The organism is uncultured Bacteroides sp., assembly GCF_937912035.1.
In the GTDB taxonomy this organism is placed as follows: Bacteria; Bacteroidota; Bacteroidia; order Bacteroidales; family Bacteroidaceae; genus Phocaeicola.
The window spans coordinates 1-57,671 of the sequence record NZ_CALDPF010000002.1 but is presented as its reverse complement, the minus strand read 5'-3'; the positions used below and the strand labels follow the sequence as shown (position 1 = coordinate 57,671).

The following is a 57,671-nucleotide window of genomic DNA, read 5'->3' as shown; positions in this document are numbered from 1 at the left end:
GCTTCCTGATGATCCCAAATTCAAAGGCGCTAGGCTACATGAATCGCTTAAGTATACTTCCAACCATAGGAAACTTCTTAAAAGCCTTGAGCTGATAATTATAGACGAGATTTCTATGGTCAGGGCAGATATTATTGATTTTATTGATAAAATTTTAAGAGTATATTCCGGCAATATGCGTGAACCTTTCGGAGGTAAACAGTTGTTACTCGTTGGAGATGTCTTTCAGTTGGAACCTGTTGTGAAAAGTGATGAAAAAGAAATACTCAGCAAGTTCTATTCTAATCCGTATTTCTTCTCAGCAAATGTATTCCGTCAGATGGAACTTGTTTCAATAGAACTTAAAAAGGTATACCGACAAACAGATAAGGCATTTGTCGGTATACTTGATCATATACGAAACAATACTGTGCGTGCAGCCGACTTGCAACTACTTAATACGCGTTTCAACGCACCTATTTTAAAAAACGAAAACGATATGTACATCACTCTCGCTACAAGGAGAGACAGTGTGGATTATATAAATGAAAGAAAACTTGATGAGTTGGACAGTCCACCAGTAGTTTTGAAAGGTGAGATAAAAGGCGAGTTTCCGGAAAGCAGTCTCCCTACCAATATGGAACTGACTGTAAAAAAAGGTGCCCAGATAATTTTCATAAAGAACGATATGGAAAAACGCTGGGTAAACGGTACATTGGGTACAATTACAGGATTCGTGGCTGACGGAAGCATTAGCATCACAACTGAGGAAGGAAGGGAATTCTATGTAGAGCAGGAAAGTTGGAGCAACATACGATACCACTATAACGAGCAGGAAAAGAAAATAGAAGAAGAGGAACTAGGTACATTCAAACAATTTCCAATTAAGCTTGCATGGGCTATTACTGTCCATAAGAGTCAGGGGCTGACATTCAACCGTGTGATTATAGATTTTACCGGAGGAGTGTTTGCCGGCGGACAAACATACGTTGCACTAAGCCGGTGTACTTCTCTTGATGGTATTCAGTTGAAAAAGGAAATTGCACGTACAGACATATTCGTAAAACCTGAGATAGCAGAGTTTGCCCAAAAGTTCAATGACAGTATGTCAATAGACCGTGCCATGAAAAAGGCTCAGGCTGACATTGAATATGAAAAGGCAGTGAAAGAATTTGATAAAGGTCATTTTGCTGAATTTCTTGATAGTTTTTTTAAAGCTATACATAGTCGATATGATATAGAAAAGCCTATTATACAGAGATTTATAAGAAAGAAATTAAGTGTAATCAATAAGCTGAGAGATGAGAACAAGGCACTTAAGGATGAGCTTCGCAGGCAAAAGGAAAATTTGAAAAAATATGCGTATGAATACTACCTCATGGGTAATGAATGTATTACAAAAGCTAAAGACACCAGAGCGGCGCATGCCAATTTCGATAAAGCAATAGAACTGTATCCGGAGTTTGTTGATGCATGGGTGAGGAAAGGGGTGACTTATTTTGATGAGGATAATATAGAAGAAGCTGAAAATTGCCTCAATCATGCACTACTGATAGAGCCAAACAATTTTAAAGCCATATATAACCGTGGAAAGCTTAGACTCTTTACAGGCAGAACAGAGGAAGCGGTTTCCGATCTGGACAGAGCCACAAGTCTGAAACCTGATAATCCTGGGGCTCACCAGTTTTTTGGTGAAGCACTTGAGGCAGTCGGAATGGAATATGAGGCAGAAATACAATACAGAATAGCAGAGGAATTGAGAAAGAAACAGAAATAATTAAGGTTTCTCAATATTATTTATTATATTCGCAAAACTTCAGATACAAAAAGCATTATGGGTACATTTATTAAACTGTACAGTAAAAACAATAGCATTGACACCCTGCAGAATATCGCAGATACTCTTAATGATGGAGGAATAGTAATATACCCCACCGATACAATGTATGCCATAGGTTGTCATGCACTTAAAGAACGTCCTATAGAACGAATTTGCAAACTAAAAAAAATCGATCCTCGTAAACATCATCTGTCTATTATTTGTTATGACTTAAGTAACATAAGCGAATATGCTAAAGTCAGCAATACGACTTTCAAGCTTATGAAGCGAAATCTGCCAGGTCCTTTTACGTTTATTTTGAAGGCAGACAGTCGTTTGCCAAAAATATTCAGAAACAGAAAGGAAGTGGGTATACGTGTACCTGACAACGATATTATCAGGGAAATATGCCGGATGATAGATGCTCCAGTCCTGTCTACTACACTTCCGATGGATGAAAATGAGGATCCGGAATATGTTACCGACCCGGAATTGATATTCGAAAAATTCGGTAACGAAACAGACATAGTGATAGATGGTGGTATAGGTGGTTTAGAGCCATCAACTGTGGTAAACTGTATTGAAGATGAGCCTGAAATAATCCGCCAGGGAAAAGGTATATTGGACGAATAACTTTTAAATAAATAAATTTTATGCTACTTACATTATTAAACATTGCATCAAACGTTACATCGAAAGTAAACATTGAAGCTGTATTAGACAAACTTGTCAACTGGGGAATTGAAACAGGTAAAAACATTATCGGAGCAATACTGATATATGTCATAGGACGTTTCCTAATTAAGCAAATAGGCAAGTTATTGACAAAATTCCTTGAAAAGCGCAAACTGGAAATCAGCGTAAAGACTTTTTTAAAGAGTCTTCTCAGTATTACTCTTAATTTAATATTGGCATTTGCTGTTATTGCTCGTTTAGGTGTTGAAACTACAAGCTTTGCTGCTATTCTTGCTTCTGCCGGTGTTGCAATTGGTATGGCTCTTTCTGGTAACCTGTCTAACTTTGCCGGTGGACTTATAATTCTGGTTTTCAAACCATTTAAAGTTGGAGATTTTATTGACGGTCCTGGAGCAAGTGGAACAGTAAAGGAAATACAGATATTCCACACTATTTTGGCTACTGTTGACAATAAAATCATTTATGTTCCGAATGGTTCTATGAGTAGTAATGTAGTGGTAAACTATAGTAAGCAGGATACACGTCGTGCAGAATGGGTTATTGGAGTTGAATATGGTGAAAACTATGAAAAAGTAAAAGCTGTAATAGAACGTATAATTAATGAAGACGATAGAATACTTAAGGATCCTGCACCATTTATCGGTCTTGGGGCTCTTTCTGCAAGTAGCGTTGACATAAAGGTACGTGCATGGGCATCTACAGCCAATTATTGGGATGTTTATTTTGATTTCAACAAGAAAGTTTATGAGACATTCAATAAAGAGGGTATAGGTTTCCCATTCCCACAACTTACAGTACATCAGGCTAAAGACTAAAGTTATCATGATTTATAGACTGATGTTTAGTAATCTTATCAAACAAGTATTATTGAGTAAATAGTATTAATAAAAACAATCTTTTATAAATATCAACAAGGAAGGTATACTAATTTGGTATACTTTCCTTGTTTGTGTTATATCAATAATGAATTGTATGTTTTGTCACAAAAAAATAGAGTTTTACTACAAAAAAAATCATTTTTCTTCTTGATTGTAGAAAAATGTTCTTATATTTGCCAACGATAAAACTTTTAACAAATATTTTAATCTAAATGACTGCACATTATAACAATATCACAATTTATGAAATGGGGCGTATGATCGTCACATCATGTGGTACTGGGATGACCCCTCGGGGTTGAGTATATATATAATGTGTTTCTACGTGATACACGCTTACGGACGTAAGCATTTTCTTCTTTTTTATTCAAGTTTTAATCATTTTATTTTTTGTACTGCTTTGGCGTACAATGAAACGTATTCAATAATCTCAAAGGTATGAAAGTATTGAAATTCGGCGGAACATCTGTAGGTTCTGTCAATAGCATGGTAAGTGTAAAAAAGATTGTCGAAGCTATAGATGATAAAGTAATAGTTGTAGTATCAGCATTGGGAGGTATAACCGACAAGCTGATAAAGACTTCAAAAATGGCATCGGAGGGCGATTCGGCATATGAAAAGGAAATGAAGGAAATAGTGAACCGTCATATTGAAATGGTTTATACTGTTATTCCTGCAGGAAAAGACAGAGAAGTTCTCCTTGACAGAGTAAATGAACTGTTGAGCGAACTGAAAGATATATTCCAGGGTATTTTCCTTATTCGCGACTTGTCGCCAAAAACTTCGGCCACAATAGTCAGCTATGGCGAGCGTTTGTCATCCATAATAGTTGCCACTCTGATAGAGGGTGCCGTATGGTTCGATTCACGTACATTTATCAAGACAGAGAAAAAGCATAACAAACATATTCTTGATTCAGAGCTTACAAATACTTTGGTAAGGGAAGCTTTTGTAGAACTTCCGAAAGTCTCACTTGTTCCGGGATTTATTTCTACAGATAAAAATACAGGTGAAGTTACTAACTTGGGACGCGGTGGTTCGGATTATACAGCTGCCATTATCGCTGCTGCGCTTGATGCCGATATTCTGGAAATATGGACAGATGTTGACGGATTCATGACTGCCGACCCACGTGTAATCAGTACGGCATATCCTATAAACGAACTGAGTTATGTTGAGGCAATGGAGCTTTGTAACTTCGGTGCTAAGGTGGTTTATCCTCCTACAATATATCCTGTATGCCATAAAAACATTCCGGTTCTTATCAAGAATACTTTCAATCCTGAAGCTCCGGGAACTATCATCAAACAGGACTCTGACCATTCATCCAAACCTATCAAGGGGATTTCGTCAATCAATGATACTTGTCTTATCACAATGACAGGTCTTGGTATGGTGGGTGTGATTGGTGTTAATCACCGTATATTCAAGACTTTAGCCGAAAACGGTATCAGTGTGTTCCTCGTGTCACAGGCATCGTCTGAAAATTCAACTTCAATAGGTGTGCGAAATGAGGATGCTGCATTGGCTTGTGAAGTGCTTAATGCCGAGTTTGCCAAAGAAATAGAAATGGGTGAGATTTCGCCTATGATGGCAGAAGGCAATCTGGCTACTGTGGCTATTGTCGGTGAGAACATGAAACACACTCCGGGTATCGCCGGTAAACTGTTCGGTACTCTTGGACGTAACGGTATCAACGTGATAGCTTGTGCTCAGGGTGCTTCGGAAACAAACATCTCTTTTGTTGTTGAGGCTGAGTCATTGCGTAAGACGCTTAACGTAATTCACGATTCTTTTTTCTTGTCTGAGTACCAGGTATTGAATCTTTTTATATGCGGTATTGGTACGGTAGGAAACAGTCTGATTGAGCAGATTCACAGTCAGCAGGAAAAACTGATGAAGGAACGTGGTTTGCGTCTAAGAGTTGTAGGTATAGCAAACGGACATCAGGCATATTTCACACGTCGAGGAATTGACTTGGAAAATTACCGTAAGGAACTTGAAGAGAAAGGTATTCCTTCGTCTCCACAGGTTCTTCATGATGAGATTATCGGCATGAATATATTCAACTCGGTGTTTGTGGATTGTACTGCAAGTCCAGTGATAGCCGGTCTTTATAAGGATTTCCTGAGTCATAATATATCTGTCGTGGCTGCCAATAAGATTGCGGCATCTTCGGAATATGAAATATATGAAGAACTGAAGCAAATAGCACGTCAGCGTGGAGTTAAATTTCTGTTCGAGACAAATGTGGGTGCCGGTCTTCCGGTAATCAATACTATCAATGACCTTATCAACAGCGGTGACAAGATTTTGAGAATTGAGGCTGTTGTGAGCGGTACATTGAATTTCATTTTCAATAAGCTGAGCAGTGATGTTCCTTTGAGCGAGACTATACGTCTGGCTAAGGAAGGCGGATACTCTGAACCAGACCCAAGAATAGACCTTAGCGGAAAGGATGTTATCAGAAAACTTGTCATTCTAGCCCGCGAAGCCGGATACAGACTCAATCAGGAAGATGTGGAGAAGAACCTTTTCATACCTGATGAGTTCTTTGAAGGTTCTATTGATGATTTCTGGAAGAACATCAGTAAGCTTGATGCCGATTTTGAAGCTAAACGAAAAGAACTTGAGGCTAACAACAAGAGATGGAGATTTGTTGCCAAACTTGAAAACGGAAAGGGTAGTGTTTCTCTTCAGGAGGTTGGTGCAAATCATCCTTTCTATAACCTTGAGGGAACGAACAATATAATACTTATTACTACTGAACGATATAATGAATATCCTATGCTCATTCAGGGATATGGTGCCGGAGCAAGTGTTACGGCAGCGGGTGTATTTGCCGACATCATGAGTATAGCGAATATATAAATACAACTAACAGATATGAAACACATTATAATTCTGGGCGACGGTATGGCGGACTGGCCAGTACCTGCCCTTGGGGATAAGACTTTATTGCAATACGCAAAGACTCCATATATGGATAAGCTTGCAACTATGGGACGTACAGGTATGCTGAAGACAGTAGCCGACGGTTTTCATCCAGGCAGCGAGGTTGCAAACATGTCAGTAATGGGATATGACTTGCCTACGGTGTATGAGGGACGCGGAGTGCTTGAAGCTGCAAGCATCGGTGTTGACCTTGAGCCGGGAGATATGGCTATGCGTTGCAATATTATATGTGTTGAAGGAGAAACTCTTAAAAATCATTCGGCAGGACATATCACGACGGAAGAGGCTGACGAACTTATTAAATTCCTTGAAGAACGACTTGGTACTGACAGGATACATTTCTATACAGGTGTTCAGTATCGTCATCTGTTGGTAATAAAAGGCGGTAACAAGCATCTTCATTGCGTTCCGCCTCATGACATTCCTCTGCAGCCGTTCCGCCCTAATATGATTAAGGCTGAATGTCCGGAGGCTCAGGAAACAGCAGATTTGCTGAATGCACTTATTCTTAAATCTCAGGAACTGCTGGCATCGCATCCTGTAAACTTGAAACGTGTGGCTGAGGGTAAGGATCCTGCCAACAGTATATGGCCATGGAGTCCTGGCTACAGACCTCAGATGGAACCATTGTCGCAGAAGTATCCTCAGATAAAGAAGGGCTCTGTGATAACTGCTGTAGATCTTATCCGTGGTATCGGACGTTATGCCGGATTGAGATGTATAGACGTGGAAGGTGCTACAGGACTTTATAATACAAATTATGAAGGAAAGGCAGCAGCTGCAATCGAAGCTCTGAAAACGGATGACTTCGTTTATCTGCATATTGAGGCAAGCGACGAAGCCGGACATGAAGGAGATGTGAATTTAAAACTTCAGACCATAGAAAACCTAGATAAACGTGCTGTCGGTCCGATATATGAGGCAGTAAAGGACTGGGATGAGCCTGTTGCTATTGCCGTACTTCCTGACCATCCTACACCATGCGAACATCGCACTCATACCAATGAGCCTGTTCCTTTCCTGATTTATTATCCGGGAATTGAGCCTGACAGCATACAGACTTACGATGAGATTTCATGCAAATCCGGAGTGTATGGTACAATGGAAAGGGACGAGTTTATGAATGAATTTATGAAATAGATTATTTGAGTTTTTTAGTTCTTGAGTTTTTTAGTTGGTTGATGCTTACAAACTCATAAGCTTACAAACTCACAAACTTACAAACCTATGAAATATTACAGTACAAACAAACAAGCTTCGGACGCATCGCTTGAAGAAGCTGTGGTAAAAGGTCTGGCATCGGACAAAGGTCTGTATATGCCTTACGAGATAAAGCCTTTGCCAAAATCATTCTTTGACGAGATAGAAAACCTTTCATTTCAGGAAATAGCCTACCGTGTGGCTGACGCTTTCTTCGGTGAGGATGTTCCTGCAGAAACTTTGAAACACATTGTTTATGATACACTGAACTTTGATGTTCCTGCCGTAAAGGTTAAAGACAATATTTATTCACTGGAACTTTTTCATGGTCCTACTTTGGCATTTAAGGATGTTGGCGGACGTTTCATGGCACGACTTTTGGGATATTTCATCCGTAAGGAAGGCAAGAAGGAGGTGAACGTGCTTGTAGCTACATCGGGTGATACAGGTAGTGCTGTAGCAAACGGTTTTCTTGGAGTAGAAGGTATTCATGTTTATGTACTTTATCCTAAAGGTAAAGTGAGTGAAATTCAGGAAAAACAGTTCACTACCCTCGGAAAGAACATCACGGCAATAGAAGTGGACGGTACATTCGATGACTGTCAGGCTTTGGTGAAGAACGCATTCATGGATAAGGAACTGAATGCCCACATGCAGCTCACTTCTGCCAACTCCATCAACGTGGCACGTTTCCTTCCACAGTCATTCTATTATTTCTATGCATACGCACAGATGAAGAAACAGGGATTGGCTGACAATTTAGTGGTTTGTGTTCCAAGTGGTAACTTTGGTAACATCACAGCCGGACTGTTCGGAAAGAAGATGGGATTGCCTATCAAACGCTTCATAGCAGCTAACAACCGTAATGACATCTTCTATCAATATCTGAAGACCGGTGAGTATAATCCACGTCCATCTATAGCTACTATAGCAAATGCAATGGATGTTGGCGACCCAAGTAACTTTGCCCGTATAATTGATTTGTACGGAGGAAGTCACGATGCAATTGCAGCAGAAATCTCGGGTGAAACTTATACCGATGAACAAATTAGCGAGACTGTTCAGAAGGTATATGAAGAAACCGGTTATCTGCTCGACCCTCACGGAGCATGCGGATATCGTGCTTTGGCAGAAGAATTGCAGCCGGGTGAAACAGGTGTATTCCTTGAAACTGCTCATCCAGCCAAGTTTCTTCAGACGGTTCAGAACATTATAGGTACGGATGTAAAGATTCCTGAGAAACTTCAGGAGTTCATGCGCGGAAAGAAACTCAGTGTGCCTATGAGCAAGGATTTCGCTTCTTTCAAGGAGTATTTGATGAAACAGTAATAATTGATTGGTAAATAATTTTGTAAGGTTGTTTAAGATTTTTTCTTAGGCAACCTTTTTTTAATGTGTCTGTTTGTTTGTAACTTGCATACCGTTTTGAAATATATCTGTTATGAATAGAGTAAGTTTAATAATATTGGGTTTATTTTTATCGGGAATATTTATGACATCTTGTACACAAAAAACAGAGAAAGAAGTAGTAAAAACAACTCCGGAAGTAATGGCTCCGAAGGATGATGTATTTGCCGGAGTCAATCTGACAGTGAGTGAAGGTAAGCGTCTTATAGCCAAAGGAATTATGGCAATGCCTTCGGTGAAAGAAAAACTTGAAAAAGGAATGATTATTGTCACTAAAGGAACTACAAATACTTATATAGCCGAGGAATTGCTTAATAAGAGTATTGAACATGGCAGTTTCGTTATAGGTCATTTTGCTCCCGAAGGTCAGTATCCGGTGAATGCAGATAAGAGGCAGATGCAGGAAGTGGTTATAAAGGATGGAAAGGTGTTGGATGTAACATATGACGAGGCTTTGAAAATGCTTGAACCCGGTGACATAGTGATGAAAGGAGGCAACCTTCTGAACTATTCCATGAAGCAGGCAGCTGTTTGTATAGGTGCTCCCAATGGTGGTACTACATATAAACTTCTTCCTTATGTAGGCGAAGGTAAGGCGGAACTTATAATCCCGATAGGTCTGGAGAAAGAGACTACGGCAAATCTTGAGGCACTTGAGAATACATTGAATGCCGGTAACGAAAGACTGAATTCCGTTCCAAGGCTTTATATGTTCAGGACAGGTACGGTGTTTACCGAGATAGAAGCGATACTCCAGTTTGCCGATGTGAAGGTATTTCCATACGGTGTAGGAGGAATATCAGGAAGAGAAGGCGGTGTGTCATTGGTAATATCGGGTAGTGAAACGGAAGTCAATAAAGTATTGGAACTTGTAAGAACTATTCAGGGTGAACGTCCTTTTTGAAAAGGCTATTATCGTATAAATGTACGATATTGAAATTCTTTTGTATTCTAGTATAAGTTGCTAGATGTATTAATCTGTAATTTTACATTGCATAACTTAATGACTAAATTAAATCTGATATGAAAAATATTTTTATAATTGGGGGAATGATTGTTCCTTCCTTGGTTCAGTCAGAAGAAAAACCTAATATTATTTATATTATGACCGACCAGCAAACGGCAACAGCCATGAGTTGTATGGGAAACAAAGACTTGCATACCCCCAACATGGACCGTTTGGCAGAGGCAGGAGTAATGTTTCGTAATGCTTATTGTTCTACACCTTTAAGCGGACCTTCAAGGGCATCAATGTTTACAGGACATTTTGCCCATGAGATAGGTATGCCTAGTAATGGTAATCCTATGCCGGAAAATCTGAAGAGCCAAAGTCTGGGTGTACTTATGAGCAATGCCGGATATGATTGTGTTTATGCCGGAAAATGGCATGTACATACGGCTTCTATTCCTGATATGGAATTTGGGTTCAGAAACATACACGACCATAATGATTTCGGTCTGGCAGAGTCGTGCATAAATTATCTTGACTCAAAGCATAAATCACCTTTTTTCCTTGTTGCCTCGTTTGATAATCCTCATAATATATGCGAATTTGCACGTCAGCAAAATCTTCCTTATGCGGATACTCCTCAGGCTGATATTGCCGAGTGTCCGGGGGTGCCGTTGAATTATGAACGTAACCCGTATGATGCCGATGTGATAAGGTATGAGAAGAGCTTGAATTATAGTGCTTATCCAACTTCAAACTATACTCCTGACGATTGGCGCAGATACAGAAATGCGTATTTCAGACTTGTGGAGCATGTGGATGCGGAGATAGGTAAGCTGGTTGATGCAATAGACCGTAACGGATTATGGCAAAATACGGTTATCATTTTTACTAGCGATCATGGCGACGGAATGGGAGCACATCAGTGGAATCAGAAGTCGGCTCTTTATGAAGAGGTGATCAATGTTCCTATGATAGTAGTTCTTCCGGGAAAAAAGAATGCCGGAAAGGAATTACCTCAATTGGTAAACAATGGTGTGGATTTCTTTGCGTCAGTATGCGACTGGGCTGAAGTGAAAATGCCTGAAGGATTGCCAGGATGTTCTTATAGGAAACTGGTTGAAAATTGTGATATAAATGCCGGACATCAGAATTTCGTAGTTACCGAAACTATGTTTGATAAAGGTGGAAACACCCGTGGTTGGGCTTTGAGAACAAAAGATTTCAAATATGTGATTTATGATAAAGGAAATTATCGCGAACAGTTGTTTGATATGAATACAGACCGTGGTGAAATGAGAAATCTTGCTATAGAGAAAAAATATGAAACAGAGCTTAAGCGGCACAGGGCTTTGCTTGATGAATGGATGAAACTGCATAAAACGAAGCAGATACGTGCCGGCTTGAATATTATTCCTGGATTTTAATTAATAACTAAGTGTAATTTATATGAGAGTATTTTTTTTATTGATAGGATTACTTCTTCAGATAGGAGCTTTTGCCCAGTCTGAAAAATATTATGGTGAATTTCAGAAACTGGCTTCTAAGGATATGAAGTTGGTATTTGAAGACTCTTTCAAAAAGGATTGGCAGAAGCAATGGTTTAAGGACGGCGATATAGCCAAAGCGGTTCACCGTAACGGTGGACTGGAAGTCTATGCCGGTGATGAGGCTTATAATGATGCGCATCACACTGTTTTGTGGACAAAGAAAGAGTTTGAAGGTAATATTATGATAGAATACGATTTTACCAGGCTGGATTCATCAAAGTATTATTTTGTGAATATCCTTTATATTCAGGCAACAGGTTCCGGTGAAGGTGAGTATGCCGAGGATATTTCGAAATGGAACAATTTGAGAAAAGTTCCGGCCATGAGCACATATTTCAGGAATATGAATACATATCACATCAGTTATGCCGTGACCGGTGTTCCATCGGAGAATAAAGACGAGTATATCAGAGGACGTAGATATATGCCTGGAAATAATCTTAACGGTACGGATCTGAAACCGGAATATTACAATACTGGTTTGTTCAAGATAGGAGTGACTTATCATATCAAGGTGATAAAATATGGCGACCAGCTGTATATGAATGTCACTGGTGACGGAAAGAATGAGACTTTCTATTTTGACGGTTCCTCAGCTCCGGCCATAACGAAGGGTAGGATAGGGCTCAGACAGATGTTCACCCGAAATTCGAGATATGCCAATTTCAAAGTGTACAGTATAAAATAAAGACAGAAAAAAGTTTTTTTACTTGTATTTCAAATCGCCTTGTCATTTCAATTGGAATGACAGGGTGTTTTGATTGAAATGACAGGCCGTTTAAATTTGAATGACAGGACATTTTCAGGAAACATTTGATTTGCTTGTCAGATACGTGATATATCGTCTTTAATTTTTATTTCTTTGATTTGTCTGTAATGAACTTTTCAGTGCGGAAAGTTATATAATATGCAGTGCATACTAATATTCCTGTGAGTATCCATGATGCCGGATATACCATCATTAAAACATCATATCCTCTCCATATTGGAGATACTCCATATACCCAGACAATACGTAACAGACATGTACCGAAAACTGTCAGTACGGCAGGAGTCATGGATTTTCCCATACCACGCAACGAAGAACCGGCTATTTCGTAACTGCTTGCAATAAACTGTGTTGCAAGAACAATATGCATGCGAATGCCACCGTAATGGTGTACCATAGGCATATTGGAAAAGAAACTTAGGAAAAATTTATCCTGCCATGCAAAAAGCCAATTGAATGCAGCGGAAAAGGCCAGGCTGGAGCACATGCAAATCCAGAAAATCCTGCGTACCCTGTCTATTTTTCCGGCTCCGTAGTTCTGGGCTATAAAACTGATGGCGGCTCCATTGAATCCCTGGATTATGAAATAACAGTAATATTCAAAGTTGAGTGCTGCGGAAGAACCCGCTATGGCATCGGCTCCATAACTGTTTATGGATGATTGTACCACTACATTTGATATGGAAAATATCATACCTTGTATTCCTGCCGGTATTCCTATTCTTAGCATACGGCTTAATTCTACATTATGGATTTTCATTTTATCGAAATGTAGTCTGTATGGCTCTTTTTCTTTGCGTAACAGTCTTATAATTAAGGTTGCGCTTACAGCATTAGCTATTCCTGTAGCAACTGCTACACCTGCTACTCCCATTTGGAAGTATATTACGAACAATAGGTTTAATATGGTATTTACTATGCCGGCTGCAATTAGAATATATAGAGGACGGCGGGTGTCTCCCATACTACGCAGTATGGCGGCTCCAAAGTTATATACCATTATAAAAGGCATACCTAAAAAGTATATACGCAGGTAGTTTACGGCTTGGTCTAACACTTCCGGTGGAGTCCCCATCCATGTTAATATGGGTTTTGCCGCTACTTGTCCTAACAGCAACAAGAAGAAACCGCTGATGACAGCCACACATTCTACTGTACTTATAGCCTTACGTATGCTGTTCTCGTCATTCTGGCCTATGTGGTTTGAGATTATCGCACAAGCACCCATAGAAACACCCATAAACAGGTTTATAAGCAATCCTATGACCGGTGCATTACTTCCTACGGCGGCAAGTGCGTCGCTTCCAACGAAGTGTCCTACTACCGCAACATCAACAGAATTGAAAAGTTCCTGTAACAAACTGCTGGCTGCCAATGGCAAGGCAAACAGTAGTATTTTCTTGAACAACGGACCGTTAAGCATATCTATTTCGTTGCTTCCGGTACGTTTATTGCTGATACTGTTATCCATTTTTTTTACCTCAATCAAAAAACTCGGCAAAGTTAGTGTAAAATTGGATACGTAATGTCTTTTGTTACAGAATTTATAAGTTAATGGTCTTTATATCCTTTTCCGCATTCTGGTCTTTACTTTCCTGTGGAAATTTATGGCCTTATGTACAGGATGGCGGAATGTTTCCTCACGGTCGCGCCAGAGTCTGTAACTCATTATTATAATCAGGAATATGGTTCCCTGTATGCACACCCATCCGAACAGTTCCTTCAGACTGGTCAGTGTGGTTTGGTTTTTTATCAGGTTATAGAGGGTGTTCATCGGAATTCCTTCGGTCCATGCACGTACCTGATCCATATTTCGGCTTATTGTGGCTATATTGTCCTGTTCAAGATACCTCATTGCTCTGTTCAGAAGGGCGGTTCCCAGCGGTGTAGCAATACTCGTTCGTATGAAACTCAGTACACATAATGCCTGGAAGAAGTGTTTGAACGGAACACTTACCGCTATATATATAGTGAGCGATATATACAGCATACCATAACCTATACCGCGTATGAAATTAGGAAAGTAGAGACTTTCAATGTTCAGGTTGGGATGAATGAGGAAATACATGTAGTACTGATATGCCGTAAGCAGGCAGAAGCCTATGAAAATAAGCATCTTGAATCCTTTGTGCTGTATCACACGACGGTAGAACACTATACCTGAACCGCACAGAATACCGGCAAAGGCATACCAGTTCAGCGATATGGAGTTAAGAGTATCGTATTTCAGAATTGAACTCATGAAGAGAGTCTGCAATACTGTAGAGGTGGTCAGGTATATACACAGTACTAGGAATAGCAACAGTATGATAGGAAACTTGGGGTATGTAAATACATCAGGTTCTATGTATGGTCGTTTCAGTGTCTGCATACGGTTGAAGTTCAGCAATACGCATATCACTGCAATCACGGCACAGGCACGAATTTCAGGACTGTCGAACCAGTCGTAGTATTCGCCATATATGCAGATGAATACTACAGAGAACAGAAATACAACCCATAGGGCTGCTCCAAGCCAGTCGATGTTATACAGAGGTACAACCTTGCCCGGACGGAAATGTCTTGTGAAAAGGAATACAAACAGCCATACCACACTGACCATAGCTATCACAAACCAGTGCATGTAGCGCCAGTTTGCCCAGTCGGTGATATGAGTAGCCACAAGTCCGGACAGCTGTATGCTTTCGAGCACTATGATGTATATGACCGGATAAAAAGTCGAGAAATCCCCGGCAGGGGTAATGGTGAGTCGCATGTTAGAGAAACACTCGAATGTTCCCCACATACGGAAGAAACCTGAAATGAAACATACCACAATCATCAGAGCAATGTTGCTTGTATGCATGGTGATAAGGTTGCACACTATCAGTACAGGGCATACGGTTAGAAGTATGCTGCGGGTGGTGAACCTGAATTTCAATCGGAAAAGGATAGGGAAGATTATGGTCATTCCTATGAATGAGGCATAACCTGCCATGGATACATCTTCTTTGATATACCCAAGTTCGCTTGACATCTGTAATGCGGTGGGTAGGAACACACCGCCATTGAACTGAAAAGCCAGTGCGAAAAAGAATGAGAAGAAGACGCATAGCGGGGTTGGCAGATTTTCTTTATAGTATGCTATACGTGGTCGTTTAACAGCAGCCATAACCTCTTGCTAAATTAGTTTTCTACTGTACATTCTACGTTCATTCCCGCACGGAGGCGTTCCAGATTTTCTTTTTTATTTTCCGATGTGAATTCTATTCTTATCGGTATTCTTTGTTCTACTTTTACGAAGTTTCCTGCAGAGTTGTCTTGAGGGATTATAGAATATGCCGAACCTGTGGCGTCGGAAATAGAAGAAATCCTTCCTTCGAATCTCACTCTAGGAATGGCATCGACGCTGATTTTTACTTTCTGTCCGATGTGCATGTTTGTGGTCTGTGTTTCTTTATAGTTTGCTATTACCCATTTTTCAGTACCGTCAACCAGTGTCACGAGAGTTTGTCCCTGCTGCACAAGCTCACCTTCGTGAATTTCCTTACGTCCTGTCACGCCGTCTGTAGTGGCAAGTATCACTGTATATGACAGGTTCAGTTTTGCAAGTTCGAGTGCAGCTTCGGCTAGTTTTATTGCCGCTTCGTTCTGTTCCAGACGTTGTGTCTGTTCCTGCTTTACTAGCGATGTTGACTGTTTCTGTCTGATAAGCTGTTCGTATCGTGCCTTTGTCGCTGCATAGTCTGTTCTTACGCGGTCAAACTGCTGTGGTGTTACTGCTTCTTCCTTCACAAGTTCCTGATAACGCTTGTAGTCTGTTTCTGCGTTTTCCAGACGTATGCGTTGTTCGTCAATAGCAGCATCTGTAACAAGTATATTGTTCTGAGTAGTGTTGATAGTGGTGTACATCGCATTCTTTCCTACCAAAGCATTGTGGTAGTCAGCTTCGGCCTGTGCCACTTTCAGTCTATATTCCACATCTTCTATCACCACCAGTGTGTCGCCTTTCTTTACCTTCTGGTATTCTTCGAAATATATTTTCTTGATAAATCCCTGCACGCGTGTGTTCACCGGAGTGAGGTGCTGTTTCACCTGGGCGTTGTCTGTATATTCATCGCTGCTTATTCTCAGGAAACGTCCGCATACCCATGCTATGCCGGCTACAAGTATTATTAGAATGAAAAAATTTGGAATTGCTTTTTTTCTGTTGCTCATGTCTGTCTATATTTATGTTGTTTCTAAATATTGTGGAAAATGATTATAGTGTACCGGTAATTTTCTTTAGCAGTAAATACTGGTAGATTATGTTTATGCGGTCGTTGGCAAGCTGAAGTTCAGTGTCAAGCTGAGTGTTGCCGGCATCCAGCATGTCAGTAATCAGTGACAAGCCGTTCAGGTATCTCTGGCGGACTATATTGTAGTTCTCGTGGGCGAGCTGCACACTCTTCAGTCGGGTCTGCATACGGATATATGCCTCGTCAAGTCCTATGCAAGCCTCATGAATTGAGTTTTCAAGTTCTTCTTCGGCGTATTCCTTTTCAACAATCATTTTTTGTCTGTTTATGCGTGCGTGTCGCATTTTTTTCTTTCCTTTGAACAGTACATCAAGATTGTAGCTTATTTCTATACCGGCAAACCAGTATGCGAAGTTTATGTCCAATGGCGGAACCTCAACCATGATAGGACCTGTCATTTCGCCTGTAATGGCAAATTTGATGTCCGGAAGATATTCACCCTTGATGCTTTTTATCTTGTTTTCGCTCATTTTTATGTTCAGGTCGGCTTTCTTCATAATTGGAATTTCCTCCTTGTTGTTGAGCCATAGTTCCTGACTTTTATTTTCTATAGGCAGTTTAAGAAGGTTTGCTGTGTCTGTAGTAATCTTGATTTCAGGATCAAGACCGATAGTAGAAGCCAACTTATAGCTTATTACGTTTATTCTGTTTTTTACCGAGGTTAGTCCAAGTTCAAGATTCTGGAGTTGCAGTTCGTAACGTGTGATGTCGCTTTTCAGTGCTGTTCCCTGCTTATATGCTGCCTGCATATCTTTTACCAGAAGTTTGGTCTGGCTGATATTGTTTTCATAAACGTATTTCTGATTGCTAAGTTTTGATATTTCCAGATAATATCCGGCCAGAAGGAAACGGAGGTCTTGTTTGTTAAGGATTTCATCCTGTACGGATGATTCCTTTTCCAGTCTTTTCAGGTTTATGTTGTTTTTTATTCTTCCTCCGGCGTATATAACCTGTGTAGCTTTAAGGATGAGTGAATTGCCGAAATGTGGCATTTCTCCACTTTCCCAGTTTCCGAAATTACGATCGAACGTAACGCAATCGCTGATATACTGTGCTGTAGCTTTTGCTCCTACAGATGGCAGAAGGTCGTTCTTAGCTATCTCTATGGCTTTTTCTGCCTCGTCTGTCATCAATGAATGGATGTTGATACTTTTGCTGTTTTCATCTGCCAGCCTGAAGATTTCGTCAAGTGTCAGCATCCGTGTCTGAGCCTGTAAACATGAAATACTTCCTGCAAGCATAGCTGATAAAATAAATACCTTTTTTGTCATTTTTCTCCTTTTACCTGTTATAATACCTATTAATGTAATGCTTCTCCAAGCATCATGGATTGAATAAAAATGTCCTCACAGACCTTTTTTATTTGAATGTGCAAAATTAATTGATTAAATTTGTTCTGAATTTTCAAATTATGCAATAAGATTATCATTTTAAGCCAAAACTTCAGGTTATGAATCAGGAACAGAAAGATTATATTAGTTTACTGAATTCTTCATCGGAAAATGATATTCTGATAAAGAAGACCGGTTGGGAGGAGATTTCCCTTCATGCACACAGTCATGAAAAATATCAGATAATATATACATTGTCCGGCACACTGCATATCCAGATAGACAGCGATTCGTATTTTGTTCCGGAGAAACATATTGCATGGATACCTGGCGATGTGATACATGAGATAAACAGTAATAACCGTCAGGTTTCTCTGGTGATATTTTATTTTTCTCCACTTTGTCAACCTGAGAATATACGTACTTCGTCTTTCTGTATATATAATACCAATTCTGTAATAGGGGAGAATATAAAATATTTGGCTTCGTGTGGCGATTGTATAAAAAGTGAAGATAGGGGCGTGCTGTTTGATTTTGCTATCAGTTTTTTCAATCTTCTGCCTACATTGAGCTATAAAGTGGATTTCCTGTTGAAGACAATGTCAATACCTAATGACCATAGGTTATATCCAGTATTATGCTATATGAGGGAGCATGCTTTCAGAAACTTGAAGATTGAGCAGGTTGCGGCTGAATTTAATGTTTCAGTTAGGAATTTAAGTCGTTTGCTCCATGATTCTGGCATAAGATTTAATTCGTTTATCAACAGACATAGGGTAAACAGGGCGATAGAATTATTTTCGGATGGCGGTAAGACAATGCAGCAGATAGCCTATGAGACAGGATTCAGTACGCCTAATAATTTCAACCGTGTATTTAAGCAAATTACCGGAACTTCGCCAAGTCTGTATGAGAAAGGAGTGACAGACAATAAAAAATCAGCCATAGAGCAATAAATACGCTTTATGGCTGACAGTGAATGTATATTTAAAAATTATCCGTGTCCTGAGTTTATATTAAAGACCTAACTTCTTTGTGACGAATTCTTTTACGAACTCTACAGTTCCGTCTATACCAAGTACTGAAGAGTCAACGCAAAGATGATATGTAGCTGCTGCTCCCCAGGTCTTGTAACTGTAGTAGTTATAATATGAAGAACGTTTCTTATCTGCTTTTTCCATAAGTTCCTCAGCTTCTTCAGCAGATATTTCCAATGTAGCCATAAGGCGTTCTATTCGTGCTTCGGGAGATGATGATATAAATACATTGGCGCATCTTGGATGGTCGCGAAGTATATAGTCCGCACATCTTCCTACGAAAAGACATGATTGCTTTTCAGCCAGTTCCCTGATAACATCGCTCTGTATCTTGAATAGAGAATCATTGCTGAGATATGAATTATATGGATAGGCTCCTTCAGTAAGGAAAGGAAATCTTGAACCGAATAATCCTCCAAGGATGGTTTTTGATGCTTTCTCGTCTGCCTGTTCAAAGAATTCGCGGCAGAGTCCGCTTTCTTTTGATGCCAGGTTTATAAGTTCCTTATCGTAGAAAGCTATATTTAGTTCTTTTGCAAGTTTTTCGCCTATCTCTCTTCCGCCACTACCAAGCTGACGTCCGAGGTTTATTACAAAATTATCTTTCATGGTTGTAAGTTTTTTAGTATGTCTTTCTACAAATATAATTCTTATGAATTAAAAATCAAAATGTATATGTGAGAACTTAAGCACTATGCTTTCTGAATTTGTCAAACTGTCTGTATAGCATAATTGCTGCCAGTACGCTTGCTGCAAGGTCGGATATAGGCATGCTTATCCATACTCCGTGCGATCCGAAGAATATAGGTAGTATGAATAGACATGGTATAAGTATAAGAACCTGGCGGCTCAATGACAGAATTATAGCTTTTCGTGCCATACCTATACTTTGAAAGAAGTTGGATGTAACCATTTGAAAACCTATAATAGGGAAAAACATCACAACTATTCTCAAACCGTTGGCTGAAAGGTTTATTAGTGTTTCATCAGTAGTGAAGGCCGATACGGCAAGTTTTGGGATGAACTCACCTACTATAAATCCAGAAGTTGTTATTATGGTGGCTGCAATAACCGTAAGTTTCATAACATGGTTTACACGGTGGTATTGTTGTGCACCGAAATTATATCCAGCTATTGGTTGCATTCCCTGATTAAGTCCCATGACAATCATTACGAACAGGAATACTATTCTGTTTACTATACCGAATGCCCCTATGGCAAGGTCTCCGTCGTAGAGTTTAAGTCCTTTGTTGATAAGGATAACAATGAAACATGATGCAAGGTTCATAAGGAATGGAGCCATACCTATTCCTATTATATTAGATACTAGATTGCCATGAAGGCGGTAGATACCTCTTTTGAAATGCAGCAGTTCATTTTTGTTGGTAAATATTTTTATTAACCATATCAATGAGATAATCTGAGCTAGTATTGTTGCTATTGCTGCTCCCTTTATACCCATGTTGAAACCATAAATAAACAGAGGGTCGAGTATTGTATTTATGATCACTGTCAGTATGGTTGCTGACATAGCTTTCTGAGGATGGCCAGCAGAACGTAGAACGGAGTTAAGTCCAAGATATAAATGTGTTATGGCATTTCCTAATAGTATGATAACCATATAATCCCGTGCGTATGGAATAGTGGCTTCACTTGCTCCGAAGAAATACAATATTGGATCTAGGAATATTAATGTAATTATTGTAAACACTATACCCATTATTACATTAAGCGAAACAACGTTTCCGAGTATATGTTGGGCTGAAGCATAATCTTTTTGCCCTAATTTAACAGAAACTAGTGTTGATGCACCAACACCGACTAAAGAACCGAAAGCCGCAGCTAGGTTCATCAGTGGAAATGTTATGGCAAGACCGGAAATGGCCATAGGACCTACGCCATGACCGATGAAGATACTGTCCACCATATTGTAGAGCGATGATGCTGTCATGGCTATAATAGCCGGTATGGCATATTGCATAAGAAGTTTACCGATAGGTTCGGTTCCTAGTTCAGTAGCAGTTACTTTTTGTGACATATATTTTCGAAATTTCTTTACACGGTGCAAAGTTAGGATTTTTTATCCTATGCAGTGACAATGTTTGCCAATATAATTGTGCGAAAAATCTGATATCTTTTGGTGCTGACTGTAGTAGGCAATCCTTACCACTACAGTCAGCAATGCTTCCCACTATAGTCGGCAGGGGTGCCGACTATAGTCAGCACCAGAAAATATGCTCATACGTTGTTACCAATAGTATGGTCCGTATCCTTTTATGCCCTCCACTCCAAAGCTTATGGACGAGCTTTCACCTATTTTGAAATTTATCATTCCTCCCAGTTTGTCAGGCGAGAAGTTTGGTAGTGGGTAATAGAGTGGGGAACGCTGAGGCATCAGCGACTTGTTTCCATAACCATATAGTGTTATCCGGTCGTTGAGCTTGAATGCGGCAACTCCAGCTATTCCTACATTTTTATAGTTGATGAATCCCCAGTCCATGTTTGTAGCGTATAGTCCTGCAGCTACGCTGAATCTGTTGTTTATGGGCACAGCATACATAAATGCCGCATCCTGTCCGAATCCTACTCCTGATGGGGCGTATTTTGATGGACTGAATGTGACATGCATACCAAGAGAAGCGTTGAAACCTTTGTGGAGTTCCCAATTGGCATAGCTGTAAGAAAATGGACTTATCCCGTACATACCGAACGAGGGGTACATTCCGGCTTGCATTATTGGTGCTACAAGTGGTGTACTCAACGAGTCTGTATTGCTAATGGATATTTGCTTTTGTTTGATGTTGTACGCAGAATCCTGTTTTACGCTTATAGACTCTGATTCATTATTCTGTGCTACGCCATATAATGGTAACGAAATAAATAATATTATAAGGTATATATAATTCATCGTATATGTATGAGTTTCTATATTATTATAAATTATGTGTTTGTGTCTGTTTCTTCTTTTTAGTACTCAAAACTACTGCCTCCAAGGAATTCTCTTAACAATGATGTAGGAGGCAATTCCGTGTCACGAATAGAGACAAAATAGCTTAAGAAGTGCAGTAACCTGTGTGCTTCCGAATATTCTGGACAGTTGTTCGGAACTTTTCTCAAGATAGGTTCAATATGGTCTTTGATTACTGCAAGTTCAAACAATAGGGCTGAATTGAACATGGCATCGGCATTTTCCTGATAAGGGAAAATCCATTTTTCTTCACCAGCCCGCACGCTAGGCCAACGGGATATTGTGGCTTCTGCCGAGCTTCCTCTGTATTTATAGTCGCGAATTATTCGGCGTAACAATCTGTTGTCTGTGGTCGGTATATAATTATGCTTGTCCAGTAATATTGTTGTAAGTGCAGATACATAAATCTTATATTTGTTGTCGGCAGGAATATTTGGTGTCAGTTCGGGGTTTAAGGCATGTATTCCCTCAAGGATTAGAATCATATTGTCTTCCAATCTGAATTTCGTACCGCTGCTTTCTCTCATTCCGCTTGTGAAATTGAATTTAGGAAGTTCCACTTCACCTCCTTCAAGTAGTGTGTCAAGCTGTTTCTTGAAGAACGGAAGGTCTACCGCATAAAGTGATTCAAAATCATGGTTACCGTTTTCGTCAAGTGGAGTGTTGTCTCTGTTCACGAAATAATCATCCAGTGATATAGGATATGGTTTCAGTCCGTTTGTCATCAGCTGGATGCTTAGTCGCTTGCTGAATGTGGTCTTTCCGGAAGACGAAGGTCCTGAAATCAGAATTATCTTTATTCTGTTCTCTCCGGTCTGACGGGCAGATATTTCATCTGCTATTTTTACGATTTTCCTTTCCTGAAGTGCTTCGGACACATTGATGAGGTCTATTGCATGACCTTCATTGCAGGCTATGTTGAAATCTCCTACTGTACTTATTCCAAGAATTCCATTCCAACGGTGATGCTCCTGGAAAACTTCAAGCATCTTTTCCTGTTTGATAAGTTCTTCTATTTTATCAGGATTATTCTTATTGGGTATCTGTAGCAGTAACCCGTCATAATATTTCACTATATCGAACTTTTTGATGTATCCTGTGCTTGGTACAAGGCTGCTATAGTAGCAATCCAATGTATCACCAAGCTTATAGTAGAATGAATATAGCTGTCCAGAAGTTGACAGAAGTTTTACCTTGTCAGTCATACCTCTTTCCTGGAATATCTTTATTACATCTTCTGTCCGTTGCTCGTATCGTGTTATGGGTAAATCTTCGTTAATTATTTCCTGCATTCTTTTCTTAATACGTGATACATCGTCCAGCCCGATAGTTCTGTCAATATGAAGTTTGCAGAAATATCCTTTTGAGACCGGATGTTCAAGAGATATTGTTCCACTGGGGTACAGGTCATCAACAGCCTTTACAAGAATGAAACATAGCGAACGTACGTATGTTCTCATTCCAGATGCACTGGTGATATCAAGGTATTCGATATCCTTGTTGTAGTATACTCTGAAGTTAAGATTTTCAACTTTATTGTTTACTTTGGCGCTTACCGGACCGTAAGGCATGTTCAAGCCAAGTTGATTATAAATCTCTATAAGAGAAGTTCCTTCTGGGAATTCTCTTGTTTCTTTATTATTTTTGCAATATATTTGTAACATAATTGTAATATGTATTACTAATTGGATTAACTGGCAGTCAATTTACTCAATTATATTCAGATTGTCTATATCTTACCTAAATAATAACAGATGGAATATTCTTTTTATGATTTTTTAAAGTTGCTTGGCTCTCTCGCTTTGTTCCTTTATGGAATGAAAATAATGAGCGAAGGTTTACAGAAGTTTGCGGGCGACCGTCTGCGAAGTATTTTAACGGCGATGACAACCAACCGTGTAACAGGAGTCTTGACTGGTATGCTTATAACGGCATTGATACAGTCTTCTTCGGCTACCACAGTTATGGTTGTCAGTTTTGTAAATGCCGGTCTTCTCGAACTGGCTCAGTCTATAGGTGTAATTATGGGTGCCAATATAGGTACTACGGTTACTGCCTGGATAATATCTGCGTTAGGTTTTAAAGTAGATATATCTGCTTTTTCACTTCCTTTGCTGGCATTCGGTATTCCTTTGCTGTTTTCTCAGAAAAGTTCTCGCAAGTCGGTTGGTGAGTTTATTTTTGGATTTGCATTTTTGTTTATGGGACTCAACCTCTTGAAAACAAATGCGCCGGATTTGAGCCATAATCCTGATATGCTGGCTTTTGTGCAGAATTATACTGATATGGGCTTCATCTCTGTACTGTTGTTTGTTCTGATAGGTACTATACTTACAATGATAGTTCAGGCTTCGGCTGCAACAATGGCTATAACATTGATTATGTGTGCCAACGGCTGGATTAGTTTCGAACTTGGAGCAGCTTTGGTGCTTGGTGAAAATATAGGTACTACAATAACTGCAAATCTGGCTGCTTTGACTGCAAATACGCAGGCCAGGAGGGCAGCTATGGCACATTTGATGTTTAATATATTTGGTGTTGTTTGGGTGTTGATATTGTTCAGACCGTTTCTTTCAATGGTGGAATGGATAGTATCTGATTTTATGAATGTGTCTGAGGCTGGAGGTGTAGCCGTATCATTCAAACTATCAGCATTCCATACATGTTTTAATATATGTAATGTGCTTATACTTATATGGTTTGTTAATTTTATAGAGAAAACTGTTTGTAGGATTATTCCTCAAAAGGAGCAGGAAGAAGAATATCGTTTGCAGTTCATTTCCGGAGGTATGTTATCCACTGCCGAATTGTCTATTCTTCAGGCTAGAAAAGAAATCAATCTTTTTGCAGAACGTATTCAGCGTATGTTCGGTATGGTACGCGACTTGTTGCATGTCAAAAATGAATCGGAATTCAACAAACTGTTCAGCCGAATAGAAAAATACGAGAATATAAGTGACAACATGGAGCTTGAGATAGCAAAATATCTTAATCAGGTGTCTGAAGGAAGATTGAGTTCCGAAAGTAAGGTGCAGATAAGGGGGATGCTCCGTGAAGTTACGGAAATAGAAAGTATTGGTGACAGCTGTTATAATATTGCACGTACTATTAACCGTAAGAATCGTGGCAATGATGACTTTACTGCTGCACAGTATGACCATATACATCAGATGATGAATCTTACTGATCAGGCTTTGTCGCAGATGATAAAACTGGTTGAAGATACACACCACACGGTAGATGTTAATTGTTCATTCAATCTGGAAAATGAGATAAACAATTATAGAAACAGATTGAAGGGTCAGAATGTGGTTGACGTTAATAATAAAGAGTATGATTATCAGATGGGTGTTCATTACATGGATATTATAGCCGAGTGTGAAAAGCTGGGTGACTATGTTGTGAATGTTGTTGAGGCACACACTGACATTAAGGAGAAGAAAGCTTGATAAATGGGTATAAAAAATCCGGTAGAAAAATCATCTACCGGATTTTTTTATATGTCAGTTGTAGAAATAAATTATTTCTCAATGCTGATAAGTTCAACTTCGAAAATCAAAGTAGAGAAAGGTTTGATTTTACCAGCTTCACGAGAACCATAACCAAGTTCCTGTGGAATATAAAGTTCCCATTTTGAACCTACAGGCATCATAGTAAGAGCTTCTGTCCAACCCTTGATAACCTGATCTGCACGGAATGTAGTAGGTTCTTTACGTTCGTATGAGCTGTCGAATTCAGTACCGTCAATCATTGTTCCTTTATAGTGAACTTTCACGCGAGAAGTTTTAGTAGGGATTTCACCTTTACCTTCTTTGATTATTCTGTACTGAAGTCCGCTTTCAGTAACCTTGATACCATCTTTGCTCTTGTTGTTGGCAAGGAATTCTTCGTTTTCCTTCTTGTATTCTCCATATTTTGCTTCAAGAGCTTTAGTCTTTATTTCCTCTGATTTAGTGCGTACATAAATAGAAGCAGAATCAGCGCTTACGAGGCTGTTTTCTTCAACTGCAGCAATGAAACCGGCAAGGAAATTTTCTTTGCTCATTGTTGTTGTAGAATCACCTGCAAATAGCTGGTTGTTGATAGCTTCGTACATATCACCGCTAACCTGCTGTCCAATCTGCATACCTGCCATATAAGCCTTTTCTTTGTCAGAAGTATTTTTCATACCTTCCTTTATACCTCTGATAAAGTCTGCCATATAAGTAGTGTCAACACCAAGACGACCTACAACATAATCTTTTAAACCTTGAGAATTGCTTACTCCCACCATATATGAAAGAGTGTCAACGTCACTTTTCATGTTTGCTTTAGGAGCACCGCTTTGACCGCATGAAGCAAGTCCTGCTGCAGCAGCCAATACCATTAAAGCTGTACCTTTTTTCATTTTTGATTCTAATAATTTTAAGATATTAATTTTTTTTAGTTGTTTGATTTTCCATTAGAGAACCTCGATGAGTTCAACCTCAAAGATTAATGTACTGTGAGGAGGAATCATTTCGCCTGCTCCGTGAGCACCGTAACCTAGTTCAGAAGGGATGTAGAGTTTCCATTTAGCACCTTCAGACATGAGCTGCAATGCTTCTACCCATCCAGGAATAACCTGATTTACACCGAACACTGCAGGTTCGCCGCGTTTGATAGAACTATCGAACATAGTACCGTCAATAAGTGTTCCTTCGTAGTGGCAGCGTACACGATCTGTTGCTTTAGGTTTCTTTCCGTTGCCTTCAGTGATAACTTCATACTGAAGTCCGCTAGGAAGTGTCACGATATTTTCTTTTTTCTTGTTTTCTTCTAGGAAAGCTTTTCCTTTTTCTATATTTTCTGAATTTACCTTTTCTTCAAGTTCAGTGAAAAACTTGTTTACTATTTCGCGGGCTTCATCGTGAGTGATAGCTGTTTTGTTTCCTTCAAGCACATCCTTGATAGCCTGTGCGAAATCTTCTACCTGAATGTTGCGGGCACCCATGCTCCACAAGTTTTGGCCAATTCCAAGACCAATGGCATAACTGAATTTATCCATGAATTTTATTATATATTATTATATTAATTTATTCGGTTGGCAAAGGTATCTTTTTTCTTTGAAACAGAGGTGTTTTGATTGATAATTTTTCTTATTTTTGTAACGATAACGTATAAATAGTACATATTATCATGAAAAAAATAGTAGTATTGACAGGTGCAGGCATGAGTGCGGAAAGCGGTATAAGTACTTTCCGTGATTCAGGAGGACTTTGGGAGAAATATCCTGTAGAACAAGTTGCCACTCCTGAAGGATATGCTGCAAATCCTAAACTTGTCATTGATTTTTATAATGAGAGGCGTAAACAACTGTTGAATGTAGAACCTAATATGGGACATCGCATTCTGGCAGAACTTGAGAAATATTTCGATGTTACTGTTGTGACACAGAATGTCGACAATCTGCATGAACGCGCTGGAAGTAAAAATGTTATTCACTTGCATGGTGAGTTAACTAAGGTTACATCAAGCCGTGAGCCTAATAATCCTGAATATATCAAGGAACTATCTTCTGAATGTTATGATGTGAAAATTGGCGACTTGGCCGATGACGGTTCGCAGCTACGTCCTTTTATAGTGTGGTTTGGTGAAGCTGTTCCTATGATAGAAACAGCTATCGATTATGTGGAGAAGGCGGATATATTTGTTATTATTGGAACTTCGATGAATGTATATCCGGCTGCAGGATTGCTGAATTATGTAGGTGGTAATGTACCTGTTTATCTCATTGATCCAAATCCTGTCAACATTTCTTCTAACCGTAAAATTCATGTAATATCAAAAGGAGCGTCAGAAGGTATGGAAAATTTGAGAAAAATATTGCTCGATAGATTATGATGTGAACAATTTTATATTTACATTTGTTCTGTAATTAAAATTGAAACAATAGACTAACATTTATTTTAAATTAGAAAGCATTATGAAAAAGTACATTTGCACAGTTTGTGATTGGGTTTATGATCCGGAAACAGGTGATCCAGATAGCGGAATAGCTCCAGGAACAGCATTCGAAGATATCCCTGAAGATTGGGTTTGTCCTGTATGCGGAGTTGGTAAGGAAGATTTCCAGGTCGTAGAAGAATAAGACTTATAATCCAATAATGATATAAATCTCCATATCACCTTTTCAAGGTAGATATGGAGATTTTTTTGTTTGAATCTAATCTTTTCTTATCTTTACAGCCGTAAAATTAAAAATAATAATTTTTTGAGGAGACTTTTATACATATATGTTCTTGTTCTTTGGGGAATTATACTCTCCATTGTAGTACCATGTACATCTGTTAACAACACAGAGGGAAATATTGTTGTTGATGTAGCTGATGTCGATACTAAGGAGTACCAGTATACGTATAAGATTCTTTTGTCCGACTATGATGATAGTCGCTCAGAAATGTTGGTCACTGACGTGAGTCAGTTGGGTAGTCTGGCATTGAATATCCGTGTAATGGTTAAACTGACTGCCAGGCAGATATACAACACCTCTGTGTTATGGGCAAAATATGCAGTTCGTATGATAGCTGAATATATTCAGCATCAGAGTTTTATAAATGAGTTATTAAATTCAAACAAGTTTCGTGTTGGCATGACTGGTAGCCATGTCAGGTATCTGTATCAGTTGTGCCGTATTGTTATTTAGTCCGTTAATTTGTCTTTTTATTGTGTGTATGGGAATGTATCTTACAATCCCATAACTAGGCTTTTGCCTTATCGTTTTTTATTATTGGTAAGTATTTATTTAAAAAGAAAAACAGACAAATTATAATTATGGACTCAAATTCATTGTTTACAAATATTCATGAACATGTTTCGCGCCGTACAGATGTACGTTCTATTATCTTTTCCGTTATATTGATATTGATAGGTGGAATAGCTTTTTATTTTTCAATAATTGAAGAAAACGAATCATCTTCATTAAGTATGCTCGTAATGACGATTGGAGCAGCGTGTCTTTTGCTTGGAGTGTTCCGCTTGTTTTGGAAAAGCCACAGTTGGTTCTATACACCGACCGACAGCCGTATATCTGTGAAGAGTGAGTTTTATGAAGCTGCAGATTTCCGCAGTTTGAAATCGGTTTTGGAGAGTTCTGATTTTTCTGGAGAGAAGACTGTTAAAAGTGGTAATACCGGAGGAATAAGAATGGATTATATGTACTCTCGTGACAGAAAATTTGCAGCAGTTCAGTTGTATCAGTTCTCGTCTTATATCTATCAGCCTGTCACTGATGTTTATTATTATAAGGATATGGTAGCAGATGAGTTTATCTGTTGTGCTGAAAAGAAAATGTTCTGATATATAACTGTTCAATAAAAATGCACTTATGTTTTTAAAAGGAAATACTTTTGTAATATTATAAGCTTAAAACTTTAAAAAATAAGAATGAGGCTGTTTTTAAATGAAACGGTCTCATTTTTGTTTTTTGTTATATAAGTATATGTGATATTTTTTATATATTTGTAATACTTTTAATCTTTAAATACTATATGTTACAACACTATAAAAAATATATATTTATAATAGTTTTATACTTATTCTGTGTAAAAGCGAACGCATTGTCAAACTTTTTCCAAAATCATAGTTTTTATTTCATAAACGAAGAAAATGGTCTTTCCAATAATTGCATCAATTTTATCTTTAAAGATTCTGCAGGATATATATGGCTTGCTACCAACAATGGAATATCACGATACGATGGATATCAGTTTTTAAACTTCACTACACATACTACTCCTATATCATTGAAAAGTAATTATGTGAACTGTATTTCTGAAGACAGATTTGGCAGGTTATGGGTGGCCACAGAAGAAGGCCTTACGATTATCTCGTCAAGTCGTATGGAAGTTGTAAAACTGAAGTTGGACAAGGTTGAAGACGGTCGGCTGTTTGAATCGTACGTCCAGACTATATATTCGGACAGAAACGGAAACATGTGGGTAGCGTCATGTAATAATCTGTGGTGTTTGAAGTTCAATAATATGGGGCGAATATCGGAATGCTTTTCAATGCCTTTCGTCACCCGGACTGATATATATTCCATTATTGATTTCGGTGATGGAGTATGTGCTGGTCTTGACGATATGGTCTATAGGATAGAGCCCGGTGAGAACGGAAGGCTGAGAGTGGAATCTCTATCGGATAATATATCGTCGTTTAGTGATGACTGGAGAATTCTTTGCTTGTGTCAGGACAAGGACCTGCTTTGGATAGGGACGAACAGAGGGTTGTTCAAGTATGACACGAAGAGAGATACAGTGAAAAGATACAGATATTCCAACCACAAGCCGGACATGCTGAGTCAAGCATACATAACTGATGTTGAAGTGACTGCTAGCGGATCAGTCCTAGTATCTACACTGAACGGGCTGAATGTGTACGACAGGGAGAAAGACTGTTTTAATTATGTTCGGCAGAATTATAGAAATCCTTCGGAGGGAGTGAGCTGTAATAGGATAAATACCCTGTTCTGTGATGGAGATGATATTTGGGTGGGAACACAGATGGACGGAGTGAATATATTGGTTCCAGATGTAGTTCATACACGTGTCTGGAAGTATAATTATTCGGCAGAGGGAACTAATAACAGGGGACCGAACGCAGTGAACGGGATAGCTGAAGATAGAGAAGGTAATATCTGGCTTGCCACTGTTGATGGTGGTGTGAATAGGATGACGCCTGATGGAAAGTGCTTTGAAAACTTCATGTTCGAACATACAAACGAAGAGTCTATCAGTAACAATGCAGTGAGTGGTATTCTTATAGACTCACAAAACCATCTGTGGGCATATACGTGGGGAGTGGGGATAAATGAACTTGATCTGAATGTGGATGGAAACAGAACTTTTATACGCCATGAGAGGGAAGACCGCATGGGGTTGGAGAGCGATTTCTTAGGATCTGCGGCAGAGGACAGTCTGAACGATGGAATATGGTTTGGTTCAACTCGTGGATTACACTTTTATGACAGGCGTACGTGTCATTTCGTGAGGATTTTGTTCAGTGGGATAGATAATGACTTTAAAGAGGTAAGGGCGATGATGGTTGACGACAGAGACAGGCTGTGGTGGGGAACTTCAGCAGGTGTATTCGTACTGAGTTTGTCATCGTTTGACAAAGAAAATGGTAAAATTGAATATAATTATATGAGATATAAACTGACTGAGCCTGGGTCGCACCAGATAGAGAAAATAAACTGTGTGATGCAGGACAGCAGTGGGCGTATATGGCTTGGTTCGGAAGGAAATGGGTTATATATGTTGAAGGATGAGGATGTTGAAGGTTTCGAGTTTGTGAACTACGACATTACGGATGGGCTGTCCGGAAATACGGTTATAGGTATGGTGGAAGATGCAGACGGGGTGATTTGGATGTCTACAAACAGAGGTATATCGTCGTTGAGCCTTGAGAATGGTGTAGAGGTGTTTGCCAGTTTTACCCGCGAAGATGGGCTGCCAGACAACAGGTTCAATTGGAATGCATATCATTATTCGTTAAAGAATAATCTTTTGTATTTCGGTATGATGAACGAGCTTATAGCTTTTTCTCCTTTCAGCTTGTCTCAAGATAAGGAAATCCGAAAGCCAGTTATTACGTCGTGGAGGGTGGCAGGCGGACCTGTCTATTCCCTTCCGGACAGGACAAAGACTGACGATTATAATCGTCCGGAGGCGAAATTGCATGCCAGCGACAGAGGGCTTATTATTACTTTTTCTACGCTTGATTATGCTAACTCGCACAGAATAAAGTATTCATATAGACTTATGGGATATGATGATGAATGGGTGGAGACTTCTCATGGAGGGTGTGAGGCTAGATATAGCTTTCTTCCCGACGGAGAGTATTTATTTCAGCTCAGGGCGACTGATGAGAGAGGACGTTGGGTGAATGGTATTACGGAAATGAGAGTTGTGGTGGCTCCTTATTTTTACAGATCGTGGTGGTTCTATGTGATTTTGCTTGTAATAGCTTTGGGGATGGTGAAGTATATCTATAAAGTAAAGACAGAGATGTATAGGAAGCAGAAGAGGGAACTTGAGCAACAGGTAGCAGAGAGAACTTCTGAACTGAATGCCAAGAACAGGAGCCTGACAGAGATGGCGTTAAAGGTAGAAGAAGCTACGGAGGAGAAAATGTCTTTCTTTACGAGCGTTACGCATGAGTTCCGTACTCCGGTAACACTGATAGACGGGCCTTTGAAGATAGCTCTTGGGATGACGTGTCAGGCAGATGTGAGAGAACAGCTGGAAATAGCCTCAAGAAATGCAGATACACTTATGAAATTAGTAAACGAACTGTTGGATTTTAGGAAGTTCGATGCTGACAGCTTTGTGCTGGTGAAAAGGGACACTGACTTTGTGGACTTCGTTAAGAAGTTGATTGTGCCTTTCGAGGTGTTTGCAGCCGAAAGGAATATCAGGATAGAAGCATTCTATAGGATGAACTTCCGCCATAGAATGTTCGATGGGGAGTGTTTGCGTAAGGTTATTGTGAATCTGCTGTCGAACGCTGTGAAATTTACTCCTCCCGGCGGGAAGGTGTCGGTTTATGTATTTTCGGTTGCTGATGATAGTATCCCAAGTGCTACAAAGGGAGATAGTGTGTGGGTGGATGTGCGCGATTCGGGATGCGGTATCGATCCTAACGATACAGAACTTATTTTCCAAAGGTTCTATCAGTCGCGTTCCGAGGGAAGAAGTGCAGCGGGCGGTTTCGGTATAGGTCTGTATCTTTGTCGTAGGATTGTGGAGATGCACGGTGGAAAAATATGTGCTGGAAATAACAGGAAAGAGGGTGCATTTGTCAGAGTAATGCTTCCTTTGGAACGAGGAAATGATGAATTGGCAGAGGTAACGTCTGATATAATTGCTTCTTCTTCCGCTGCTGCCGACGTTGCATCAGTCGGAACAAAGGATACAGTCTTGCTAGTGGACGATGTGAAGGATATGAGGCTATATCTATATACAATACTTTCGGCAGAATATAATGTACTACAGGCTTCGGACGGCAAGGAGGCACTTGAAATTTTGGCTTGCAATAAGGTGGATTTAGTAATAAGTGACCTTATGATGCCGGTAATGGATGGAAACGAACTTTCCAGACGAATAAAGTCTGACGTAGCTACATCGCATATTCCTTTGCTATTGCTGACAGCCATCAAGTCGGACAAACAGGAGAAACTGAGTCTGGAGATAGGTGTAGACGATTATTTATGTAAGCCTTTCGACAGCGATATACTGCTTCTGAAAGTACGGAACATACTGGCGTACAGGCGGCAGGTGAGAAAACGTTTTGCCTCGGGCATGGAAGTGGAGTCGCTCGATCTGAAAATAGAATCTAAGGACAATGTGTTTATGCGTACGGCCATGGAACTTATGAAGGCTCATTATATGGATTCGGAGTATGGTGTCGATGCTTTCGTCAGAGACATGGGTTACAGCAAGACATTGGTTAACTCGAAATTGCATGCCATAGCTGGAATGGCGATAGGGCAGTTTATGAAAGAATTCAGGCTTAATCAGGCGCGGTCTTATATATCAGTGGCGGAACAGACGGTTACGGTGGCAGATGTGGCATATGCTGTAGGATTTAACGATCCGAAGTATTTCACGAAATGTTTTAAAGAATTGTTTGGAGTACTTCCTAGCGAGCTTATGAAGTACAAGGAAGGGTGATAAACTATTCTCCTCCATTTTTGAACTATTTTCTACCTTATATTTCCATAAATTGGATACGTTTGCGTAAATCAAAAATCTAAAATACATTATGAAACGCATCGTATCCATATTTTGTATATTCTCTATATCCATATCCACTGGCTGGAGTAATCCGATTAAGGATATGCTGGAGAGAATAGATAAAGGTGCTTCTGTCAAGTTTAAAATAGAAAAGACAGACGCACCGAAGGATTTCTTCGAACTTGAATCCCATAACGGAAAAATTGTAGTCAGGGGCAATACATATATTAATATAGCTACGGGAATAAACTGGTATCTGAAGTATTATGCCGGAATTAATCTCACCTGGAACAATATGAAGGCAGATTTACCTGATGTACTTCCTCCGGTAAAGGTTAAGGAACGCCGCGAGACGGACGCAAAATTGAGATATGATTTTAATTACTGTACTTATTCTTATACCATGGCATTTTGGGATTGGGAACGTTGGCAGACTGAAATAGACTGGATGGCGCTCCACGGTATAAATCTTCCTTTGGCTGCAGTAGGTCAGGAGTGTGTTTGGCGAAACATGTTGCTGAAACTTGGATATACCAGTGAGGAAGTAAACAAATTTATTGCCGGTCCGGCCTTCCTTGCATGGTGGGCAATGAATAATCTTGAAGGTTGGGGAGGTCCGAATCCTGACAGCTGGTATAAGCAACAAGAAGAACTTCAGAAAAAAATATTGAAAAGAATGCGTGAGTTCGGAATTGAGCCGGTTCTACCGGGATATTCCGGAATGCTTCCTCATGACGCAGGTACGAAGCTTGGAGTCAATGTGGCAGAACCTGAATTGTGGAACGGATTTACACGTCCTTCGTTCCTGCTTCCTACAGATGAACGTTTCGCGGAAATAGCTTCTCTTTATTATAAGGAACTCACAAAGTTGTTTGGCCGTGCGAATTATTATTCCATGGACCCTTTTCATGAATGCGAGAATGCGGGTGATATAGACTTCGACGCTGCAGGACAGGCTGTGATGAAAGCCATGAAGGAGGTGAATCCTAAGGCAGTATGGGTAGTTCAGGGATGGACTGAGAATCCACGTCCGGAGATGATGAATGATCTGAAGACGGGCGACCTATTGATAGCGGATCTATTCAGTGAATGTCGTCCTATGTGGGGTATTCCTTCTATCTGGAAGCGTGACGAGGGATACGGACATCATGAATGGCTTTTCTGCATGTTGGAGAATTTCGGCGGAAATGTGGGGCTTCACGGACGTATGGATCAGCTGATAAACAATTATTATCTGACAAAGAATAACCCTCTGGCAAAGCATCTGAAGGGTATTGGTTTGACAATGGAAGGCAGCGAGAATAATCCTGTGATGTTCGAATTGATGTGCGAATTGCCATGGCGTCCTGAAAAATTCACAAAAGAAGAATGGCTTGACGGTTATGTAAAGGCAAGATATGGTTCGGATGACAAGACTATACGTGCAGCTTGGGCTATTCTGGCGGACGGAATATACAATTGTCCTTTCGGTAATAACCAGCAGGGACCTCACGAATCGATATTCTGCGGACGTCCGGGGCTGAACAATTTCCAGGCTTCAAGCTGGTCGAAGATGCAGAATTATTATGACCCTACATCTACGGAGGAGGCGGCAAGGCTGATGCTGTCCGTGGCGGACAAATACAGAGGAAACAATAACTTTGAGTATGACCTTATAGATATCGTACGTCAGTCATTGTCTGACAGGGGCAGGATAATTTACAATCAGACTATAGCCGATTTCAAGAGTTTTGACAGGAAGAGTTTCAAGGCTCACTCACAGGAATTCCTGGATATATTGCTTGCTCAGGACGAACTGCTGGCCACAAGGCCGGAGTTCAAGGTGGGACGATGGATAGAGCAGGCCAGGAACAAAGGAGTGACCGATGATGAAAAGCGTCTTTATGAGTGGAATGCTCGTGTCCAGATTACTACATGGGGCAACAGAACGTGTGCCGATGATGGCGGTCTTCGTGACTATGCCCACAAGGAATGGAACGGTATACTGAAGGATTTCTATTACAAACGTTGGAGCGAGTACTGGAAGACTCTGCAGGATGTGCTCGACGGAAAGCCTGAGGTGAAGCTGGACTATTATGCGATGGAGGAGCCGTGGACGCTGGCGGACAATCATTATTCTTCAGTGGCCAAAGGTGACTGTATAGATGTGGCGAAAGATGTTTTCAATAGGGTGTTCGGCAAATAATACTTTATAACATTTTACTTTAAAACTGATAATCATGAAACGTTTGATGTCATTGGATATTCTGAGGGGTATTACCGTTTGCGGTATGATTCTCGTGAATAACGCGGGAGGCAGATACTCTTATGCCCCATTGCGTCATTCGGTGTGGAACGGCCTGACACCATGCGATCTTGTGTTTCCTTTTTTCCTTTTCATGGTGGGTATATCTACTTATATATCGCTGAGGAAATTCGATTTCAGACCATCCGGTGAGGTGATAAGGAAAATATTCCGCCGTATGTTTCTGATTATACTTATCGGCATCGGCATAGGATGGTTTGGACATGTGTGCGGAGGTGATTTTCTGCCTGCGGATAGCCTACGCATTCCGGGTGTACTTCAGCGTATCGGGCTGTGCTACGGAGTGGTGTCGCTGATGGTGGTATATGTTAATCACAGGTATATCCCGTGGATTGCTGGAGGAATATTGGCTATGTATTCCGTATTGCTCCTGACTTGCAACGGTTATAGCTGCGACGACACTAATTTTATAGCCATAGCGGATAGGGAGGTATTCGGACAGGCTCATCTTTATACCAAAAGTCCTATTGATCCTGAAGGCCTGGTGGGAAGTATTTCGGCCATAGCCCATACGCTAATAGGCTTTATGTGTGGAAAAATCTTGCTTGAGAATATTCCTATTAGTAAGAAATTGTTGTATATGATGGTTGCTGCTGTTGTGATGTTGCTTTTAGGCTATGCGCTTTCCGGATGGATGCCAATAAACAAGAGGGTGTGGTCGACAACCTACGTGCTTGTCACCTGCGGATGGGCGTCAGTGCTTCTGGCTGCTCTGATTTATATAATAGACGTAAGGCTACTGAACAAGGGATGGACATTCTTCCTGGTTTTCGGGATGAACCCTCTGTTTCTATATGTTCTGAGCGAGATTCTGGCTATAGTGCTTTCGCATAGCGGGATGAAGCCGGCGATATATTCGCTGCTGGTTTCGCTGATACCGGACGAGTATCTGGCTTCGCTGGCGTATTCGATTATATACTGTCTGATTATGGCGCTGACAGGCTTTATACTCTGGAAGAAGAAAATCTTTATCAAGATATGAATCTTTAATCTTTTATTTTAATCTTTTAAAATCTAATTTTATGCTTAATGTACAATTGAAAAATGCGGGATTAAGGCCATTCGCACTGTTTATGGCTCTTTTTCTGATGAATGTCTCATGGGCATTTGCGCAGCTGACTGTTACGGGAAACGTACGGAGTACGAACGGTGAACCTCTGACAGGGGTGAACGTGGTGGAAAAAGGTACTACCAACGGTACAGTGACAAATCTGGATGGTAATTTTACTCTTCAGGTGGAAAAAGGCAAGACACTTTTGTTCTCGTATGTAGGTTTTCATACCAGAGAAGTGGTTGTGAACTCTTCGACACTGAATGTTACAATGAAAGAGGATGCCGAAGCTTTGGAAGAAATCGTGGTAATCGGTTACGGTAGCATGCAGCGCAAGGATGTGACCAGTTCCATCACTACCGTGAAGGCTGAGGATCTGAATGTGGGTGTTGTTACCACTCCGGCACAGATGTTGCAGGGTAAGGTTCCTGGACTGACAATTGCCAATACGAGCGACCCTAACGGTTCGGCTTCAATCTCTTTGCGCGGTGCTTCATCATTGCGTAGCGGCGAGGCTATGGAGCCGTACTACGTGGTGGACGGTATTCCGGGTGTGAGCATCTCGCTAGTGGCTCCGGAGGATATAGAGAGCATAGACGTGCTGCGCGATGCGTCGGCCACTGCTATCTACGGTTCGAAGGCTGCCAACGGTGTGATCATCATCACTACGAAGCAGGGTAACAAGGACGGAAGGACAAGTGTGAACTACAGCGGATATGTGGCATGGGACAAGTCTATGAATACGCTCGACATGATGGATGCCAACGAACTACTTTCTTTTGCAAAGCGTGGCGGATATGACCTTTCTCCTTATTATGACGTGAACAATCCTGCGAACACCAACTGGCAGAATGAGGTGCTCCGTACGGGATTCAGCCACAATCATAATGTATCGATAAGCGGTGGAAACAAGAAGACATCTTATAGCGCGTCTATCAACTTTCTGGAACGCGAAGGTGCGATAAGGGGTACGGATACTGACCGTCTGACTGCACGCTCGTTTCTGCAGACAAAGGCGCTGAACGACCGACTGGACTTGTCGTTCAGCCTTAATGCGAGTATCCGCAACAGCTCTACAGGTCCTACAGGAGGCACCGGACAGAGTGTGCTCGATGCGATGTATTACTACAGCCCGCTGGTGCCTGTGAGAAACGAGGACGGAAGTTGGTACAGCAACCTGCAGATTTCGCAGAACTTCAATCCGGTGGCTATGATTAACGAGGACCGTTACAATACGAAGGAAAAACTCCTGCAGGGAGTGGCAAAGGCTACGCTTCATATCATCGACGGACTGGACTGGAACATGAACCTGTCTTACCAGAACCAGCAGTTTATCTACAGTAATTATAACAGCACACAGACTCAGCTTCCTAGCGTAGCTTCTCGTCATGGACAGGCTGACCGCAGCACTGCCGAGAACATCCGAAAGCAGATGGAGACTTATTTAAACTGGGATCATACTTTTGCCGATGCACACAAGGTTGGTGTTATGTTGGGATATTCATGGGAACAGGCTGACAATAACGATGGTTTCGGACTGAAGGTGTACAACTTCTATGATGATGAACTGGGCTATCACAATATAGGTATGGCCAACAATATCGATATCAACGATGTGATAAGTAACAATCTTTCCACACTGCGTATGATTTCATTTTACGGACGTGTGAATTACAGCTTCAATAGCAAATATCTGTTTCAGGCAACTGTACGTCGCGACGGCTCGTCAGCGTTTGGTGTAAATAACCGCTGGGCTACATTCCCTTCTGTATCTGCCGCATGGCGCATCACCGAAGAGGAATTCATGAAAGATCAGAATGTGTTCGACGATCTGAAACTCCGTGTAGGTTACGGTGTAAGCGGTAACTCGCTTGGTTTCGATGCATTTTATTCACGTCAGGTATATGGTTTTACTCACTGGTTCACATATGTAGATCCTGCAACAGGCACTACTTCAGATTACAGGGCTCTTGGTGCTACACGTAACTCAAATCCTGATTTGAAATGGGAAAGTACAGGAATGTTTAATATAGGTTTGGACTTTGGTTTCCTGAACAACAGATTAACCGGTACTATTGAATACTATGACAAGCGTACCAAAGATCTGATATATGACTATCCTGTATCTACAAACCGCTATCCGTACGGTTGGATGACTGCCAATGTGGGTGATATCAGCAACAAAGGTATCGAGATTACAATCAATGCAATCCCTGTGCAGACACGTAACTTCACATGGAGCACAAGTATCAATCTCTCGCACAACAAGAATGTGGTGGAGAAATTGTCAAATGAAACTTATTCTGTAGACTATATCGACCAGGCTAATCCTGATGTGGGCGGTTACACCAGCACAAACGTACAGCGTATAATGGAAGGTTCTCCTATCGGTCAGTTCTATCTTTGGGAATGGGCAGGATATGACGAAAATGGAAACTCGGTGTTCAACGATTATGATGAAAACGGAAACCTAGTGGGAACAACAGATGCTCCGGATGATACAGACCGCAGAAAGGCAGGCTCGGCACAGCCGAAACTTACTTATGGGTGGAACAATGATTTTACATGGAAAAACTGGACATTGAACCTCTTCTTCCAGGGAGTGGCAGGAAACAAGATTTTTAATGCTACACGCTGCTACTATAACAACGTAGGTCTGGTGGCAAATGGCAAGAACATTCTGAGCGAGGCTGCTTCTGAACAGAATGCCAACGACTCACGTGCTCATGCTCCTTCTGACAGATATCTGGAAAACGGCTCATACTTCCGTCTGTCGACACTGACTTTGGGATATAACTTCGGCAGAATAGGCAATTGGGTCAATAATATCCGCCTGTATGCTACTTGCAACAACGTGTTCACAATCACGAAGTATAAAGGCGTTGACCCTGAAATCTATTTGGGCGGTCTGACTCCTGGTGTAGACTGGCGTAATACCACATACCCTCGTACACGTACTTTCATGGTGGGATTAAACATTAATTTCTAACCTATTAACATTGGAGAAAAAATTATGAAAACAAGATATATTCTTTCTGGTACTCTGCTGGGATTTACCATTGCTGGATGTACAGACCTTGATGTAGACATAAAGTCTCAATACACAGAATATCCTAACTCGGAAATCGCTCTTGAGGCTAAGACAAACAATGCGTACTACGCTTTCCGTGGCGCCTTGGGAAGACGTTACGATGAAGGTGTTTCATGTAACTCGGATGAATATACTGCTGTCAGCTTTGATACGGACTACCTTAACGGACGAGACATGGCCAACTTCTCGCTTCACATGATAGATCCTGACGCATCGAAAAACCAGCTGAATGTTTATAACGATATACAGTCAGGTATCACAAACTGTAATACTATTATCGTGGATTTCGGTGGTGAGGATGCTGACGCTTCTGCTCCGGTAAGAGCTATGCGTGCTTTCTATACTTTCCTGCTTATGGAACACTGGGGAGATACTCCTATAATCGACCATAAACTGGAAGATGGCGAGAAAATCGACCGTTCGCCACGTGCCGATGTTGCCAGATGGATTGAATCGGAGTTGCTTGCTGTGCGCGACAAATGTACGGCTGAAGTAAACGCTTCTACTTACGGAAAACCCACACAGTGGATGATTGATGCATTGCTTGCAAAACTGTATATAAACTGGAATGTCTATACCAAGGATGTTACTAGCTCTTCATGGGATCCTAATGCTGCCAACGAAAAGCTTAATGACTGTATTGCTGCTTGCGACCGTGTCATACAATCCGGCAAATTCGATTTGACTGATGATTACAAAACTAAGTTCATGTACACTAACGGTTGGCATATCAGAGACTTTATCTATGCAATTCCATTTGATGCCGTGACAGCACAGGGTATGACATACGCACGTTTCCGCACATGGCGTCGTGGTCAGAACAGTAACGGTTTCTACAGCATCGAGATGACAAACTCTGTAGGTGGAAACATGACACTGACTCCTGAGTTCGTTGAATTGTTCTGCTTGCCTGGCGACCGCCGTAATGACGTGATAGCCGGTAGTACAGGTGAGAATATCGGAATGGCTACATTTGATGTCTATCAGTATGATAATGCGACAGGTATGCCTACAACAGTGCGTAACACCTATGGCGGGGAAAATGTAACGTTTACAAAATCCATTACGCTAAAGAGTGATCCTAATGCAAATCCTCCTGTTGTTCCTGATGCTGACCTTAACTGCGGCGCTACATTAAGTGGCTGGACACAGGGGTACCGCTCAATCAAGTTCTTCCCTGATATCAACGATTATAACGTATATGGCCGTAACCAGGATAACGACGTGCCTATATTTCGTTATGCCGACATCATTCTTATGAAGTGCGAGGCTATTACCCGTGGCGGTGAAGCTACATTGGGCGATACTCCTATGAGTCTGTTCAATCAAATCCGTAAATATGTCAATGCTCCGTTGTTGACTTCTGCACCTACATTGCAAGATATCCTGGACGAACGTGGCCGTGAGTTCTTGGATGAACACTGGCGTCGTAACGACTTGATCCGTTTCGGTGATTTCGAACGCGACTGGGGCTTCAAGTACGATTTCAATCCTGATGCTTCGAATCCTCAATACCGTTTGTGGCCTTTGAGTATTGATGTATTGAACAATAACACTAACTGGAAACAGAATCCGGGTTATTAATCTTAATATTGGTTACAGGTGGGGGAGTGATCACCGCCTGTAACTTATATAGTTATTCATGTATCCTTTGTTACTTTTCATGGAAATATCTGATATTTTTGTGCAATAGTTTTCAATAGAACAACCATATACAAATGATTTAATAACCAAATAACCTTAATTAATTTTTAATTCATGAAAACACAATTGGATATCTTCATTAAATTTATTCTATGTATTGTCTTTGTTGCACTCAGTGTTTCCTGCAGTAGCAGGAGGACTGATACGCTGAATCTCATTTCATACATTGACACCAGAATTGGTACAGCCGCAAGTGTTACCAGGAATGCTGGCGTCTTCGGAAAGCATACAGAGGAATATGGACAGACATTACCAGCCGTGCTGGAACCGAACGGAATGAACTCTTGGACTCCGCAGACTCAGGATACAGAACTTAAGTGTATATCTCCATACTATTATCGTGACACACTTTTTCAGGGTTTCAGAAACTCTCATTGGATAGTAGGGGGATGTACTCAGGACTATGGTTCTATGACGCTGGCTACTGTTACGGGCAGCCTTCGATGTAGTCCGGAGAAAAGAGCCACTCCTTTCTTGCACGATACCGAGATTGCCTCTCCGGCTTATTATTCGGTGGATTTGCCTGAGGAATCAGTCCTGGCAGAGCTTACATCGCGCTCCAGGTCCGCCATTTTCAGATTTACGTACCGCAATGCCGGAAAAGCCTATATTGTGGTCAATCCTAACAGCGATGAGGGGCTGGGATACATAGCCGTCGACACCCTTAGTAAAAGGATTTACGGATACAACCCTGTCCACCGCATTTATCAGGGGTGGGGCGAGTATGCCGGATTCGACGGACATTTCGTGATAGAATATCAGAAGGACATTACAGATATCGGTACTTTCTGCGGCGACAGCATTTTCCGTGGTAATACCGTCATCTCTAATAAAGAAGGTATAGGCGTGTATATCGGTTTCGATGTAGAGGCCGATGAAGAGGTCCTCGTCAAGGCCGCTTCTTCCTTTGTCAGCAACGAGGGCGCCGTGAAAAACCTTGAGGCAGAGATTCCGCATTGGGATTTTGACGCTACCCGCTCGCAGCTCACTTCCATCTGGGAGAAACATCTTGCAGTCATCAGCGTACGGTCTGATGATGAATTGTCGAAACGCAAATTCTACGGAGCGTTCTACAGAGCCTCCTTCCTTCCAAGGACATTCAATGATGTGGACGGCAGATATCCTTCGTTTGCAAAAGGAAAACCTGTAATGTCTCTCCCTGACGGAGGTACGTATTACGAAGATTTCAGCGTGTGGGACACATACCGCGCCCTGCATCCTATGCTGAACATCATTTCTCCTTCCAGGGCAGGCCTGATGATGAATTCCCTAGTCTTGAAATACGAGCAGGGCGGATGGCTTCCTGTTTTCCCGTGCTGGAACAGCTATACAGCTGCCATGATAGGCGACCATTGTATCTCGCTCCTGTGCGATGCATATATTAAGGGTGTCGGTGGATTCGATATAGAAAAGGCCTATCAGGCTATGCGCCGTAACGCTTTTGTCCGGCCTGCAGAAAAAGAATATCTTGACGGATGCGGCAGACGCGCCCTGAAATCATATATGGATTATGGATATATCCCTCTGGAAGATTCCGTCAAGGAAGCATTCCATACCTGCGAGCAGGTATCCCGTACCCTCGAATATGCCTATGATGATTATGTTCTCTCTATTGTAGCCAAGAAATTGGGAAAGGATGAGGATGCCGGTCAGTTGCTCGGCAGAGCCGGGAATTACCGTAACGTAATCAATCCTGCCACCGGTTATGCCCAGGGACGTCATCTTGACGGAACATTCCTTAACGATGACAACGCCTTCAAATTTACAAAATTCATAACCGAGGGTGCTCCATGCCACTATACGTGGTATGTTCCTCACGATGTTTACGGCCTAATTGACATTATTGGAGGAAAAGAAGCCTTTGTAGCCAAACTCGATTCCATGTTCTCTGAGAACAGATACTGGCACGGCAATGAGCCTTGCCATCAAATAGCTTTCATGTTTAATTATGTCGGTCAACCCTGGAAAACTGTAGATGCGGTGCGACATATTATGGACACCGAATATATCGATGCTCCTGGCGGCCTGTCTGGTAATGATGATGCTGGTCAGATGTCCGCATGGTATATGTTTGCGGCCATAGGGCTCTATCCTGTCTGTCCGGGCAGTGAATATTATATTCTTTCCGCACCTACATTTCTGGAGGTTGAGTTCCGTCTTGAAAACGGCAAGATCTTTGTAATTTCCGCTCCGGGAGTATCTCCTGAGAAGCGTTACGTCAAGAGTGTCCGGCTCAACGGCAAGGATTATACCGCAAACTATATCTCTCATGATGATATAATCTCGGGAGGAGTGATGGTATTTGAGATGACAGACACTCCGACCGGATGGGGTACTGACATAAATGATTGCCCTCCCAATCTGATGGAAAAGTAAATCTGATGGATAAATAAAAACATTATCGGAACAGTGACTATGAAAGCAGAAAATAATTTGCGAAACAGGCTATTGCTTGTAGTGTTTAATGTCATAATCGGCATGGGTGTTGCATACATTGATGCGCGTACCGTAAATACGGAAGCTGCTGTCGGTAACGCTTATTTATGTGCTGTCAGCGTGAGGGATTTTGGTGCCGTCGGCGATACTGCCGTGCTTTCTACAGCAGCATTCAACAGCGCGATAGACCAGTGTGCTTCTTCGGGCGGCGGGACAGTTGTCGTTCCTCCTGGAGAGTATCTTTGCACCACAATATTGCTTAAGGACAATGTAACCCTTCATCTTCAGTCCGGGGCAACTGTTTATTCAAGCAGGAATGCAGCCGATTATGCCAACTTCACACGTTCATCAGGAGCGGCAGATACCGGTGGAGTGGAAACCCTTCTGCTGGCAGTGTCCGCACGTAATGTCTCTGTCACGGGGGGAGGAGTGCTGCACTGCCGTGCCGTACGCGAGAAATACATCAGAGCCCCTCAGACTCATATCACAGATTCAATAACAGGCCGCGAGATAGAGAATGCCAAGAGATACGGGGCCGACTATCGCACCAAATTCCGTAAAGTCCCTCCATACGTGGGAGCCCTCAGCATGGTGGATTGCGAGAATGTCAGGATTGAAGGCATCAGAGTGATAGAATCTTCCTTCTGGTCCGTCCATATCCAGGGCTGCGACCGGGTGAAGGTAGACGGCATATACATAGAGTCCGACCGCAACAACGGAGTGAATGCCGACGGTCTTGACATAGACGGCTGCACCAACGTCACGATAAGTAATTGCGTTATCCGTACTGGCGACGATGCTCTCTGTCTGAAATCGACCATGCACGACGGAGTATCCAAGCCGGTAAGAAATATCACTATAAACAACTGTATTCTCACATCCTCGTCGGCAGCGTTCAAGATAGGGACAGAGACTCACAGCGATTTCGAGAATATTGTGATGACAAACTGCATTATCGACGATGCCAACAGGGGGCTGAACATAATAGTTCGCGATGGAGGAAATGTCTGTCGTGTGATATTCTCCGATATTGTTATCCGCACAAGGCGCAAGGCCACTTTCTGGTGGGGAAACGGAGACCCTCTGTGGTTCACAATCCAGAAAAGAGGTAAGACGGACAGGCCTGCCGGAAGTATAAGCGACGTAATAATCAGCAATGTAATAGCCGACAGCCAGAGCGGCCTGCGTATGGAAGGTTTCGACGAGGCTCTCCGTAATATAACCGTCAGCGATTTCCATCTTACGATGCAGCCGGAAGAGGCTGTGGACAAACGTTCGCGTAACGCATTCTTTTTTCATGGGGTAGACGGACTGACCATGCGCGACTGTTCCGTGAAATGGAATACAGACCGACCGGAAAAGGAGTGGGAGAGTGCTTATCTCTTCAGGAAAGTGACGGAACTGGAGCTGGTCCGCGTCTATGGCGACGAAGCTCCAAACGGGAAATACCCTGCCTTCAGATATGATATAGTAAATTGGAAGGAGGGCGATAACTCCTGCCTTCAGATACGATAGCTCCGGAATTAAGAAGAGGTGAAAACACCGCAATTAAATAATGCCGCAAAAATACGCAATAAATAACCCTGCAACTAAAAAAACAAAATATCATGAAAAAAACGACATCTTTATTATTGAATCTTCTGTTTCTCTTCCTGCTGATATCGTGTGGCGGAAGCAGAACAGATAGCAGAGTTTACAACGTACGCGATTACGGTGCCGCAGGCGACGGCAAGACCGATGATGCCGCAGCCATACAGCGCGCTATTGACGAGTGTGCCGCTGCGGGTGGCGGACAGGTACTGTTCCCGCGAGGCTATACATTCCTCAGCGGCCCACTTTCCCTTGCCTCGAACATCGAGTATCATTTTGAGACAGAGTCACGCCTCCTGGCAAATCCCCTTGAAAGCATATACACCCTCAGTGCCTTTTGCGAGAACCGTGGCGAGGGAATGATGTGGCTTTATGCCAAGGACGTGAAAAACATATCCTTTACAGGTATGGGAACAATAGATGGCAACGGAGTGGCATTCATGGGCGCCGAGCTTCATGACTCCTACGAGCTCAAGCCCGTAACCGATTTCGACCCACGTCCGCACGTCCTCACCCTCATCAATGCCGAGAAAGTGATTATCCGCGATATCAGCATTCGGAACAGCGCTTACTGGACAGTCCACCTCGTAGGGTGCAATGATGTCACCATCGACGGCATTTCACTGTTGAACAATCTGAAAATCCGTAACGGCGACGGCATAGACATCGACCATTCCAGGAACGTGCGCATCTCAAACTGCTACATCGAGTCGGGCGACGACTGCATCTGCCTGAAGAACCGTCGCGAGTTTGAAGAATACGGAGTGTGCGAGGACGTGGTTGTGACCAACTGCATCATGACGTCTCGCTCGTGTGCCGTCAAGATAGGTTCGGAGAATGTGGACAGCATTCGCCGCGTGGTGTTCGACAACTGTGTGATCCGCAACAGCAATCGCGGTATCGGCATCCAGAACCGCGACGAAGGAACCGTCACAGACGTGATATTCTCGAATATGATAGTAGACTGCCGTTTCTTCTCCGATGTGTGGTGGGGAAAATCTGAGCCAATCTATGTCACATCATATCCGCGTGCGAGAGGCAATCACAAAGATGCCGGATGGCGTTTCCCTAAGGGGGCTACAGAAGGTCGCTGCGGAAATGTAAGTGATATCCGTTTCCATAATATCCGCTGCACCAGCGAGAACGGAGCGTTCGTGGGCGGAGATACTCCCGATAAGGTGAGCCGCATAACATTCAGCGAGGTAGATATAGATTTGCGAAGAGTGACAGACTATCCCGGTGCCATTTACGACAAGCGTCCGTGCGACGGCGAAGGATATGTCCGCGGCAAGGAATACGCCTTCTATATAGACCGCGCGTCGGACGTCACCATCAGGAACTGCGATGTCAACACGGACTGCTCTATGTCCGGATATAAATTCAGAAACTGATAATCCATAAAAAATTACGCCATGATCAGACACAACAGAATCATAAAATCATTCATTTCAATGGCCCTGTCTCTGCTCCCTCTGGCTGCAGACGCACAGGCCGGTCCGGACACATACGTTGACCCACGTATAGGCTCCGAAGGCCTTGGCCGCGTGTTTATCGGCCCTTCAGCTCCCTACGGAATGGTAAAACCTTCGCCTGACTGCACTTGTGCCCCCAACAGTGGATGGCTCCCCATGCCCGAGCGGGTGGACGGATTTGCCCAGGTGCACGTCAGCGGTACCGGCGGCGGTCCGAAGTACGGCAATATCCTCGTCATGCCCTTTGGCAGCGGGATAGACCGCATCTCCCATATCGACTATCGCGAGTATGAGAACATAAAGTTGGGCTACTACGACACCCGTTTCGTCAATTCGCGCATACGTACGGAGATAACCACATCGCGCCGCGCCTCGTTCTACAGATTCACATATCCGACCGATTCGCTCAAGTCCCTGCTCGTCGATTGTGGATTCTTCCTCGGTGAAAGCCCTGTGCCTGACGCCCGCGAAGCCCAGCAGTTTGTTGGCTCCGAAGTCCGTATCGAGTCCGGCAACTCCCTTTCCGGCTATTCGCGCATACGCGGCGGCTGGAACAACGGACGCGCTTATACCGTATATTTCTATGCCGAGACTGATGTCCCTTTCGAGACCACCTACACATGGAAGTCTGGCTGCATCTCCACCGATGACTCACAGTACGATTCTGCCGAGAAAACAGGAGTTTTGCTTCGTTTCCCATCGTCTGCCACAACTGTGAACTTAAAGATAGGTATTTCGTTTATCAGTTCTCTTAAAGCTAAGCAGAACGTCCGTTCCGACATACCACATTGGTCGTTCGACAAGACAAGGGAAAGCCTCGTGGCCGACTGGAACGACCTGCTTGGCAGGATAACCCTTTCCGACGATACTTCCGACGAGTACAGACGCATGTTCTACACCGGTATGTACCACACCATGCTCATGCCAGTCGACCGCACAGGCGAGAACCCCCTATGGTCCGATCCCGAACCGTATTACGATGATTTCTACGCCATCTGGGACACATACCGCACGTCCACACCCCTCATCACCCTTATCGATCCGCAGCGTGAAGCCGATATAGTCCGTTCGCTCATCAACATCTACCGTCGCGACGGATACATGCCCGACGCCCGCAGCGGCAACAGCAACGGCCGCACCCAGGGAGGCTCGAACGCCGAGATAGTCATTGCCGATGCCTTCGTGAAAGGCCTTGAAGGAATAGACTATGAGATGGCTCTAGAGGCAATGCTGAAAGATGCCACAGTCCCTCCCGGAGGAAACGAGGAAGCCGAAGGCCGCGGCGGACTCATCCCGTACCTTCAGCTGGGATATATCCCATACGGAATACCCCGCGCCGGAAACCGCACAGTGGAATACTCCTATTGCGACTATGCCATCTACCTCGTGGCCAAAGGACTGGGCAAAGACAAACTTGCAGAGCAGTACCTACGACAGTCGGCAAACTGGAAGAACCTCTGGCGTTCCGATTACGAGCACGACGGCGCCCGCGGATTCATACTTCCGCGCGATGCAGAAGGCCGCTGGCTGGACGACATACCGTTCGGCCGTTCCGAGTTACGCAAACCCACATACCGCTACACCCCCGTCACATCCGAAGCCCCATGGCACTGCCCGTGGTGGGACACATTCTTCTACGAGGCCACATCATGGGAATATTCTCTCAGCATTCCACACGATGTGCACGGACTGATAGAAATGTGTGGCGGAGCCGAAGCTTTCGATTCGCGACTTGATACATTCTTCGGTAAGGAATATTACAATGTGAATAACGAGCCCTCATTCCTTAGCCCATGCCTGTATCACTGGATAGGCCGTCCGGACAAGACATCCGACTGCGTGCGTGATATAATCTGTCGTCATTACAACGACGGTCCTGTTGGTCTGCCTGGAAATGACGATTCGGGAGCTATGTCGTCATGGCTTGTATTCCATATGATAGGACTATATCCAAATGCCGGTCAGGATTATTATCTTATTCATTCGCCTTTTATCAGGGAAACTACCATTAATGTCGGCGATGGAAAAACCTTTACCATCAAAGCTGAAGGCTTTTCTGCTAAGAATAAATATATAGTTTCTGCTACTCTTGATGGAGTGGACTATCCCTATTCATATATACGTCATAAGGATATTGTAAAAGGAGGTCGCTTGGTTCTTAAGATGGGCAAACATCCTGCCGGATGGGGAACCACAGCTCCGGATATAGATTAACTTCATTAACCTTCCTAACTTCATTAACTTCATGAAAAAAATATTTACATCAATAAAACTCAGTCTGCTCGTTTCGCTCCCGGCATTACTGATATCGTTCCCACTTCGGGCGCAGTTATCAATGCCTGATTCCCTGACTTACGTCTATAAACTATACGGGCAGACCAGAAAATACAGCGTCCATTTCAGCGAAAGTAATGATACACTATTCATGGACTGGGGAATAATGCGAAACCTTAAATGGCAGCATGGAAGGTACACTATGAGCCCTGCAGCCAGAGATAACGCTACTTTGCTGAGTTATCTCCAGCCTATAGACGGTCATCATGAACTACTCTCAGGAGATGAACTCTTTGGCATAGTATCACGTTCAGTATATAAAAGTCTGAAGACAGAAGGTCTGTGTACTTTCGACTTGCGTACATTCCGTTTGAAAGATACACGTCGCCATGCCGGTAGCTTCCGGCTACTTCATGCAGTATCGGCAGACGATGACACAGAAATGTGGATACTTGATAATGAAGACATTCCGGTGATATGGTATATGCAGAACAATCCATGCGGAGTAAACTGGCAGATAAGCTCGTCATTGCCTGTGAGTGAGGCGTATTCATCAAGCATTACAGACGAAAGCATAAACAAGGAACTTAAGGAAAACCCGATGCGTGCCGGAGGAATATATTTCGCCTATCCATATGGCAGCATAGATCGTTCAATTGGTACACCGGCCACAGGTACACCTTCCCCGGAAGGGTACACACCTGTCTATATAAGCCATTACGGACGTCATGGTTCAAGGTATATGATGAATGAAGTGGATTATATAAAAGCGATAGAGCCGCTTGAGGAAGCCGCTTCATATTCAGGTCTTACCCCTTTGGGTTCTGACATACTTCGCAAGCTTCAAATACTATACGACGAGGCAGAAAATCATGCCGGAGAACTTACAAAGTTAGGTGCTGCACAGCACAGAGGCATAGCCCAGCGAATGTATCGCAGTTTCAGCCGCCTGTTCACATCAGGTAAGCGGGTAGAAGCTCGTTCTAGCGTAGTACCACGTTGTTTGATGAGCATGAACGCTTTCTGCAGTCAGATGCAGCTGGAATTCCCCTCATTGAATATAGATACCATGTCAAATCAGAACCTGATGAGATATATGTCATATACCTCGCCGGAGCTTAAGGCTTTTTCGGCAGAGGATGCACCATGGCAGACCGACGCCATCCGCTTTGAGCAGGAAACACTCCGTCCGGAACGCCTGATGTCGTCCGTATTTTCCCGTGCTGAAGTACGTCCAGAAGACGAGATATCATTCTATAAATCACTGTTCAGAGTAATATTCAGCATACAGAATACAGATCTTAATCTTTCGCTTCACACTGTGTTCACTCCTGACGAACTGTTTACTCTCTGGCGCGCCTTGAACTATCGTATGTACGTTATCAATGCTGCTTGTCCACTTAACGAAGGAAAAGGTCCCTCTTCTGCATCAACACTTCTTGATACGATTATCTTCGATGCTGACCGTGCATTGAGTGGGGAGGATATATGTGCTTCGTTTCGTTTTGGGCACGACACTGCCCTTATTCGCCTGCTTGCTTTGATGCAGATAGAAGGATGCGCTCGAGCAGAGACTGATCCGGAACGCTACCATCTGGCTTGGCAGGATTATCGTATAGCGCCAATGGCTGCCAATTTGCAGATAATATTCTATCGTAATGCAAAGGGACACGTAATAGTACGTTTCCTTCATAATGAGAATGAAACTCATATAGTTACGTCTGCCCCGGTAATCGACGGAGTGTATTATGACTGGGATATCCTTCGGCGTGAACTTAAATCACGTATAGAATAATATGAAAAATAAAAGCTTCCGTCTCAGAATATCAGTCTGCCACGGAAGCTTTTTTATTAAAACAAATAGATTGGTTTATTTTACCTTTTCCATAGCCTGCTCCAGGTCGGCTATAATATCATTTACATTTTCTATACCGACAGAAAGACGTATCAGGTCAGGAGCTACACCTGCTTCAATCAGCTGTTCGTCACTTAACTGACGGTGTGTATGACTTGCCGGATGAAGCACACATGTACGTGCATCTGCCACGTGTGTTACGATACAGATCATCTTCAGGTTGTCCATGAATTCTATGGCTTCCTCACGGCTGCCGTTCAGTCCGAAAGCAATCACTCCACATGAACCGTTAGGCATATATTTCTGACCTAATTCATAATATTTGCTACTTTTCAGTCCGCAATAGTTAACCCATTTTACTTTGGGGTTGGCTTCAAGCCATTCAGCTATCTTCTGAGCATTCTCACAGTGGCGAGGCATACGCAGATGCAGGGTCTCCAATCCCAAATTCAGCAGGAATGCATTTTCCGGTGATTGTATTGAACCCAGGTCACGCATCAGCTGGACTGTAGCCTTTGTGATATATGCCATTTTACCGAATGCTTTTGTATAAACAAGTCCGTGGTAAGATTCGTCTGGTTTTGTAAGTCCAGGGAATTTGTCGGCGTTTGCTTCCCAATCGAAGTTACCGCTATCCACTACGGCGCCTCCCACACAAGTAGCGTGTCCGTCCATGTATTTTGTTGTAGAGTGAGTGACGATATCAGCTCCCCATTCGAATGGGCGGCAGTTGATAGGAGTAGCAAAAGTATTGTCCACAATCAAAGGAACACCATGGCTGTGAGCTATACGTGCAAATTTTTCAATATCCAGAACATTGATACTTGGGTTTGAAATAGTTTCTCCAAACAGACATTTTGTGTTAGGACGGAAAGCCTTGGATATTTCCTCTTCACTGGCGTCGGCATCAACGAAAGTACATTCTATACCGAGTTTTTTCATTGTAACAGCAAAGAGGTTGAATGTTCCACCGTAGATAGTAGAAGAGCATACAAAATGATCTCCGGCTTCACAGATATTGAATACGGCGTAGAAATTGGCAGCCTGTCCTGAAGAAGTAAGCATAGCACCTACACCACCTTCCAGAGCTGCTATTTTTGAAGCTACAGCATCGTTTGTAGGATTCTGAAGTCTTGTATAGAAATAACCGGACTCTTCCAAATCGAATAAACGTGCCATCTGTTCGCTTGTTTCATATTTGAAAGTTGTTGACTGATATATAGGCAATACTCTCGGTTCACCTTTTTTAGGTTGCCATCCGGCCTGTACGCATAGAGTTTCTCTACTAAGTTTATTTTCCATAATGTTTTATTTTTTATTGAATATTTATTTTATTGACGGCAAAATTACTAATATTTCCGTCAATTAGTGGACGAATGACAAAAAAAAGAATTATATTTGAACATTATAACCTAATAAGAATATTTGTATGGAAGATGAAATCAATTTTAAGCATGTAATACCGGCTCAAATCCGGTTCAGTGATGTTGACCAGTTCGGACACATGAATAACTCAGTGTATTTCTCTTTGTACGATCTTGCCAAAACTACATATTTTAAGGATGTGTTTGGTGATTTGCATGATTGGAACAAATTTGGTGTAGTGGTGGCAAATATCAATGCTGATTTTATGGCACCTGTATTTTTTTCTGATGAACTTATTATTGAAACTACCGTAGTTCATCTTGGAAATAAAAGTTTGACGTTGCTACAGCGTGCAGTAAACAAGGCTAGTGGTGTAATTAAATGTCAGTGTCGTACGGTGCTTGTAGGTTATGATGTTGCCACTAAAGAGCCTGTTCCTATTCCTATGATATATAAGAACGCTATTTGCGAATATGAGGGTAAAACTCTAGAGGAGTTGTCTCAGAAATAAAAATAAAGAAACGTTATAATCAGGCGATTATAACGTTTCTTTGTTAAGTTCACTTCTTAACTTTTACTTCATACAGATCATTTCGTCTGTCTTTCAGATTTCTTACACTGCCGTAAGTATGCAGTTCATTCAGAAGGTCAAGATCTACATCAGATACGAGAATCATTTCTGTATTCGGAGTAGCCTCGGCACGTTTGCCGTCGGTAGGGAATGTGAAGTCGCAAGGAGTGAATACTCCTGATTGTGCATACTGTATGTCCATGTTATGTACACGTGGCAGGTTACCTACACTTCCCGCTATTACAACGAAACATTCGTTTTCTATAGCTCTGGCATGAGCGCATACTTTAACTCGGCTATATGCGTTCTGTGTGTCCGTCATGAATGGGACAAAAAGGATTTGCATACCTTGATCAGCCATAATACGTGATAGTTCAGGGAATTCCACATCGTAACATATCAATACACCGATTTTTGCACAGTCTGTTTCAAATGTTTTGATGGAACGCCCTCCTGTAAGTCCCCAGCTCTTTGTCTCATCTGGAGTGACGTGGATTTTTTCGTACATTTCTGTCGTACCGTCACGTCTGCATAGAAAACCAACATTATAAAGTCGCCCGTCTTCTTTTATCTGAGGCATACTTCCTGTTATAATATTGATATTATAGCTGATAGCTAGTTTTATAAAACGTTCGCGTATTTCGTTTGTATATGTTGCGAGACCACGTATTGCTTCCGATTCCGCTTCATTGTTGAAATGAGCCATCAATGGAGCGTTGAAGTATTCAGGGAAAAGAATGAAGTCACTCTTGTAGTCGGATACGGCGTCAACAAAGAATTCTACCTGTTCGAACAAATCGTCAAGTGTGTTGTATGAACGCATCTGCCATTGTACTAGTCCCACGCGCACTGAAGTCTTTGGACTGATATATTCTTGTGTAGGCGGCTGATAATAGATATTGTCCCATTGCAGTAGGCATGCATAATGTCTTGATTCCTCATCATTTGGAAGATAGTTACGCATAACCTTGCGCACGTGGAAATCGTTTGATAGCTGGAATGTCAGTACAGGGTCATAGATTTCTTTTTGTCTTACCTTGTCTATGTATTCTTTAGGACGCATCTTGTCGGCATATTTGTGATAGTTCGGTATTCTGCCGCCAAACATGATGGCTTTCAGGTTCAGTTCCTCGCACAATTCCTTGCGATATTCGTACATACGTCGTGCCAGTCGCAGTCCTCTGTATTGCGGATGAATGAACACCTCAATACCGTAAAGAATGTTTCCTTTCGGATTGTGAGTATTGAATGTCTCCTTACCTGTCACCTGAGCGTATGTATGGTCGTTTTTTACGTCATCATAGTTTACTATTATTGACAGGGCACATCCCACAATCTTTTCATCTACCACTGTTACTATCTGTCCTTCCGGGAAAATCTTTATAAGTTTTTCTATTTGTTTGTGTGTCCAGAAGACATCGCTTCCGTCGGAGTAAACACGTGTGAAAGATTGTGCCAGCTGGTCATAATCTTCGATTTGTAGATTTCTAATCTGTACTTTGTTGATTTTTAGTGAGTCCATTGTTTTATGTTATGATATATCTTTTCCTCAATAATGAAAATATCTCCAATTCCATAATCGGTATTGGAGATATTGTGAAAGTTTTTATTTGTATGATTTCTTATATATTTCCAGAACTTCCTCGTCTGTAAGAGGGCGGACATCGAAGCGGTAGAATCCTCCGGCTATGTCTCTTGCAAGTGTAACCATTTCAGGCAGATCTTCCGGTTTCATGCCCCAGTCGCTAAGCTTCAGATTGTCCATTCCGCATTCTTTTTTCATCAGAGCAAGTGCTTCTAGAAAGTCGCTCGGTCTGTTACTCTTTTTCTGAGTCATTACTTCCGCCATTTTCATGTAGCGTTTCATGCAGTCATTCTTGAATGTCTCGAAATAGGCATCACTCAGTGTGATTAGTCCTGCACCGTGTGGAAGTTCAGGATATTTTGCACTCATGGCATGTTCCAATGCATGTTGCGATACACATCTTGATGTAGCTTCTACCAGTCCGGCAAGAGTGCTACCCCAAGCCACTTTGGCTCTTGCTTTAAGATTGCGTCCGTCTTTTACTGCAACAGGCAGATATTTATAGAGAAGTCTCACAGCTTCCAGTGCATAAAGGTCGCTGATAGGTGTTGCGCAGTTTGCAATAAATCCTTCCGAAGCGTGGAAGAAAGCGTCGAATCCCTGATATGCAGTCAGCTGTGGTGGAACTGAAAGCATCATTTCAGGATCCACTATTGACAGTTTCGGGAAAGTGTATTGACATCCGAAACCTATTTTCTCTGTTTTTTCTGTATTTGTTATTACAGTCCACGGGTCAACCTCTGTACCTGTACCTGCTGTTGTAGGTATGGCGATGACAGGTAATGCACCTTTTACAGGACGTCCTTTACCAGAACCGCTCTGGATGTAATCCCAATAATCGCCATCGTTGCATGCCATTACTGCTATGGCTTTGGCAGAATCAATGGAACTGCCGCCTCCAAGTCCGATAAGCATGTCACATTTCATTTCGCGGCATATTGCTGCCCCTTCCATAACATGGTCTTTTATAGGGTTAGAAAGTATCTTGTCATATACTATTGAATCCACATCGTTTTCTTTAAGCAGTTCTATTATCTTGTCCAAATAACCGTATTTGCGCATTGATGAACCTGCTGAGATAACAATCATGGCTTTCTTTCCTGGAAGTTGCTCAGTGGCAAGATTCTTTATTTCGCCACATCCGAACATCAGTTTGGTAGGAATGTTCAGACTGAAAACTGGATTAGTATTCATAATGTCTATAGTTTTTAAGTTCATGTTTTCAAAATTAAGGATTAATATTGATAATTGAATATACATAGAGTTAAAAAATACTATTCAAAATATTTTGAATTAATTGAGTAGAAATCAGTAATGATTTTTGAAAAATTCTATATAAAGTTAGCGTAACACGTACGTGTCACGCGCGTTACACGCTCGTGTTACACTCGTTACACGTATGTGTTTCACGCGTTACACGTTCGTGTAACGGTAAGTTTGCACTGTCATATCATAGGTTGTTTCTAATTGATTTTTGCATACGAGATTTCATTTCATAAATCTTCCATTAATATGTTTCTCCTGTATTATATATATAATAATGTGTATATTATTCCTTTATTTAACTTGAATGTAACAATAATGAAAAAATATTATCCCTATTTTATGTTGAAAAACAGGTATTTAGCTATTAAGGTGAAAATTTTTTAGAAAAAAAAGTTATGCTAAGTATTGCGGGAATGAAAAAAGTGCGTACCTTTGCATCCGCAATCGAAAATGATACGGTTGCTAAACAAGAAGTTCTTTGAAAGATTTTAAATAAACAAACAGAATGTAGTACAAGCGTCACACATTAAATAATGTGTGATGATAAAGAAGATAAACCGTCAATTATAATAAGAAATACGGTATCCTGAACAGAGACAACAGATATCCTAACGGATATATAAAAATATTTTACAATGAAGAGTTTGATCCTGGCTCAGGATGAACGCTAGCTACAGGCTTAACACATGCAAGTCGAGGGGCATCGGGATTGAAGCTTGCTTCAATTGCCGGCGACCGGCGCACGGGTGAGTAACGCGTATCCAACCTTCCGTTTACTCGGGGATAGCCTTTCGAAAGAAAGATTAATATCCGATAGTATGGTAAGATTGCATGATAATACCATTAAAGATTTATCGGTAAACGATGGGGATGCGTTCCATTAGGTAGTAGGCGGGGTAACGGCCCACCTAGCCTACGATGGATAGGGGTTCTGAGAGGAAGGTCCCCCACATTGGAACTGAGACACGGTCCAAACTCCTACGGGAGGCAGCAGTGAGGAATATTGGTCAATGGGCGAGAGCCTGAACCAGCCAAGTAGCGTGAAGGATGAAGGTTCTATGGATTGTAAACTTCTTTTATAGGGGAATAAAAAATTCCACGTGTGGAATCTTGTATGTACCCTATGAATAAGCATCGGCTAACTCCGTGCCAGCAGCCGCGGTAATACGGAGGATGCGAGCGTTATCCGGATTTATTGGGTTTAAAGGGAGCGTAGACGGGATGTTAAGTCAGCTGTGAAAGTTTGGGGCTCAACCTTAAAATTGCAGTTGAAACTGGCGTTCTTGAGTGCGGTAGAGGCAGGCGGAATTCGTGGTGTAGCGGTGAAATGCTTAGATATCACGAAGAACTCCGATTGCGAAGGCAGTACACTAAGCCGATACTGACGTTGAGGCTCGAAAGTGTGGGTATCAAACAGGATTAGATACCCTGGTAGTCCACACGGTAAACGATGAATACTCGCTGTTGGCGATATACGGTCAGCGGCCAAGCGAAAGCATTAAGTATTCCACCTGGGGAGTACGCCGGCAACGGTG

39 protein-coding genes and 1 rRNA gene (1 of these 40 running past the window's edge) are annotated in these 57,671 nt (G+C 42.0%); 27 read left to right on the top strand and 13 right to left on the bottom strand.

Going from position 1 to position 57,671, the window contains the following annotated elements; translation table 11 throughout:
* The 9 genes from Q0486_RS00210 to Q0486_RS00170 form a co-directional block, all read left to right on the top strand.
* Nucleotides 1-1,756, top strand: the 3' portion of a protein-coding gene (locus Q0486_RS00210) for an AAA family ATPase (protein ID WP_299229007.1). It extends 242 nt beyond the left edge of the window; the window shows 1,756 of its 1,998 coding nt (coding positions 243-1,998); the start codon falls outside the window, past its left edge; it ends in the stop codon at nucleotides 1,754-1,756.
* Nucleotides 1,757-1,813: 57 nt separating this feature from the next.
* On the top strand, nucleotides 1,814-2,431 hold the full coding sequence (locus Q0486_RS00205; protein ID WP_299229004.1) for an L-threonylcarbamoyladenylate synthase: 618 nt from the start codon (nucleotides 1,814-1,816) through the stop codon (nucleotides 2,429-2,431).
* Nucleotides 2,432-2,451: 20 nt separating this feature from the next.
* Nucleotides 2,452-3,309 (top strand): mechanosensitive ion channel domain-containing protein, encoded by an 858-nt coding sequence (locus tag Q0486_RS00200; RefSeq protein WP_299229001.1) that lies wholly within the window; start codon nucleotides 2,452-2,454, stop codon nucleotides 3,307-3,309.
* Between the two features lie 501 nt (nucleotides 3,310-3,810).
* Entirely contained in the window at nucleotides 3,811-6,243 is a 2,433-nt protein-coding gene (gene thrA / locus Q0486_RS00195; RefSeq protein WP_154044861.1) for a bifunctional aspartate kinase/homoserine dehydrogenase I, read from the top strand.
* 15 nt (nucleotides 6,244-6,258) lie between these two features.
* Nucleotides 6,259-7,467 carry a cofactor-independent phosphoglycerate mutase gene (locus tag Q0486_RS00190; protein ID WP_299228995.1) on the top strand — a complete coding sequence of 403 codons (1,209 nt, stop codon included), beginning with the start codon at nucleotides 6,259-6,261 and terminating at the stop codon, nucleotides 7,465-7,467.
* Between the two features lie 87 nt (nucleotides 7,468-7,554).
* Complete coding sequence (thrC, locus tag Q0486_RS00185) at nucleotides 7,555-8,856, top strand: threonine synthase (RefSeq protein WP_299228992.1); 1,302 nt, start codon at nucleotides 7,555-7,557, stop codon at nucleotides 8,854-8,856.
* Between the two features lie 112 nt (nucleotides 8,857-8,968).
* Nucleotides 8,969-9,838 carry a hypothetical protein gene (locus Q0486_RS00180; RefSeq protein WP_299228989.1) on the top strand — a complete coding sequence of 290 codons (870 nt, stop codon included), beginning with the start codon at nucleotides 8,969-8,971 and terminating at the stop codon, nucleotides 9,836-9,838.
* A 119-nt stretch (nucleotides 9,839-9,957) separates the two neighbouring features.
* Nucleotides 9,958-11,310 carry a sulfatase-like hydrolase/transferase gene (locus Q0486_RS00175; protein ID WP_299228986.1) on the top strand — a complete coding sequence of 451 codons (1,353 nt, stop codon included), beginning with the start codon at nucleotides 9,958-9,960 and terminating at the stop codon, nucleotides 11,308-11,310.
* Between the two features lie 22 nt (nucleotides 11,311-11,332).
* Complete coding sequence (locus Q0486_RS00170; protein WP_299228984.1) at nucleotides 11,333-12,121, top strand: DUF1961 family protein; 789 nt, start codon at nucleotides 11,333-11,335, stop codon at nucleotides 12,119-12,121.
* Nucleotides 12,122-12,287: 166 nt separating this feature from the next.
* Here Q0486_RS00170 and Q0486_RS00165 read toward each other — a convergent pair whose 3' ends face one another.
* The 4 genes from Q0486_RS00165 to Q0486_RS00150 form a co-directional block, all read right to left on the bottom strand.
* A complete protein-coding gene (locus Q0486_RS00165; RefSeq protein ID WP_299228981.1) occupies nucleotides 12,288-13,673 on the bottom strand; it encodes an MATE family efflux transporter in 1,386 nt (461 codons plus the stop codon).
* A gap of 90 nt (nucleotides 13,674-13,763) precedes the next feature.
* Nucleotides 13,764-15,353, bottom strand: a complete 1,590-nt coding sequence (locus tag Q0486_RS00160) for a hypothetical protein (protein ID WP_299228978.1) — start codon at nucleotides 15,351-15,353, stop codon at nucleotides 13,764-13,766.
* Between the two features lie 14 nt (nucleotides 15,354-15,367).
* Nucleotides 15,368-16,399, bottom strand: coding sequence for an HlyD family secretion protein (locus Q0486_RS00155; protein WP_299228975.1), 1,032 nt, complete (start codon nucleotides 16,397-16,399; stop codon nucleotides 15,368-15,370).
* Nucleotides 16,400-16,442: 43 nt separating this feature from the next.
* The gene (locus Q0486_RS00150; protein ID WP_299228972.1) at nucleotides 16,443-17,750 is read right to left on the bottom strand and encodes a TolC family protein; all 1,308 of its coding nucleotides are present in this window, start codon (nucleotides 17,748-17,750) and stop codon (nucleotides 16,443-16,445) included.
* 179 nt (nucleotides 17,751-17,929) lie between these two features.
* On the opposite strand from Q0486_RS00150, the gene Q0486_RS00145 reads away from it, so the two are divergent.
* The gene (locus Q0486_RS00145; RefSeq protein ID WP_299228969.1) at nucleotides 17,930-18,766 is read left to right on the top strand and encodes an AraC family transcriptional regulator; all 837 of its coding nucleotides are present in this window, start codon (nucleotides 17,930-17,932) and stop codon (nucleotides 18,764-18,766) included.
* A 60-nt stretch (nucleotides 18,767-18,826) separates the two neighbouring features.
* On the opposite strand, the gene Q0486_RS00140 is transcribed toward Q0486_RS00145, so the two are convergent.
* The 4 genes from Q0486_RS00140 to Q0486_RS00125 form a co-directional block, all read right to left on the bottom strand.
* A complete protein-coding gene (locus Q0486_RS00140; RefSeq protein WP_204391204.1) occupies nucleotides 18,827-19,456 on the bottom strand; it encodes a cytidylate kinase-like family protein in 630 nt (209 codons plus the stop codon).
* A 76-nt stretch (nucleotides 19,457-19,532) separates the two neighbouring features.
* On the bottom strand, nucleotides 19,533-20,885 hold the full coding sequence (locus tag Q0486_RS00135) for an MATE family efflux transporter (protein WP_299228962.1): 1,353 nt from the start codon (nucleotides 20,883-20,885) through the stop codon (nucleotides 19,533-19,535).
* A 210-nt stretch (nucleotides 20,886-21,095) separates the two neighbouring features.
* The gene (locus tag Q0486_RS00130) at nucleotides 21,096-21,755 is read right to left on the bottom strand and encodes a hypothetical protein (RefSeq protein ID WP_299228959.1); all 660 of its coding nucleotides are present in this window, start codon (nucleotides 21,753-21,755) and stop codon (nucleotides 21,096-21,098) included.
* Nucleotides 21,756-21,814: 59 nt separating this feature from the next.
* Nucleotides 21,815-23,488: a nucleoside kinase gene (locus tag Q0486_RS00125; protein WP_299229186.1), complete on the bottom strand. Its 1,674-nt coding sequence runs from the start codon at nucleotides 23,486-23,488 to the stop codon at nucleotides 21,815-21,817.
* Between the two features lie 81 nt (nucleotides 23,489-23,569).
* On the opposite strand from Q0486_RS00125, the gene Q0486_RS00120 reads away from it, so the two are divergent.
* Complete coding sequence (locus Q0486_RS00120) at nucleotides 23,570-25,264, top strand: Na/Pi cotransporter family protein (RefSeq protein WP_299228957.1); 1,695 nt, start codon at nucleotides 23,570-23,572, stop codon at nucleotides 25,262-25,264.
* A 71-nt stretch (nucleotides 25,265-25,335) separates the two neighbouring features.
* Here Q0486_RS00120 and Q0486_RS00115 read toward each other — a convergent pair whose 3' ends face one another.
* Complete coding sequence (locus Q0486_RS00115) at nucleotides 25,336-26,202, bottom strand: FKBP-type peptidyl-prolyl cis-trans isomerase (protein ID WP_299228955.1); 867 nt, start codon at nucleotides 26,200-26,202, stop codon at nucleotides 25,336-25,338.
* A gap of 54 nt (nucleotides 26,203-26,256) precedes the next feature.
* Nucleotides 26,257-26,841 (bottom strand): FKBP-type peptidyl-prolyl cis-trans isomerase, encoded by a 585-nt coding sequence (locus tag Q0486_RS00110; RefSeq protein ID WP_299228952.1) that lies wholly within the window; start codon nucleotides 26,839-26,841, stop codon nucleotides 26,257-26,259.
* A 131-nt stretch (nucleotides 26,842-26,972) separates the two neighbouring features.
* Here Q0486_RS00110 and Q0486_RS00105 point away from each other — a divergent pair, with 131 nt between their 5' ends.
* From Q0486_RS00105 to Q0486_RS00040, 14 genes are all read left to right on the top strand, one after another.
* Nucleotides 26,973-27,677 carry an NAD-dependent deacylase gene (locus Q0486_RS00105; RefSeq protein WP_299228949.1) on the top strand — a complete coding sequence of 235 codons (705 nt, stop codon included), beginning with the start codon at nucleotides 26,973-26,975 and terminating at the stop codon, nucleotides 27,675-27,677.
* An 82-nt stretch (nucleotides 27,678-27,759) separates the two neighbouring features.
* On the top strand, nucleotides 27,760-27,924 hold the full coding sequence (gene rd / locus Q0486_RS00100; RefSeq protein ID WP_299228946.1) for a rubredoxin: 165 nt from the start codon (nucleotides 27,760-27,762) through the stop codon (nucleotides 27,922-27,924).
* Nucleotides 27,925-28,047: 123 nt separating this feature from the next.
* Nucleotides 28,048-28,479: a hypothetical protein gene (locus Q0486_RS00095; protein WP_299228943.1), complete on the top strand. Its 432-nt coding sequence runs from the start codon at nucleotides 28,048-28,050 to the stop codon at nucleotides 28,477-28,479.
* A 128-nt stretch (nucleotides 28,480-28,607) separates the two neighbouring features.
* Entirely contained in the window at nucleotides 28,608-29,132 is a 525-nt protein-coding gene (locus Q0486_RS00090) for a hypothetical protein (RefSeq protein WP_299228940.1), read from the top strand.
* A 260-nt stretch (nucleotides 29,133-29,392) separates the two neighbouring features.
* A complete protein-coding gene (locus Q0486_RS00085; protein WP_299228937.1) occupies nucleotides 29,393-33,508 on the top strand; it encodes a two-component regulator propeller domain-containing protein in 4,116 nt (1,371 codons plus the stop codon).
* 91 nt (nucleotides 33,509-33,599) lie between these two features.
* A complete protein-coding gene (locus Q0486_RS00080; RefSeq protein ID WP_299228934.1) occupies nucleotides 33,600-35,756 on the top strand; it encodes an alpha-N-acetylglucosaminidase in 2,157 nt (718 codons plus the stop codon).
* A 34-nt stretch (nucleotides 35,757-35,790) separates the two neighbouring features.
* A complete protein-coding gene (locus Q0486_RS00075; protein WP_299228931.1) occupies nucleotides 35,791-36,858 on the top strand; it encodes a DUF5009 domain-containing protein in 1,068 nt (355 codons plus the stop codon).
* 40 nt (nucleotides 36,859-36,898) lie between these two features.
* Nucleotides 36,899-39,916, top strand: coding sequence for a TonB-dependent receptor (locus Q0486_RS00070; protein ID WP_299228928.1), 3,018 nt, complete (start codon nucleotides 36,899-36,901; stop codon nucleotides 39,914-39,916).
* A 24-nt stretch (nucleotides 39,917-39,940) separates the two neighbouring features.
* Nucleotides 39,941-41,602 carry a RagB/SusD family nutrient uptake outer membrane protein gene (locus tag Q0486_RS00065; protein ID WP_299228925.1) on the top strand — a complete coding sequence of 554 codons (1,662 nt, stop codon included), beginning with the start codon at nucleotides 39,941-39,943 and terminating at the stop codon, nucleotides 41,600-41,602.
* A gap of 174 nt (nucleotides 41,603-41,776) precedes the next feature.
* Complete coding sequence (locus tag Q0486_RS00060; RefSeq protein ID WP_299228922.1) at nucleotides 41,777-44,098, top strand: GH92 family glycosyl hydrolase; 2,322 nt, start codon at nucleotides 41,777-41,779, stop codon at nucleotides 44,096-44,098.
* 39 nt (nucleotides 44,099-44,137) lie between these two features.
* Nucleotides 44,138-45,673, top strand: a complete 1,536-nt coding sequence (locus Q0486_RS00055; RefSeq protein WP_299228919.1) for a glycoside hydrolase family 28 protein — start codon at nucleotides 44,138-44,140, stop codon at nucleotides 45,671-45,673.
* A 92-nt stretch (nucleotides 45,674-45,765) separates the two neighbouring features.
* The gene (locus tag Q0486_RS00050; protein ID WP_299228916.1) at nucleotides 45,766-47,139 is read left to right on the top strand and encodes a glycoside hydrolase family 28 protein; all 1,374 of its coding nucleotides are present in this window, start codon (nucleotides 45,766-45,768) and stop codon (nucleotides 47,137-47,139) included.
* Between the two features lie 60 nt (nucleotides 47,140-47,199).
* Nucleotides 47,200-49,434: a GH92 family glycosyl hydrolase gene (locus Q0486_RS00045; protein ID WP_299229182.1), complete on the top strand. Its 2,235-nt coding sequence runs from the start codon at nucleotides 47,200-47,202 to the stop codon at nucleotides 49,432-49,434.
* A 31-nt stretch (nucleotides 49,435-49,465) separates the two neighbouring features.
* The gene (locus tag Q0486_RS00040; protein WP_299228913.1) at nucleotides 49,466-51,289 is read left to right on the top strand and encodes a histidine-type phosphatase; all 1,824 of its coding nucleotides are present in this window, start codon (nucleotides 49,466-49,468) and stop codon (nucleotides 51,287-51,289) included.
* Nucleotides 51,290-51,364: 75 nt separating this feature from the next.
* On the opposite strand, the gene Q0486_RS00035 is transcribed toward Q0486_RS00040, so the two are convergent.
* Entirely contained in the window at nucleotides 51,365-52,651 is a 1,287-nt protein-coding gene (locus Q0486_RS00035; protein WP_204394121.1) for an O-acetylhomoserine aminocarboxypropyltransferase/cysteine synthase family protein, read from the bottom strand.
* 127 nt (nucleotides 52,652-52,778) lie between these two features.
* Between Q0486_RS00035 and Q0486_RS00030 the strand changes: the two genes are divergently transcribed.
* Nucleotides 52,779-53,225, top strand: a complete 447-nt coding sequence (locus tag Q0486_RS00030; RefSeq protein ID WP_299228903.1) for a thioesterase family protein — start codon at nucleotides 52,779-52,781, stop codon at nucleotides 53,223-53,225.
* Between the two features lie 49 nt (nucleotides 53,226-53,274).
* On the opposite strand, the gene Q0486_RS00025 is transcribed toward Q0486_RS00030, so the two are convergent.
* The gene (locus tag Q0486_RS00025) at nucleotides 53,275-54,807 is read right to left on the bottom strand and encodes a carbon-nitrogen hydrolase family protein (protein WP_299228900.1); all 1,533 of its coding nucleotides are present in this window, start codon (nucleotides 54,805-54,807) and stop codon (nucleotides 53,275-53,277) included.
* An 84-nt stretch (nucleotides 54,808-54,891) separates the two neighbouring features.
* The gene (locus tag Q0486_RS00020; RefSeq protein WP_299228897.1) at nucleotides 54,892-56,064 is read right to left on the bottom strand and encodes an iron-containing alcohol dehydrogenase; all 1,173 of its coding nucleotides are present in this window, start codon (nucleotides 56,062-56,064) and stop codon (nucleotides 54,892-54,894) included.
* 704 nt (nucleotides 56,065-56,768) lie between these two features.
* Here Q0486_RS00020 and Q0486_RS00015 point away from each other — a divergent pair.
* Nucleotides 56,769-57,671: ribosomal RNA gene (locus tag Q0486_RS00015) — 16S ribosomal RNA — on the top strand; the annotation flags it as partial.

Bases quoted from the DNA above. Each gene is read 5' to 3' on its own strand.
- Q0486_RS00205 (WP_299229004.1), top strand. From the start codon at position 1,814: ATGGGTACATTTATTAAACTGTACAGTAAAAACAATAGCATTGACACC.
- Q0486_RS00200 (WP_299229001.1), top strand. From the start codon at position 2,452: ATGCTACTTACATTATTAAACATTGCATCAAACGTTACATCGAAAGTA.
- thrA (WP_154044861.1), top strand. From the start codon at position 3,811: ATGAAAGTATTGAAATTCGGCGGAACATCTGTAGGTTCTGTCAATAGC.
- Q0486_RS00190 (WP_299228995.1), top strand. From the start codon at position 6,259: ATGAAACACATTATAATTCTGGGCGACGGTATGGCGGACTGGCCAGTA.
- thrC (WP_299228992.1), top strand. From the start codon at position 7,555: ATGAAATATTACAGTACAAACAAACAAGCTTCGGACGCATCGCTTGAA.
- Q0486_RS00180 (WP_299228989.1), top strand. From the start codon at position 8,969: ATGAATAGAGTAAGTTTAATAATATTGGGTTTATTTTTATCGGGAATA.
- Q0486_RS00175 (WP_299228986.1), top strand. From the start codon at position 9,958: ATGAAAAATATTTTTATAATTGGGGGAATGATTGTTCCTTCCTTGGTT.
- Q0486_RS00170 (WP_299228984.1), top strand. From the start codon at position 11,333: ATGAGAGTATTTTTTTTATTGATAGGATTACTTCTTCAGATAGGAGCT.
- Q0486_RS00165 (WP_299228981.1), bottom strand. From the start codon at position 13,673: ATGGATAACAGTATCAGCAATAAACGTACCGGAAGCAACGAAATAGAT.
- Q0486_RS00160 (WP_299228978.1), bottom strand. From the start codon at position 15,353: ATGGCTGCTGTTAAACGACCACGTATAGCATACTATAAAGAAAATCTG.
- Q0486_RS00155 (WP_299228975.1), bottom strand. From the start codon at position 16,399: ATGAGCAACAGAAAAAAAGCAATTCCAAATTTTTTCATTCTAATAATA.
- Q0486_RS00150 (WP_299228972.1), bottom strand. From the start codon at position 17,750: ATGACAAAAAAGGTATTTATTTTATCAGCTATGCTTGCAGGAAGTATT.
- Q0486_RS00145 (WP_299228969.1), top strand. From the start codon at position 17,930: ATGAATCAGGAACAGAAAGATTATATTAGTTTACTGAATTCTTCATCG.
- Q0486_RS00140 (WP_204391204.1), bottom strand. From the start codon at position 19,456: ATGAAAGATAATTTTGTAATAAACCTCGGACGTCAGCTTGGTAGTGGC.
- Q0486_RS00135 (WP_299228962.1), bottom strand. From the start codon at position 20,885: ATGTCACAAAAAGTAACTGCTACTGAACTAGGAACCGAACCTATCGGT.
- Q0486_RS00130 (WP_299228959.1), bottom strand. From the start codon at position 21,755: ATGAATTATATATACCTTATAATATTATTTATTTCGTTACCATTATAT.
- Q0486_RS00120 (WP_299228957.1), top strand. From the start codon at position 23,570: ATGGAATATTCTTTTTATGATTTTTTAAAGTTGCTTGGCTCTCTCGCT.
- Q0486_RS00115 (WP_299228955.1), bottom strand. From the start codon at position 26,202: ATGAAAAAAGGTACAGCTTTAATGGTATTGGCTGCTGCAGCAGGACTT.
- Q0486_RS00110 (WP_299228952.1), bottom strand. From the start codon at position 26,841: ATGGATAAATTCAGTTATGCCATTGGTCTTGGAATTGGCCAAAACTTG.
- Q0486_RS00105 (WP_299228949.1), top strand. From the start codon at position 26,973: ATGAAAAAAATAGTAGTATTGACAGGTGCAGGCATGAGTGCGGAAAGC.
- rd (WP_299228946.1), top strand. From the start codon at position 27,760: ATGAAAAAGTACATTTGCACAGTTTGTGATTGGGTTTATGATCCGGAA.
- Q0486_RS00090 (WP_299228940.1), top strand. From the start codon at position 28,608: ATGGACTCAAATTCATTGTTTACAAATATTCATGAACATGTTTCGCGC.
- Q0486_RS00080 (WP_299228934.1), top strand. From the start codon at position 33,600: ATGAAACGCATCGTATCCATATTTTGTATATTCTCTATATCCATATCC.
- Q0486_RS00075 (WP_299228931.1), top strand. From the start codon at position 35,791: ATGAAACGTTTGATGTCATTGGATATTCTGAGGGGTATTACCGTTTGC.
- Q0486_RS00070 (WP_299228928.1), top strand. From the start codon at position 36,899: ATGCTTAATGTACAATTGAAAAATGCGGGATTAAGGCCATTCGCACTG.
- Q0486_RS00065 (WP_299228925.1), top strand. From the start codon at position 39,941: ATGAAAACAAGATATATTCTTTCTGGTACTCTGCTGGGATTTACCATT.
- Q0486_RS00060 (WP_299228922.1), top strand. From the start codon at position 41,777: ATGAAAACACAATTGGATATCTTCATTAAATTTATTCTATGTATTGTC.
- Q0486_RS00055 (WP_299228919.1), top strand. From the start codon at position 44,138: ATGAAAGCAGAAAATAATTTGCGAAACAGGCTATTGCTTGTAGTGTTT.
- Q0486_RS00050 (WP_299228916.1), top strand. From the start codon at position 45,766: ATGAAAAAAACGACATCTTTATTATTGAATCTTCTGTTTCTCTTCCTG.
- Q0486_RS00045 (WP_299229182.1), top strand. From the start codon at position 47,200: ATGGCCCTGTCTCTGCTCCCTCTGGCTGCAGACGCACAGGCCGGTCCG.
- Q0486_RS00040 (WP_299228913.1), top strand. From the start codon at position 49,466: ATGAAAAAAATATTTACATCAATAAAACTCAGTCTGCTCGTTTCGCTC.
- Q0486_RS00035 (WP_204394121.1), bottom strand. From the start codon at position 52,651: ATGGAAAATAAACTTAGTAGAGAAACTCTATGCGTACAGGCCGGATGG.
- Q0486_RS00030 (WP_299228903.1), top strand. From the start codon at position 52,779: ATGGAAGATGAAATCAATTTTAAGCATGTAATACCGGCTCAAATCCGG.
- Q0486_RS00025 (WP_299228900.1), bottom strand. From the start codon at position 54,807: ATGGACTCACTAAAAATCAACAAAGTACAGATTAGAAATCTACAAATC.
- Q0486_RS00020 (WP_299228897.1), bottom strand. From the start codon at position 56,064: ATGAATACTAATCCAGTTTTCAGTCTGAACATTCCTACCAAACTGATG.